Below are 56,679 nucleotides of genomic sequence, written 5' to 3'. Positions count from 1 at the left end.
CGCTGGCATCGCTTGCGTAGTTTGACTGCAATGATGGCAAGTAATTCCAACTTCAGCACAACCAAACGGCGGCCCAATGGCTGGGTTATCGCCCTTATCCTGTTGATTCACACCGGGATGTTCTACGTATTGATACGTGGTTTGGCGCCCAGTGTGGTCGCCTCGGTCGAACGGGAGGTCGTGTCTGCCTTCACCGTGACCGTCACTACGCCGGAGGAGGAAGCCCCGGAAGTCGAACCGCAGCCCGATGAAGGTGCTCAGGGCGATCCGGGACGAGAAGCCGTCCCGCAGCCGGTCACTGCACCCACCCCTCGTCAGCAAATTCGCGAGGACAGGCCAGTGCCGCGTGCCGCGTCGACTGGCACGGCGACCGATTCAGGTGCAACCGAGGCGGGCAGCGGAACCGGGGCGGCAGGTAGCGGCGTTGGAACTGGCGCGGGTCTGGGCGGATCTGGGCAGGGGGGCGTAGCTGCCACCAAGCCTGTACTGGTCCGTGCAATTACTGATGCTCGCGCCTTTCCAGTGCCGCCCGGCGGGCGCGAGGCGCGCATCGGGAAGTCGGTGATCGTGAAACTTTCGGTATCGGCGGAAGGGCGTGCGACAAGCTGTTCGGTCTATCGTGCCAGCCCGTTCCCCGAAACGGACAGGACTGTCTGCCAATTGGCGCTGGAACAATTGCGGTTCGAGCCGGCCCGCAACGCCTCGGGCGAACCCGTATCGGCGCCGTTCTATTACCAACAGCGCTTCTTCAACTGATCCGCTGCGTCAGGTGTTCTTCTGTTTGGCGTATGCGGCGAGTAATCCGGTGAGTTCGTCTCTGCCATAAGGCTTGGTAAGCAAGCCGGACGCGCCCAGAACTTCGGCACGGTCTTTCATCTCGCCATATCCGGTTGCGAGCCAGAAGGGGATGCCGCGTTTGGCAAGAGCCTCGGCCACTCCTTCGCTATTCTCGCTGCCCAAATTGTAGTCGAGAATTGCGGCATCGGGCGTCTTGTTTGCCAGGATTTCGATGGCGCCCTGAACCGTGCTTTCGACCAGGACGGTCGTCACACCCAGCTCTTTCAGGCAATCTTCCGTGTCGAGGGCGATCAACATGCTGTCTTCGACAAGAAGGACGGTCTTGGGCGGTTCGCTTGTCATAGTAGGCTGGATGTCTTTTTCCTTTTGCACCTGCTCGTTCACTGTCGCGCGAGTTTCGCCCCAGCTGACATATTTGGCTGGAATGCACCAGCGCGCCTCGACACCGCTCAATTCGAACCGCACCTCGGCTTCGCCGTTCAACTCGAACGGAATGGAACGCTCCACGATGGTGGATCCGAAACCGCGACGTTCGGGGGCCTGAACAGGCGGACCGCCGATTTCCTTCCAGCTCAATTCCAGCGCCCCATCGGAAGCCTTTTCGATGCCGATCTTCAGAACGCCGGAGCCGTCGGATAGCGCGCCGTATTTGGCAGAATTCGTGATCATCTCGTGGATGACCAAGGCCAGCACGGTGTAGGCTTCGGGATTGATCAGGGCTTCGGGCCCGGAGACCAGGACCCGATCGGTCTTGCCTGCAAGATAGGCATCGGCCTCCGAGTTGATCAGCTCGCTCAGCGGAGCGGATGACCAATTGCCCTTGGTGATGTTGTCATGGGCCAGGGAAAGCGCAGAGATGCGGCCGCCGACGATTTCCGAAAAATCATCGATCGAGACAGCTTCGCCGCGCGACTGGTTGATCAATCCGCGGATGAGGTTGAGAATATTGCGCACGCGGTGATTGAGTTCTGCAATCAACAATTCCTGCTGCTGCTGCGCCCGGGCGCGCTCTTTCGCCTGTTCGTCGGTCAGTCGCAAGATGACCTCCAGCAGCGAACTTCTGAGGCTCTCTGCCAGCTTCTGCTCGGGATGTGACCATTCCCGCGACCGGCCGCGCATGGTCTCTTCCCACGCACCAAAACTCTTGCGCGGGCTGATACGGTTTCCATTGGAGCTATCGGGTTGCAGTTTCCCGGGTTTCCCGGCCCAGGTCACGTTCTGCAATTCTTCGCGCCGCCACAGGATGAAATAGTCGCGGGGCCTGCGTGAAATGGAGAGGATGATTGCACCGGCGACGCGCGCGGGAAACGACCCGGCGCCTGGAAATTTTTCGGCCAGATTGTCAGTAATGATCAACCTGCCGTCAGCCGAGGCATTCAATTGCGGCAGGATCGACAGGAATTCTTCTTCCGTCGGGGCATGGCCCTTGGCGTTGTAAGAACCATCAATGAAGATGCTGATCCCGTCGATATCGATCGCCCTGGAAATGATCGGATCGAGGCTGGGCAGCGACTGGGAAAGAGCCGCGCCGTCTGCGAAACTGCGGATCAGGCGATCGTGCAGTTCGCGGCTGGCCTCGACGCGTTTCGCTACCTTGCGGTTCCCCAGGCGTTCGATGACAAGCGACACAAGTTCGGAAAACAGTTCCGCAACGGTACGCAGACCATAGGACAACGATCGCGCCTCGTGGTGATGGCATGCGAACATGCCCCATAGCTTTCCATCGATGACGATCGAAATCGCGAGTGATGCGCCGACACCCATGTTGCGCATGTATTCGACATGCATTTGCGAATGGGCGCGCAGCGTGGACATGCTCATATCGAGCGGCACGCCGTCCGCGCCGATGGCCGGCTCAACCGGTATCGAAGGAGCCGACATGTCGGCAATTATACGGAACCGGTTCCTGACGAAAAGCGCGCGTGCCTGCTGCGGAATATCAGCTTGGGGATAGCGCAGATCGAGATAGGTCTCGAGATCGTCGCGCTTGGCCTCGGCGATGACCTGCCCACTTTCGTCCGGGAGGAAGCGGTAGAACATGACCCGGTCATAACCGAGCATATCGCGCAGGAAGTGGCAGGCCTCGTCGCCAAGAGAGCGATAGGAATCGTGCTGTTCCAGCTTGCTTACGACGGGACGGATAATGCGTAATCCGCGATCGATTGCCTCGACCTCGTGCGGCTCGATCTCGATTACCAGCAAGTTGTTGCTCTGGTGGACGGCGCAATCGAAAAGATTGCCGTCACCGCGAAGATCGACACCGAACAGGCGCTCTACCGTATCGGCTGCAAACAGGGACGAAGTGGCCCGCCGCAGTTCTGCGATCGCATCTGACGAAAAGTAATCCGCCAGCGGGTCACCAATTTCGGGATCGCAGGAGTCGCCTATAATCTCCGCGATGTTCCTTGATCGATGAGCGACATTCCAGTCATTCGTTACAGCGATCAACGCGCCGAAATCCTGGATGGCGGAGATGTGGTGAATGGCCTCGCGATCGCACTCGGTCAGCTCGATGTCTTTCGTGTGAATGTTCACGCAGCCAGGCTTTCAGGAAGCGCGGCAAAAGCGCGCTCGAAAAGGGAGAAACAATTGGCGGCGCCGGACAATAAATCACGCTGCGACCGCGCGTCACGCGGTTCCTCCAGTGCTACGAGGACGTCCTTGAAATAGGCGGGCATTCGCGGATCGGACAGGAAACGTTCCGCCCCTGAAAGGCCGGCCTTCTGCCGCTGCAGGAGCATGGCCCTGTTGCCAAGCGAGGAGCCTGCAATCACCCACGCCGCGCCAAGCGCTTCGCAGGAAGAGGCGAAAGTCAGCACCATTCCCGCAGGCTGTAGCTGCGCCCCAAGTTCTTCCAGATCTGTTCGGATCAAAGGGCCTTGAACAGGAGGACGCAGAAGATGAGTGGGAGCGGTGTGCCGGAATGCGGACTCGGCCGCCAGCCGCGCACGGCCTTGAGCCTGAAGAAATGCTATATACGTCGCGCGCGAGACCACTGGCAGGCCAGATGCCAACTGATCGAGCCGATCATGCGCTTCGCGCGTTGTTTTCCGTAATTCGTTTCGCATACAACCCCCGCGGTACGAATCCGGACCTTAAGGTCGACCGAACAGCCCGCTAAAATTTGCACCGGAGGCCAATTGGCGGTCCGATAGACAAATCAAGCGATCAGAATCGCAAACCGTTCCCGAACCATCAAAAGTTAGAAACGTCAGGCTTTGGGGGCGCTGAGGAGCTTCTCACCCTTGCTGCGAATGGCAGATTTGATCATTGGTTCCACGAAGGAAAGTGCAGCCGGAAGGTCCACCTCGAATACCACTTGCGTGTCTTCGATCAGCACGCGGGATTGAAGTGTCTGGCCCATCGTCACCACTCCGACCGACATCGTGTCCTCGTCGGGCCAGGCAACCTGGACGTCGGCTGCTCCGCCAGGCACCGCATCGCTGATCTCGTGACTGCGGCTGCGGAGACGGTGGCGTACCTCATCCTTGGTGAGGTTGTGTTTTATCGGAACGCGCATCAGCTCTTGTGCTCCAGTTGCGGGCTGGTTTCAGCGCCTTCGCCGAACTTGTAATCGAGATAGCGGTGCTTGATCGCCAGATCGTCGAGCGAACCTTCGGCAAGCTGGCGCGTAATCGAATCGATCTCGCCGCTGATCTTGGACAGGCTGCCAGTCAGCTGTTCGTCCGGTGTTGCTCCGGCGCGCTTTTCGGTCCGCATATGGGCGGGGATGCGCTGATAGCTGTCGATCATCTCGGGCAATTGCTCACCCACCAGGCTGCGCACTTCGCGGGCCTTGGGGTGGTTCTGGTCCAGTCCCTGAAGCTGCAGTCCGAGCGCATCGAGCTGGACCCCCATGTCTCCGACAATTTTGGCCGCGGGTGGGGGAAGTGCAGGGCGCTGGTGTTCCAGCCACAATTCCGTGCGGCTGACCATCTGCTGGACATTGCCCTTGTTTATGTCGGTTCGAGTGGGGACCTTGATCTTCTGGCTCATCACGCCGCCGAAAAGCAGCACCATCACCATGAAGGTGATCATGACGCCCCAAAATCCGATGCCGTTCAGGATTGCGCCTGCGAGGCCGGCTGCAATCAGTATGCCCACGAAACCGATGGCAAGCTGAACCAGCTTCTTGGTGAAATGCTTCGACTTGAGGCCTGCGGAGCCCTTGCCAATTGAAGCATCCCGCCGGTGGCGGCCACCATCGCGATTGTCGTCGCGGACAATGCGCGCTTCCTGCAGGATCCGGTCGCTTTCTTTGGTCAGGTCACTCACCGCAAAGCCTCCGTTAGCCTTCTATGCTCAGCAGGCCGGATTCGGCTACCTGCTTCTGCGCCTGGGACTGGCCTTCAGCACGGGCGATATAGCCTTTCGACTTTTCGACTTCGCTGGTCAGCAGGGTCACGGTCTGCTTCATGCTGTCGAGCGCGCGGACCTTGAATTCGTCGACTTCATCCATGGTATCGTAGATGTTCTGGAAGGCGCGCTGGAGCGTTTCTAGCGGAATGGTGCTGGCTGCTGCCTGTTCGTGGATCTTACCGGTCTGTTCGCGGAGCAGGGTGCTGGTGGAATCGATGATCCCGGCCGTAGTTTCGTTGAGCGCAGTGATCTGGCCGAGCACGAGACGCTGGTTGGTCATGGCTTCTGCCACGGTCACGGCAGTACGCAGTGCACCCACTGTAGTGGTGCTGGCGCGATCAACGCCCTTCACCAGCTCGACATTGTTCTTCTTGACCAGGTCGAGGGCAAGGTAGCCCTGGACACTGACTGCCATCTGGGTCAGCAAATCCTGCGTGCGCTGGCGGACATAGAACAGCGCCGTTTCGCGGACTGCCTTGGCCTTCGCCGGATCGGTGGCGTCGAGCTCTACGGCTTTTTCTTCCAGCTTGCCGTCGAGCGTGTTGGAAATGTGGATCATCTGTTCCAGATTTCCCATCGCTTCCCACAGCTTCTGGCGCTCGACGTCGATCGCGGCATTATCCATGATCAGTTCGTCCTTGCCGCTGGCAAGATTCGAAAGGATCGACTGAATGTGGGTCTGCGCGCTTTGATAGCTGCGGAAGTAATTCGTCAGCTTGTTTCCGAATGGAATGATGCCGAGGATCTTGCGCGTGCCCGACAGTTTGCCGCGCTTGCCTGGGTCGAGTTCTTCCACAACGCGGCGTAGTTCGGACAGGTTGGCGCCAACGCCTTCGTCCTTGTCCATTGCGCGGACCGGACGATCGAGGAAGCGGTTCGACATTCCTGCCGCTGCCATGATTTCCTTGCGGCCCATATTGGTCAACTGATCGACCTTCTTGCCGAACTCGGGCGAATTCGCGTCTTGGCTGATCAGGTCCATGACGAATCCGTCGACCTTGGTTTCGAGCTTGCTCTTCACTTCTTCCGATACGGGCACGAGACCGGCGGCCTTTTCAGGCGCGACGGCCGGCACCGGATCGGGCGGCGTCAGATCGAATTCAGGCGGAGCCATAGTCGCCGTGGCGGCGGGCTTGGCGTCGGACGGTGCGGCGGCAGCCTGGGGCTTTTCGTCACTCATGGAATTCAGCAGACCTCCCGGAAAATTTCTCTTCTGTATTAGGTCTCTATAACACGAGTTTCAAGATGCCATCACACGCTGGCGACCGAAATCCTTTGGATTGGGCAGCTTGTGGCGGTCTCAGGCCGCCAGATCAAGCGGCTGGATCTCGCCGGAAAGGTAAAGCCGCTTCGCCTTGGCGCGGCTGAGCTTGCCCGAGCTGGTGCGCGGCAATGTGCGCGGCGGCACGAGTTCAACTACACAGCTCATGCCGGTAACGCCGCGGACCTTGTCGGCGATCTGGTCGCGCAGTTTGACCCGCTCTTCAGGTTCGGAAACGCGGCAATGTACCAGAACGGCGGGTGCTTCCTCGCCATTTTCCATATCAACCGAAAATGCGGCGATGTCGCCGTGGTTGAAGCCGGGCAATTGCTCAACCGCCCACTCGATATCCTGCGGCCAGAGGTTCTTGCCGTTGATGATGATCATGTCCTTGGCCCGGCCGACGATGAACAGATAACCGTCAGCCTGATAACCCATGTCGCCTGTATCGAGCCAGCCGTCGACGAGGCATTCCTCGGTGGCTTCCTCGTTGCGGAAATAAGAGTGCATGACGCTGGTACCACGGCACCAGACCTTGCCGATTTGATGGTCCGCCCTGATGCTTCCATCCTCGGCGCGAATTTCGACTTCCATGCCGGGCAGCGCCTTGCCGCAATTCACGATGGCGCGGTAGCGGGCAGGGTGCGACAGGTCACGCGGACGGCCCGAGAGACGCTCTTCCTCGACCAGTTCGACACGGATACCTTCTCGCGGCGGCATGACGGTCACGGCGAGCGTCGCCTCGGCAAGCCCATAGCTGGGGGTGAATGCGCTTGCATCGAAACCGGCCTGCGCGAACGCGTTCACGAAGCTCTGCATGACATCGGGGCGGATCATGTCTGCGCCGTTACCTGCGGTGCGCCAGCGCGACAGGTCGAAGCGTTCGTCGACATGGCTTTGACTGGAAATACGCCGCGCGCAAATATCATAACCGAAGGTGGGGGAATAGCTGAGCGTATTGCCCTTGTTGCGGCTGATGAGATCGAGCCATGCCAGCGGGCGGCGGGCGAAATGTTCGGTCTTGAGATAATCTACCGAAGCCTGGTTGGCGATCGGTGACAGCAGGCATCCGACAAGGCCCATATCGTGATACCACGGCAGCCAGCTGACGACGCGATCATTCTCGCCAAGGTCGACGCCGGTCGAATGGCCGAACAGATTATGCAGCAGCGCCTTGTGCGTTACCGCAACGCCGGTGGGGAAGCGGGTCGATCCGCTCGAATACTGGAGATAGCAGATGTCATCCGGCTGCGCTTCGGGCAGCTCGCATTCGGGGTCGGGACGCTGGGCGAAATCTTCCCAGCTCTGGCCTTCGCACCCTTGCCGCTCGGCAGCTGCCTGGGCCATCTCCTCGATTTCAGCAGGATAGATCAGGATCTTGGGATCGCTGCTCTGCAACTGAACGGAAAGCTGGTCGATATAACCTTCCTTGCCGCCGAATCCGGTGGGCAAAGGCAAAGGCACGGGCCAGGCGCCGACATAGGTGCAGGCGCAAAACAGCGCCGCAAATTCGGGGCAGGTTTCCGCGATCAGGGCGACACGATCTTCCTTGCCGATTCCGGCAGCGGCCATCTGGCGCGCGAGTTTCAGCGCATCGCTGCGCATTTCGCTGAACGGGTAGGGGCGAACAAGGTCGCCGCGCATATCATGAAAATTGAGGCCCTTCTGGCTCTGCGCGGCGTAGTCGACGGCCTCGTTGAAGGTGTCGAAATCGGCCCTGCGCCTAGGAAGGTCGCAATCGTTGGGTGTCGGCGTCAATATGGCGTCGGTCATTGTTTTTAGCGATTCCCGTGAAATATCAGCGCCTTGCGGCATTTCTCATGATCCTCTTGAACCGCGATCCCGGCTGCGGCCTCATATCGAGCTTTCCCATTCGATAAGGAGTGTGGCACGAATATGGCCGATGGTTGAAACTAACGCAACATCGAGGCGCACCCGTCGCAAGCCAAAGCCGCTCGACCGCACCAGGCTGAGGGACTTTGCGCTATCCTATGTGGCGCGTTTCGCAACCAGTGCGGGCAAGCTGGAAGCTTACCTGAGACGCAAGCTGCGCGAGCGCGGTTGGGAAGACGAGGGCGAGCCGGAAATCGATGATCTGGTCGCTGATTTCGTCGACAAGGGTTATGTCGATGATCGCGGCTTCGGAAAAATGAAAGCGGGCGGCTTGCTGGCGCGCGGCTACGGCGCAAGGCGAGTGGACGAAACCCTGCGCGCGGCTGGGCTCGAGGAGGGGCTTCGCAGCGAACTGGCACCGGGTGAACGCGAAGCGCGAATGGCCGCATTGGCGCTGGCCAAACGGAGGCGGCTTGGGCCGTTTGGCAGCGCGCCAGAAGACGAGCCGGTGGAAAGCCGCCACAAGCGGCGCGAAAAGCAGCTTGCGGCAATGGTTCGAGCGGGCCACACGTTTGCTCACGCTCAGACCATTCTTTCCGCTCCTGACGAGGCAGCGCTGGATGAGTGGCTGGAAGAAGCCGATCTTTGGGATTGATGGGATGATTCTCGACTACATGAAAAAATACGCGCGCTTCCATATGGCACCGATGGCACTCCTGCTGGCAGCCTGCGCTCCGGCGGGCACAGCCGAGGAAACGACGAGTGTGCCTGCCCAGCAGGCGGACGCGACGCATCCGGTTTCCGGCCTCGAGATCATTCCGGTAACCGTGCGCAGCGGCGACACGGTGCACACTTTTCGTGCAGAACTTGCCGATACGAAAGAGGCACAGGGCCGCGGCCTGATGTTCCGCACCGAACTGGCCGACAACGAAGCGATGATTTTCCCTAGCGAGCCGCAAACGGCGCGCAGTTTCTGGATGAAGAACACGCCGCTGCCGCTCGATATCATTTTCATCGGGACCGACGGACGCATCCTGAACATCGCGGCCATGACCGAGCCCTATTCGCTCGAATCGGTTTATTCGGTCGGCATCACCAGCGGCGTTCTGGAAGTGCGCGGCGGGCTGTCCGAAGAACTCGGCATGGAGCCGGGGGATCTGGTCGAGTGGTGATGATGATTTCTGACATCGTCGTGCTTGGCGCGCGCGCGGGAATCCGCTAGGCGCGCGGCCTATGAACCCTCTGGCAAAGATCTTCACCTGGTGGAACGGTGCCACCATCGGCACAATGCTGTGGTCCTCGCGCAATGGCGAGCATGTCGGCACCGACGCGCAAGGCAATGCGTATTATCGCTCGAAAAAGCGCGGCGAAGGCCAGCGCGAACGTCGCTGGGTCATCTATGAAGGTGCCAACGACGCGAGCCGCGTGCCTGCCGAATGGCACGGCTGGCTGCACGGCGCGGGCGTCGATGTGCCGGAAAGCTATCTTCCCGCAGCGCGCATCTGGGAAGCCGACTATACGCCCAATGCCACCGGCACGCAGACCGCTTACCGGCCGCAGGGCGCGCTCGAGCGCGGCGGCAAACGTGCCAGCGCGGCTGGCGACTATGAAGCCTGGTCGCCGGACGCCTGATCATGGTCCGTGCCGGCGCGCTTCTCTGCAGCCTGCTCTTGGTAGGTGCCTGTTCGCAGGACCCGCCCGAGCCCGAACCAGTCAACACGGAAATCCCGGAAGAATTGCAGCGGGTCCAGTTGCCCGAAATCGCTGCAGCGGAAGCCGGCATAGGCACGCCGCTCGAAGAACGCGTGGCCACCATCGGCCTGCTCAACAAGCGCAATAACGAAACTCAGGATCTGGAACTCAGCCCCGGCCAGCAGCAGCGCGTGGGCGATGTTATCATCCGCCTCGCTTCATGCGAGCGGACAGCGCCGTGGGAAATGCCCCAGGAAACCGGCGCATTCGTGCAGGTACTGGTGCGTGAACGCGGCACCCAGAACGATTTCCGCCGGGTATTTTCCGGCTGGCTGTTTAAGAATTCGCCCAGCCTGAATGTCGTCGAACACCCGATCTACGATGTGTGGATCAAGGACTGCGCGATGGAGTTTCCAGGCGAAGAGTGAGCATTGGCCGCAGCAAAAGCCTGCGGCAGGCTCCCTTGCGGTTCACCGCGCGCAACCCGGAGCTTGGCCAGATATTCCGATTGCGGAATGGCGATGGCACCCATCGACGCAAGGTGATCAGTCATGAACTGGCAGTCCAGCAATTCGTAACCTGCATCGCGCATGGCCGCCACGAGCCATGCAAGCGCCACCTTGCTGGCATTGTCCGTGCGGCTGAACATGCTTTCCCCGCAGAAAACCTTGTCGAATGCGACACCGTAAAGGCCGCCAACCAGTTCGCCTTCCAGCCAGACCTCGACCGAATGAGCGTTACCGGACTGTTGAAGCGCGATGTAGCTCGATTCGATCTGGTGACTGATCCAGCTCTCCGCGTGTTCTTCACGTGGCTCCGCGCAGGCGGCGATGACCGCCGGAAAATCCTTGTCGCAAGTCACTTCGAATCGGTCTTGGCGCAATACCTTGCGAAGGGTGCGCGATGCGCGAAATTCGCCGAGCGGGATGATGGCACGCTCGCGCGGCTCTACCCAATACACCTCGCGGTCATCACGGTGGTCCGCCATGGGGAACACGCCGCTGCGATAAGCGTGGAGCAGAAGTTCCACCGGGATCGTCTCTGGTACAGGTGCGTGCATGGTGCTGGCACCTTAGCAGTTTGCGATTCCATGCGATACGCATCTTGCCAGCATCGCCAACACCGACTAATGCGCCCGCTCGGCTGCAGGGGTGTAGCTCAGCTGGTAGAGCATCGGTCTCCAAAACCGAGGGCCACGGGTTCGAATCCTGTCACCCCTGCCATTTCCTCTTCAATGGCTTGTCGATAACGCATCAGCCCCCTATCGGGCCAAGCATGACAGAAGAAGAAAAGCAAAAGCGCGAACTTGCCGATCGCAAGTTCTATCCGGCAGAACAAGAAGCAAGGTTCGAGAAAAAGAGCCTCGCACAGCAGACGCCGCAGACCGAACACCCATCCTATAAATTGGCATTTCAGGACAAGGACTTCCTCCTGCGCGAGGAGCTGCGACCTGTTCGCTTCCAACTTGAGCTGCTGAAACCTGAAATGATCCTCGACGAGGCCAATGTCGGCTCGACGCTGGTCATGTACGGAAGCGCTCGCATTCCGCCCCCGGAAGCGGCCGAAACTGCCCTCGAAGGCGCGAAGAAACTGCCGGAATACGAACGCAAGGTCGTGGAAAACCTTGTCGCCAAGAGCAAATATTACGGCGAGGCGCAAAAGCTGGCAAAGCTTGCTAGCGAAAAATCGGTCATCGAAAACGGCAAGCGCCAGTTCGTCGTCTGCTCAGGCGGCGGCCCTTCGATCATGGAAGCAGCGAACCGCGGAGCCAGCGAGGCCGGGGCAGAATCGATCGGTCTCAACATCATCCTGCCTCATGAGCAGGCACCCAATTCCTATGTGACACCCTATCTGTCGCTGAACTTCCATTACTTTGCCCTGCGCAAGATGCATTTCCTTCTGCGCGCCCGCGCAGTTGCAGTCTTTCCCGGCGGATTTGGAACGTTCGACGAATTCTTCGAGCTGCTCACATTGATCCAGACTGGAAAGATGAAGCCGATTCCCATCCTGCTGTTCGGCAAGGATTTCTGGACCCGGGTCGTCAACTTCGAAGCAATTGCCGAAGAAGGCACGATTTCGAAGAAGGATCTCGAACTGTTCCACTGGTGCGAAACGGCCGAAGACGCGTGGGATTACCTGTGCGACTTTTACGACCTGGGCTGCCGGTCTTCTTCAGACTAATTTGCGCACTGCCTGGTGTCCGAGTGGGCCCGAGCCTTCGCCGAAGCCGGGCGCATTTTCGATCGCTGCGTAAACAAAGCCGCGTGCCAGCCTGATCGCGTGAGTGGTCGGCTGGCCATAGGCAAGAAACGTCGCCAGCGCTGCTGACAGGGTGCATCCTGTGCCGTGCGTGTGCCGCGTATCGATACGGTGGTGGCCGAAGCTGGCGATCTTGCCGGTAGAGGAAACGACCCGGTCGAGGACGTCGTCGCCTTCGGAGTGGCCGCCCTTGGCAAGGACAATGGTGTCGTGCTTTTCAGCCAATTGCTGTGCTGCGCCAAAGACGTCGTCGTCTTCAATGGTGTCGCGGCCCGTCAGGGCGGCGAGTTCGGGCAGGTTGGGTGTGACGATGGTCGCAATTTCCATCAGCGAACCAAACGCCGCAATGGTTGCCTCGCTCGCAAGTTCCGATCCGCTGGTCGCGGCCATAACCGGATCGAAAATGATGGGGCCTGAAAACGTATCGAGCCGCTCTGCCAGCAACATGGCGATCTGAGGCGAGCCCAGCATCCCTATCTTGATGGCGTCGGCGCCGATGTCGTCGAGGCAGCTATCGACCTGATCCATGACGAGATCAGGGTGCATCACCTCGACGCCTTGGACCCCGCGGGTATTCTGCGCCGTTACCGCCGTAATCGCGGTCATCGCATATCCGCCAAGCATGGTGATGGTCTTGATGTCGGCCTGAATGCCAGCGCCGCCCGAACTGTCGGAACCGGCAATGCTCAGGATGCGGGGAGGTGCGCCGTTCATCCCTTGAACTTCCTGACCGTACTCGCAGGCGCTTTCTCCTGCAGTTTCTTCGATCGTGCCGGGCGGTCCATCAATTCGCCGCCGCAATTTGGGCAAAGATCGTCCAGTTCATCTGCGCAATCGGTGCAGAATGTGCACTCGAAGCTACAGATGAACGCTCCGGGAGCTTCGGCAGGCGTATCAGCACCGCAGCGCTCGCAGTCGGGTCGCATTTCCAGCATCAGGCGGCCTTCTTCACAGCATCGCAAATCCGGTCCACGATGCGTTCGACCTGGGCCGCATCATCGCCTTCGGCCATGACGCGGATAACGGGTTCGGTGCCGGACGGACGGATGACCAGCCTCCCGGTACCCTCGAGCTCTTTTTCTGCTTCGGCAATTACCGCCTTTACGCTTTCCGCATTCAGCGGCTGGCCGCCCGAATAACGCACATTCTTGAGCAATTGGGGGACCGGATCAAAGACGTGCAACAGCTCGCTGGCCGGTTTGCCGGAGCGAACCAGGCTGGCCAGAATGCGCAGCGCCGCCACGGTGCCATCACCCGTAGTGCCGTGGTCAAGCAGGATCATGTGGCCGGATTGTTCACCACCCACATTATAGCCGCCTTCCTTCATTTTCTCGAGAACGTAGCGGTCGCCTACCTTGGCGCGTTCCAGCTTGAGCCCCTGGCTTTCCAGATATCGTTCGAGCCCCAGATTGCTCATGACCGTGGCCACGATGCCGCCGCCTCTCAAATCGCCGCGCGCAAGCAGGCGCGTAGCGATCAGGGCCATGATCTGATCGCCGTCGACTGCCTTGCCTTTTTCGTCGATCACGATCAGCCGGTCGGCATCCCCGTCGAGTGCAATGCCTATATCGGCACCTTCTTCGACAACGCGGGCCTTCAGCGCATCAAGCGAAGTAGAGCCGACATCACGGTTAATGTTCGTGCCGTCAGGCTCGACCCCGATGGCGATGACTTCGGCGCCCAGTTCCCAGATAGCGGACGGCGCGACCTGGTATGCGGCACCGTTTGCGCAGTCGACCACCACCTTCAATCCGTCGAAGCGGATGTCGCTGGCAATCGATTGCTTGATGGCGTGGATATAGCGGCCACGCGCATCGTCGATGCGGCGGGCTCTGCCGATGCGTTCGGCTTCGACCAGCAGCGGCTCCTGTTCGAGCAGGAGTTCAATCGAGGCTTCGGCCGCGTCGGACAGCTTGAAACCGTCCGGGCCGAATAGCTTGATGCCATTGTCCTCGAACGGATTGTGGCTGGCGGAAATCATGACGCCAAGATCGGCGCGCATCTCGCGGGTCAGCAAGGCAATGGCGGGAGTGGGGAGGGGGCCGGTCATGATCACGTCCATTCCCACACTGGTAAAGCCGGCGACCAGCGCGCTTTCCATCATGTAGCCCGACAGCCGGGTGTCCTTGCCGATCACGACACGGTGCCGGTGCCCGCCCCGCAGGAAGTGCGTGCCTGCCGCTTGGCCGACACGCATCGCGGTCGAGGCGGTCATCACACCTTCGTTCGTCCGCCCGCGGATGCCATCGGTACCGAAAAACTTGCGTGCCATTAATTCTGCGCTCCCATGTGCTGACACTCTCTTGGCTATGAATGCGCCGGAATAAAACCCGTGGCGCCAATTTTACATATCGCTATGCAACCACGCGTCTGCCCGTGCGTTGTCAGGGTGAATTGCACGTTTAACACGAATACAAGAAGGGGATCCCTCCATGGCTTTCAAGCTGATCGACCTGCCATACGACGATACTGCACTCGAACCCGCAGTGTCGGCAAAAACACTGTCTTACCATCACGGCAAGCATCACCAGGCGTATATCGACAAGACCAATGCCGCGATCGAAGGCACCGATCATGCGAACAAGAGCCTGGAAGAAGTCATTGCCGCTGCCCGCGGTAGTGACCAGGGATTGTTCAATAACTCGGCTCAGAGCTGGAATCACGGCTTTTACTGGCATTCGATGGCCCCTTCGGAAACCTCCATCTCCGGCGAGTTGCAGAGCATGATCGACGATGCTTTCGGTTCGACCGATGACCTCAAGTCGAAGCTCAAGGAACGCGGCGCAGGCCACTTCGCCAGCGGCTGGGTATGGCTGGCTGAAAAAGACGGCAAGCTGTCGATCGAAGAAACCCATGACGGTGATACGCTGGCCGATCACGAAGGTGTGAACCCGCTGCTCGTCATCGATCTGTGGGAGCACGCGTACTACCTCGACCACCAGAACGCGCGCCCGGCATATCTGGAAGCGGTAAACGCCAAGCTCAACTGGAGCTTTGCCAACGCCAATCTGATCCGCGGCACGACCTGGGAATATCCCGGCTCGTAAGCCACCGCGAAATATGGATTTGGGAGGCCCGTCGCACGAACAGGTGCGGCGGGCCTTTTCTATTCGGCGTTGGTGTTTGTGTCTGGCTCGAAAACGCTGGCGGTGAACAGGGGCTCGCCAAAGATGAAGCCAACCAGATTGGGCCTGCCGATGTGATCGAACAGGGCAGTCAGGATCAGCAGTATCGGCACCGAAAGTAGTGCTCCGAAGGCGCCCCAGATCCAGGTAAAATAGGACAGCGCGATAAGAATCATCACTGGGTTCATGGTGAACCGTGCGCCCAGGATCGAAGGAGTGATGACATTGGCCTCGACCGTATGCAGTCCCAGATAGGCGAGGGCTGGGACAAGGCCGAGCAGGGCCGTATCGGCGGTTCCGATGCCGAATAGTGCCAGCAGACCGACCATCAAGGTGGGTCCGATATAAGGCAGGAAGTTCAGTATCGCGGCCAGCCCGCCCCACATGATCGGCGCGTCGACATCCAGCGCCCACGCACCCAGCGCAACCAAAACACCGACCATGACGTTGATCCAGCCCACGGTGAGAATATAGGCGGCAACGCGGTCTTGAACTTCGCGAAGCACACGCGCAGCGCGGATACTCGCCCCGAAACTTGTACGTCCGAAAAGCAGTTTCTGGCGCAGGCGAACGCGGGCTTCGATCATGAAATAGGCCATGAGCAAGGTCAGGATCACCTCGATCACCACCGTTGGCGTCGCAAAGGCTATTGTTTCGAGGAAGCTCGGGCTGGCCAGCACGACTTCGCGCGGCTCGCCCTCGCGTGCCATCAGGTCTGCAAGTTGCTGGTTGACCTGCGCGACCCAGGAAAAGCGTTCCTGAAGCTCGCCAAACCTTTCACCGACGCGGCGCGCCATGGCTGGCAATTCGTCGAACAGCGAGATTGCGGGTTGCAAGATCAGCGCCAGGGCGAGCAGCAACACGGCGAAAAATACCAACAGCGAAATGAGTGAGGCCAGCACGTTGGGCAGGCCCCAGCCATTCAGCTTGTCGGCAAGCGGCGACAGGATAACGGTCAGGATAATCGCCGTTACGACCGGCAGGAAGACTACCGAGCCGATCGAAAGTACGAAGGGCAACGCCAGGAAGAGCCCCATGCCCAGCAACAGGACAAGCGCCGAAATCAGGCGCAATTCCTGCTGCGCAAAGGCATGACGCGGCCCGTGTGCAGATGGCTGCGGTTGCGGCTCCTGCGATGCTGGCTGTTTGTCGCTCATTCCCCGCCTGTCTGTCTTGGGTTCCGGCTGGGGACAAGCAAATCCGCTTGTCCGTCAGCTGTTTGCCGAAGCGCCTTGGCCAGCGGCAACCTCGTCCAGTTCTTCGAGAATAGCACGGTGAGCCGTATCATCATCGACCGATCGTCTCGGGATGGAACCGTCTTCCAGCATGGAGGTCAGCGTTGCCCGGGCGCGCCCGACGCGGCTCTTGATGGTGCCAACCGCACAGCCGCAGATATTTGCCGCTTCCTCGTAGGAAAATCCGCCAGCGCCCACGAGCAGGAGCGCTTCGCGGCGTTCCGGCGGAAGGGTTAGCAGCGCACGGTGCATGTCGGACAAGTGGATAGGTTCTTCCTGCCCGGCCGGAGCCGTCAAGATGCGCTCGGCGACCGTTTCGTCATATTCTCCGCGGAAGCGATTGCGGCGCATGTCGGTAAGATAGGCGTTGCGCAAAATCACGAAGGTCCACGCGCGCATACTGGTGCCGGGTTGGAACCGCTCCTGGGCAGCCCAAGCTTTGAGGAGTGTTTCCTGCACGAGGTCGTCGGCCATGTCGGCACGGCCGCACAGGCCGCGCGCAAATGCACGCAGGTGGGGGACCACATCGGTCAACTCGCGTTTGAAATCGGCTTTCTCGGAGGCCGTACGTTTCGCGGGCTCCATCAGTCCTTCGAATCCAATTTCGCAAGCAGATCCTTGAATTGATCAGGCAGCGGCTCTTCGACCACGGAATCGTAAAGCTGTCGCAGACCGTTCGCCCATTGAGGCTTGTCATCTGCGCCGCTGTCCGACTTCCGGCTCTTGCCCGCAGGCAACTTTCCTTCGGAAGGTACTGGAGATGTCATTGCTTTAAAAATATGTCCTTGCCCTTAAGGATGGATTACCGGCTCGGGTCCGGAATCATCAATTCAGCGGTCCCATCGTGCACGTGTAACGCAAACAGGCAGATCGGGTTCCAGAGCTTTGTGCAAATAGTGCGATCTGTGTCTTCAATTGGAACCAACGTCCGTCCAGAGATTATAGCTTTGGAGCGCTATCGTGCAGGTGGGGATAAGTTCTGACAGAAACAGAGTTCTTGCAAAGGGGCAGGCGCCAGCGTTGGCTGGTCGATTATCCGCGCGCAGTTCCGTTGCTGATCTTCCTCCTGGTCGCGGCTGTGACAATGGTCAGCGTGTTCGCGATCGAGAGTGGGCAGCGCGTGCGCGAAAGCGCGGAGCTGAGCCGCAAGTCGCAAGCCATGGTTTCCGCTGTCGAACGCCGGGCATATTCGAACTCCGCGTTCTTGAGGGCAGCCGCTGCGCTGTTCAGTTCGCAGGACGAGGTCGGCGTTGAAACCTTCCGCCAGTTTGTCGCAGAATTGCGGCTCGATGCAGACTACCGCGGTGCTGAAGGTATCGGATGGGCGCCGGTTGTCAGTTCTGGCGAAGTTGCCGCGATAGAAGACATTCTGAGCGAGGGGCGAGTTTCGCGCATTCGGGTCACTCCAAGCATTGCGGCAGAGCCCCGGTCCGAAGTCGTGCCGGTTCTTTTCCTGCAACCGGACACGCTCAGGAATCGGCGCGCACTTGGGTTTGATATGTATTCAGAGCCGGTACGGCGAGCCGCGATGGACGAAGCGACCCGCACGGAACGCCCGACCGCTACCGGCAGGATCACCTTGATCCAGGAGGGCGGTGGTACTGAACCCGGCTTCATTATATATATGCCGGTCTACGAAGGCGGGCCCGGAGATCGCAGACTCAAGGGCTTCGTCTACAGCCCCTTCACCGCAAATCAGTTTCTCTCTTCCGCAGCCGAACTGGTAGCCGGCGAAGACAGCGGTGTCCGGCTTTATGATGTCGCTGACGATGGCAGGGACCTGCTTGCGGAATTGTCTACCTGGCAGTCCGGTCACGAAACTGTTGAGCGCAAGGTCAGCCTCGCCAATCGTGAAATGATGCTGGTTGTCCAGTCAACCTCCGACCAGACACTCTCATCGATGTCCATGATCACGCTGTTGTTCGGGCTGGCTGTTGCCAGCCTGTTACTGGTGGTCGCCAGGCTTCTTACACAGCAGGCACAGGAAGACAGCCGCTCCCTTGATTGGTTCGCCGAACAAAATTCAATTCGCAACTCACTGACGCGGGAGCTCAATCACCGGGTCAAGAATACGCTCGCGAATGTCCTTTCCATCGTGTCGCTGACCCGTCGCAGAGCCGATAATCTCGATGATTTCGCGGAAGGTATCGACAGCCGTATCCGGGCGCTATCAGCTACTCATGACCTGTTGACGCACTCGGAATGGGGCTCGACCCCCCTCAGTTCGGTAATCCAGGTCGAGCTTGCCCCGTATACGAACGATCAGGATCACGAAATTGTCGCCGAAGGGCCCGATGTCGAATTGGCTCCCAACGACGCCCTATCATTAGGCCTTGCTGTCCACGAACTGGTTACGAATGCGGCGAAGTATGGTGCCCTGAGTGTTCCAGGCGGCAAGATCGCGATTATCTGGACCTTGGTGAATGAACGCCTCGCGCGGGTCGACTGGACCGAAAGCGGCGGGCCGCGCGTCGTTGAGCCGCAGAAGCGCGGATTTGGCACTGACTTGATCGAGAAGATCGTCGCCCATGAACTACGCCATCCGGTCGAGCTGGAGTTCCTCCCAACAGGAGTTCGCTGCAAATTGCTGGTACCGGTGCGCAAGCGGGATGAGTTCACCCTGCGTACGACACCGCAACCCGGCGCATAGGGGGCCTGGCAGGGCTTCACACAGGAAGCCGGCATCCTGCCATCAGATCACACGAAAAGGGCCGCCAGGAGGTTATTCCAGGCGGCCCATTCTTTGTTCGTTGTCTGCGATTATCCCAGCGGGCGGCTGGATCCGAAGAACAGTGCCTGGCTGATCGCCGTGCGGACTGTCTGTTCCTGAAACGGCTTGGTCACGAGGTAAGTCGGCTCGGGACGATCGCCGGTCAGCAGACGTTCGGGATAAGCGGTGATGAAGATAACCGGCACGCTGTCGATTGCGAGGATATCGTCGACAGCATCAAGACCCGAAGATCCGTCTGCAAGCTGGATATCTGCCAGGACAAGGCCGGGAGTCTTCTGTGCGACCACCTCTTGCGCCTGTGTGCGCGTAGCTGCGGTGCCGCAGATTTCATGGCCGAGCGAGGTCACGAGATCTTCGAGCTGCATCGAAATGAGCGGCTCGTCTTCAATGATGAGAACGCTGGTCGAGCTTTCCCGATCGATCTCACTGACCGCTTCCTGCACCAACCGTTCGATCTGAGCAGGTTCCAGTTCCATCACTTCACCGGCCTGTTCGACCGAGAAATCTTCGAGAGTAGTCAGCAGCAATGCCTGACGGTTCAGCGGCGTGATCGATTTCAATCGATCCTGAGCTGCACCTTCATGGTCTTCGCCAACGGCATCGGGCACGTCCAGATACGCACTCGACCAGACCTTGTTAAAGGCGCGGTAGAGCGGCACGCGGCCACCTTCCAGCGAGGCCTTGAGCCCCTCATCTGCCAGGGCGGCTTCAAGCGTGGCCCTGACGAATGCATCACCGGTTGCCTGAGAGCCGGTTAGAGCGCGCGCATAGCGGCGCAGGTAAGGCAGATTTTTTGCGATTTGATCACCAAGCGACATATAACCCCTTCCGTGGTTTGCGCGCATTGAACGGCTCTATAGACCAAGAGTTCCTCATATCGGCGCGGAAATTGTCGTAATTGACAAATGTATGGCGGACGCCGACGAAGCGGCCGGACGAGAAGGCCGGAATATCCGGCAGGGGGCCGCGATGTTTGAAGTTTCCGATCCGTATGAATGTCAAAACTGTCCGTTGCAGGATTGCCCGGGTTTGCGGCCGCTCGAAAGCATCCAGCAGGCTTACATGCAATCCATCAAGCAGGGCGAGTTCAGGTTTGAACGCGGCGATACCATTCTCGAAGAAGATGAGTGCACCAAGCACCTCTTCACGATCCTGGAGGGTGTTGCGATCAGGTACAGGACACTTGGAGACGGCCGCCGCCAAATCGTGAACCTCATGTTCCCCGGCGATCTCGTCGGGTTGCAGGGAGCGTTCGAGGAAGAGCTCAGTCATTCGGTCGAGGTTTTGCTGCCTGCCAGATTGTGCCGGTTCAAGCGGGACGATTTTGTCTCGCTGATCAAGGAGCATCCGCGGCTCGGCTATGACATTACCTGGCTGGCAGCGAAGGAGGAGACGGCACTGGAAGGCCACATCGTGTCACTCGGTCAGCGCAGCGCACGCGAACGGGTCGCCTATCTGGCAGTGTGGCTGCTGGACCGAGCGCTCGCGACCGGCGTCGCCAAGAAGGGAAACAGACTGCACCTTTCGATCACGCAGGCGCAGATTGGCGATATGCTTGGTCTTTCTCTCGTACATACCAACCGCACTCTGAGGGCGCTTGACCGGGACGGCCTGATCCAATGGTCCCCGCGCGAGATTTGCGTGCCTGACATGGAGAAAGCGTCGAAACTGGTAGGTTTCGAACGCTCCAAGCCTTCGCATCGACCCTTCGTTTAAAGATTTTTCAAATTTTTTCGAACCTGAGGGAACCCCATCTCAATCCGGACATTTCACCTATATCACCGCCGAGACCCCCCTCCCGTCCAAGCGGCTGGTGATACGATCCCGAAAGGCCTTCGCTCAAAAGAGCGGAGGCCTTTTTTCTTGGGTCGCTGGAAAATGCGACAAATCGCAGGAAGTGAGAGCTGGGAGCGCGGCCGTCAGGCGTCGCGCAATGCACCCTTGATGCGCGAGATCACGCCGCGTTTTTTGGGTTTGCTGAGCAGGTCCACGAGAACCTCCGGATCATACGGTTTTTGAAGCACGTATCCGAGCTCGGCGATATCCTGAGGAATATCTTCCGGCTGGCCAGTCGAAAACACGATCTGCGGACTGTCGGGACCAAGTTCCCTTACCAGTTCGGCAATCGCCCAACCATCGTCCCGGTCAGCCAGGTGGACATCGAGCACAATGACATCGGGCTGGCTCCGCTTCAAAGATGCAAGCGCTGCCTCGGTGGTCGAGCAAATTTCGACCTTCTCGACGCCTGCGTCAAGGAGCGCATCTTCGAGTTGCAGACCTAGAATAGCTTCGTCCTCCACCACGAGGACGTAGCGAGGAATGGACATATCGGTCTGTTTTTTGCGGGCGATGGGATGAAATCCTGCAAGTGTCGTTGAGGCATCATGCCATCATACCCGAACGGAAGAATCGCTACGCAGGTTCCCGTATTTTGGACTTTTCCAAACAGCGTTGCGCCTTTGCAACGCCGTGGGATCAGAGCGTCTTTTCGTAGATCACGTATTCCCGGTTGATCTTGCTGTCGATCGCATCTGCGATGGCCTTCATTCCCTGATTGTCGTCGAGTATCCACCCGATCTCACCGCGCTCGGCGTCGTATTTTCTCGCCGCCACGTCGCGAATTTCGCTGATCATCATGAAGGCGAGCTGGCTGGCAACGCGCGAATTGTGAAGCTCTTTCAAGACGCCCATCAACGGCACACGCATATCGGCCTGTTTGGGCCGCCGCAGCCAGCGCAGCAGGGTGAGCCAACCGAAAGGCAGTAGCTTGCCGCCGATTTCCTTGAGCGGCTTGTTGACGTCGGGAAAGGTCAGCATGAATGCGACCGGCCTGCCGTCGAGTTCGGCGACCATATTGAGATCTTCACGGATAATGGGCCGCAGCTTCTTGCCGGCATGGGCTATCTCGGCCTCGGTAAACGGAATGAAGCCCCAGTTGCTGGACCATGCATCATTGAGAATGTGGAGGATCGTCTTGACCTCCTCGTCCCAGCGCTTCTTGTCGACCTTGCGGATCCGGATACGTTCGTTGCGTTCGCCCGATTGCACGATGCGGCGGATGAGCGGCGGGAATTCCTGCTGCACGTCAAGATCGTAGGTAAGCAGGCGTTTGGCCTCTGCGTATCCCGCTTGCTCGATCCATTTTGCGTAGTGTTTGGGATGGTGGCCCATCATGATCATCGGGGGATGATCCTGTCCTTCGACGAGCAGGCCGGGTTCCTCCCAGATGGATAGCGATATCGGGCCAAGCGCGCGGGTCATCCCCCGTTCGCGCAGCCAGTCTTCCGCGCAGGCAATCAAGGCCTTTGCCACGGCTTCGTCTTCGGCATCGAAATAGCCGAACAGGCCGGTGCCCGGACCCATACCCTGTGCGGCGGGCAATTCGAGAGCTAGGTGATCGATATGGGCAGCGATCCGCCCCACCGGTTTCCCGCTGCGCCGTGCTATGAACAGCTGAACGTCGGCATGGCCGTAAAACGGGTTCTTGGCGGGATTTACGAGTTCGAGCTGTTCCGAGCGCACTTGCGGAACCGAATGCGGCTCGCGCGCGGCGAATTCGCGCCCCAGGTCGACGAAGGCGGCCCGCCCTTTCTTGTCATTCGCCTGTACGATAACGATATCTTGCTCAGCCACGCAGCACTTCCCTTGTTCAGCCGAGGTTAGCACTGCGTATGGCACATGATCTTTGTCAAGGAATCGCGCGTGCCCGATCACTATGATCGATAGCGGACACTGTCATTTATCGCGCCGATCCACTAAGGCTCCCCCAGGAAAACGACCATGAACGCTGAACAGACCCTATCTGCTGCCAATCCCGCGTCATTGCGCGATGCGCGCGGCTGGCATTCACAGATTGCCGACGACAAGGCGATGTTGCGCGCTGCCCGCGACCTGACGAAGGATATCGCGGCGGCGAAAGCGGCTATTTACTGGCCCGACATGATCGGCTCGGCACTCGTGGGTTATGCAAGTCTTGCAGGTGCAATTCTGGTCGATAGCGTACCTTTGGCGGTGGTGCTGGGTGTCGTTTCGGCTCTGGCGCTCTACCGCGCGTTGCTTTTCATTCACGAAATTTCGCACCTTCACCGCGATGCCTTGCCGGGCTTTCGCACTGGCTGGAACATGCTCGTCGGCATCCCGATGTTGACCCCCAGTTTCATGTATGAAGGCGTCCACACGCTCCATCACAAACGAACCCAATATGGCACCGTCGAAGATCCGGAATATCTCCCGCTCGCACTGATGAAGCCGTGGAGCTTGCCGCTGTTTGTGGCAGTCGCCTTGCTGGCACCGGTCGCACTGTTGTTCCGCTTCGCCGTGCTGGTTCCGCTCGGCGCGATCATTCCGCCTATTCGCGAACTGACCTGGCAGCGCTTTTCCGCGCTGGCGATCAATCCGGAATTTCGCCGCCGTCCGCCAGAGGGTAATCTGAAACGCCGCGTTTTCTGGCAGGAGTTCGGCGGGGCTGTGTGGTCTTGGATGCTGATCGGCAGCGTGTTTGCGCTCGGCTGGCGTCCGCTGCTCATTGCGCTGGCAATCGTTTCGGTAACCGCCACTCTCAATCAATTGCGCACGCTCGTTGCCCACCTGTGGGAGAATGAGGGTGAGGCGATGACGGTGACGGCCCAGTTCCTCGATTCCGTCAATGTGCCGCCGCCCGGCGTGGTTGCCGAAGTTTGGGCGCCAGTTGGACTCCGCTATCACGCGCTGCACCATCTGATGCCGTCGATGCCCTATCACTCGCTGCCAGAGGCGCACCGCCGCCTGGCGCGCGAGCTGGGCGAAAGCTCGACCTATCACGGTGCCAATCACTCAGGCATGGGTGTGCTCGTATCCCGGATCGCGCGCAGCACGATGGGCCGCCGCTCTTAGGTCATCACCGGGTCAGCCCAGAAATTTAATCATCGCGCAGCGCCGCTCGCGCGGAAGGCCGTGCTGGACCTCCTGCTCTATCTCGGCGTTCAGGCGCGGGTGGGCGGCAAGGTCGCTGATCACCGTGTAGCCTAGTCGTTCGTAGAAGGGCGCATTCCACGGGACATCCGTGAAAGTCGTCAGCGTGATCGCGGAAAATCCGCTATTGTGTGCGTCGATCCCGATGCCGCGAAGCAGGATCGTGCCGATACCCTTACCCTGCATGTCGGGATGCACCGAGAATTCGCGGATATGCAACTCCTTGCGGTGCGGCTCGGTGGACAGGAAGCCGACCAGCCGCCCGTCCATCTCCGCCACCAGCGAATGGCCCTTGCGGATCATTGATCGCTGCTGATCCGCTGGAATGGCGTGCATCCCCGCGATTTCAGACAAGCCCTCGACTTCGCGAAACAGCATTCCCGCCGCCAGTTCGATAGCCGGCAGGTGCTCGGCGTCTTCTGGCCGCGCAAGCCGGATGTGCCAATCGCTCATTCCTCGGTCCGGATGAGGACCGTCTCGCCGATCAGGAAGAACAGGAAGAACGGCGCCCATGCCGCAAGGAATGGTGGGTAGCCGCCGAAATTGCCCATCGCCAACGCGGCGTTGTCGACCACGAAATAGGCAAATCCCAGAGCCATGCCGATCAAGGCGCGCACGAAGAGCTGGCCCGACCTTGCAAGACCGAATGCGGCGATTGCGCCGAGCAAAGGCATAAGGAACGAGGAAAGCGGCCCGGACAGCTTGTGCCACCACTTGGCCCGCAATTCGCCGGTTCTGCGGCCCGCTGCTTCATAGGCATCGATTGAAGAACCCAGCTCCCAGAACGGCACCGCGTCGGGGTCTATCCGGGCAAGGTCGATCTGATCGGGAGTAAGCTCCCGCGCGACGATCAGCTCGTCCTCAGTCTGCAACGTGGCGCTGGAAATCTCGAACCGTTCGACATCTTCCAGCTTCCATCCCGGCGCCGCATAGGTGGCCCTGTCCGCCACCACCTGTTCAAGGATGGTCCCGTCTGCATTGCGGCGATACCAAGTGACCTTGCGCATCGCGATGGCATTGCCTTCGCCCGCCAGCTGGGCTGCGGTCAGCACATTCTCGCCGTCAGCCAGATACACATTGGCACGCACATTGGATTCTTCGGGAACCGGCCCGTAGTCGGCTGCTTCCCATGCCTTGAGCGTGGCTGTCGCGCGGGTGACGATCCGTTCGTTGAAGGCAAAGCTGAAGCCTGCAACGACCATGGCGCTCAGCAATAGCGGGGCCAAAACCTGATGCGCCGAAAGTCCGGCGGCCTTCATCGCGATGACTTCGCTATTCTGGTTGAGCGTCACGAGTGAAATCAGCGTCGCTAGCAGCACGGAATAGGGCAGGAACCGCTGGATCAACTGCGGTATTCGCAGCCCCGCGTAGGTCAGCAATTCGCCTTGCCCGTTGCCGTCTACGGCAAGGATCTTGCCGCTGTTCGACAAGAGATCGAGCATCATCAGCACCAGCACCAGCATGACCAGCACCGCAAGAATGCGCACCACGAACAGCTTCGCGAGATACCAGGTCAGCGTGCGGGAGGGGAAAAAGTCGAGTTGCACCGCTCAGCTCTCCGCCGCCAGGTCTTCGTCATGCATCACACGCCGTTTGCGCTTGAACAGCTTGCCGATCTTCTTCGATATCTTGGCGAACCAGTTTTCAAGCGCACCGATAGCTTGCCCGCCGGGTACGAACGCGACCCGCCAGTACATCCATATTATTAGCGCCGCAAAGATGACGAACGGCCCCCACAGGGCGAGGATCGGGTCGGCAAGGCCTAGCGCGGCCACGTCCTCTCCATATTGATTTATCTTGTGATAGGCGACGACCATGATGATCGACAGGAACACCCCCAGAGCGCTGGTCGATCGCTTGGGCGGTATACCCAGCGCCACCGCCAAGAGCGGCATCAGCGCCATCATGACCACCTCGACCAATCGGAAATTGAAGCTGGCTTGGCTCGCGTCGCGCTTTGTTTCGGACTGATTGTCGGCCCATCCCACGCGCAGGAGTTCGGGCAGGATGTACTCGCGCTCGTCCTCGCCCCGAGCGCGAAATTGCTCGATTGCGGGCAGGTCGATCGGCAAGTCGTGACGCGTGAAGGTCAGCACGCGCGGTGTCTGGCTGCCGGTGTCCTGGACAATGGTGCCGTTGGTGAGCCGCAGGATAATCGTGTCCGGATCATCGGTCGTGGCAAGGAATGCCCCTTCCTGCGCCGAGATCGAGAGGACCTGTCCCTTGCTGTTGGAAACCCGGGCGAAAACACCCATCAGCTTGCGCCCGTCATCCTCGCTTTTTTCAATGCGCAGGGCCATGCGGTCGGCAAGGGTAGTGAACTCGCCGACCTTTATCGAAGCGCCCAGCGCGCCGGATCGTAGGTCGTATTCCAGGCGCTCGTAGGTAAAGCGGCTGACCGGCTGGACGAAGAAAACCAGCGCAACATTGATCGCCATGAACACAATCGTGATCGCGTAGGGCACGCGTAACAGGCGCCCGTAGCTCATCCCCACCGCGCGAAAGACATCGAGTTCGCTACTGGTGGCAAGTTTCCGGAAGGCGAGCAGGATTCCGAGCAACAGGCCAAGCGGAATGGCAAGACTGGCGTATTCGGGAATGAGCGTCGCGAGCATCTTGAAGACGACACCGATCGGACCGCCTTCGATGGCGACGAAATCGAGCAACCGCAGCATCTTGTCCAGCGTGAGCAGCGATGCTGCCAGCGCAAACACGCCCAGCATCGGCACAATTACCAGCCGGAAGATATAGCGGTCGATGGCGGGTATGAAATTGAGCACGCAGGTTCCGGTTTCTTGGCGTTGGTGGCGGCTCTAGCGGGAAAAACCCCGCGCGTCATGCCTTACCAGAACCGGCTTCCGGGAATGCCCTTGAACGGACCCGCTTCACGGCTGGTAATCCAGCCGCCATAAAAACCGCCGGGTTGAGGTATAACCTGCTCGCCATCGACGAGGCATTCATCGAACGGCTCGGGATAGAATGCCAGGAAACCGGCGATCGGAGCAAAAGACTGCGTGGGATCGGCATAGGACCATGCGGCGGCCCGCAACACGTCAGGCCCGGCGCTCACGTCCCAATACCGCGCTTGCCCCTTCCATTCGCACAGAGAGCGCTGCGGGTTTGCGCGGATGTGTTCCATCGCGATGTCTTCGGGCGGGAGGTAATAGGTCGGCGGGTGACTGGTTTCCAGCGTCCGCCAAGCGCCTCGCGTATCAGCGAGAGTGATCCCGGCGTGGCGAATCACGATGTGCCTGTTTGCAGGTTCTGCGATCGCGGGGCGGGGGTAATCCCAGACGCTTTCCTGACCGTCACCGACCGGATCGGGTTCGGGATGACCGAAGAACGCTATTGGTTCAGGCCTTTTCCAGCGTGCACTGGAGGGGGTGCTGGTTCTCGCGGGCGAAATCCATGACCTGGTTCACCTTGGTTTCGGCGACTTCATAAGGAAATACACCGCAAACGCCGACGCCCTTCTGGTGGACATGCAGCATCACGCGTGTCGCCTCTTCCATGTCCATTCGGAAGAAGCGCTTGAGCACGATCACCACGAATTCCATCGGCGTGTAATCGTCGTTAAGCAGCAGCACCTTGTACATGCTGGGCTTTTTCGGCTTCGTCCGGGTCTTGGTCGCGACGTTAGCCTGCCCGTCACCCTCGCGTGGATCGTCATCGCCGTCAGCGGCGTTTTTCGGAGTGAGGGGGAGCATTTCAATCATGTGTTGCGGCAATATCGTATCGTTTGGTCAAATCGCAAGGCGTGAGAGTGCCTCTGCGGTCCGGCGAGTTAAGAAAACGTCGAAAAGAGAGCGTAAAAATGGAAACGGGCCGAACGACACGAATGTCGTCCGACCCGTCCTGTCCAACCACCGAGCGAGAGAGAGAGGAGAGAGTGCCCGGCGGATTGAAGACTGAATGCCTTAGGCGGCCTTGCGAACCTTGGCGGCTGCCAGGCTCATGCGGCTCGACAGCGGAGCGAAAGCTTCGTTGGCAAGCTTCAACATGGCTTCGGTGTTCTTCGAAGTGGTCGAAACCATGGCGTCGAAGTTGCGACGTGCGATTTCACCCTGGAGCTGGAGAAGCTCGGTCGGCGACTTCACAGCAGCGATCTTCTTGACGTCGCCCTGGACGGTTGCAGCAGCGCCCTTGGCTTCTTCTACATAGGTGCGGCCCATGTCCTGCATGCCCGATGCGAGGATCTTGCCGGATTCCACGAGGGCTTCAAGGTTGCCCTTCTGGAATTCAACGACGTCCTGGGTCATTTCGCTGCCCTTGTCGTAAGCGGCCTTGGCACGTGTCTGCACGTCGGCAGCAACTTCCTTGGCTTTCGCGGTGTAATCGGTGGTCTTGGCGTTCTTGGCAGTGGCCATGATAGTGTCCTTCAACTTGGAAATCTTTGGTGTGTTGACCGGAGCCTTTTTGGCAGCGGTCTTTTTCTTCGGCGCGGCCTTCTTGGCGGCTACCTTCTTGGCAGGAGCCTTTTTGGCGGCGACCTTCTTGGTCTTGGCCGGGGCAGCTTTCTTCTTGGCTGCCGGCTTCTTCGCGGCGGGAGCGGCGACGGCGTCAGCGACCTTGTCGGCCTTGACCGGTGCAGTCGTGTCCGCCTCGACCGCCTTTTCGACGGCCTTGGTGTTCACCGCTTCTGCGGTTTTCTTGTCCGCGGCCTCGGCAAATGCCTTTTCGGCGGCGGCATCGATTTTGCTTGGGCTGTCAGCCATGGGAAACCTCACTTTGTTGCAGTGCACAAAATAGACATTGCAGGTGCGAAGTCAAGGAATTTATTGTGCACTGCACAATAATCCGCGACGGGCCGTTTTTTCAGCGGGTTAGCGCGTGGCGACGTAACGTCCGGGGGCGTCTTCGATGACCTCATCGCCCTTGCCGCCAGGTATCCTCTTGCCTTTTGCAGGCACTGTTTCGCCGTCCTGATCTCGCAGCCATTCGATCCAGTCGGGCCACCAGCTGCCCGGATGCTCTTGCGCACTTTCGCGGAACTCGGCGAGGCTGCGCGGCGATCCATCATTCGTCCAGTACTGGTATTTCCCCGAGGACGGAGGGTTCACCACTCCGGCAATATGTCCCGATCCGGCCAGCACGAAGCGAATGGGGCCGCCAAAGTGTTCGGTGATACGCCAGACGCTCTCGGCCGGTGCGATATGGTCTTCCTTGCCGGCCTGCACATATGTCGGCGTATTCACCCGCCCGAGATCGACGGGAGTACCGTCCACGGTCAGCGCATCGCCTTCGACCAGCCGATTGTCGCGGTAAAGATCGCGCAGGTACTGCTGGTGCCATTTTGCGGGCAGGTTGGTGACATCGCCGTTCCAGTGGAGGAGGTCAAAGGCCGGATAATCTTCGCCGAGCAGGTAGTTGTTGACGACATAGTTCCAGATCAGATCGGTGCCGCGCAGCAGGTTGAATGTCGCGGCCATGTACCGCCCATCGAGATAACCGTCGGGTGACATCCCTTGGATCGCGGCCAGCTGCTGGTCGTCGATAAAATTAAGTAGCTCGCCTGCTTTTTCAAAATCGACCTGCGCGGTGAAGAAGGTCGCGCTTTTGACCTTGTCCTGCTGTTCGCGGCGGTGAAGGATCGCCAGAGTGGCGGCGAGGGTGGTTCCGGCCACGCAATACCCGATGGCATGCACGCTGGGCACATCCAACCGGCCGCGCACGTGGTCGATCGCGTCCATCTGGGCGCGGACGTAATCGTCCCACACCACGTCCTTCATGCTGGCATCGGCTGATTTCCAGCTGACCATGAATACGGTTATGCCTTGGTCGACTGCCCATTTCACGAAGCTCTTCTTCGCATTGAGGTCGAGGATGTAGAACCGGTTGATCCACGGCGGGAAGATGATGAGCGGCGTCTTTATCACCTTTTCGGTGGTCGGCGAATATTGGATCAACTGATAGATCGGTGTTTCATGCACGACCTTGCCGGGAGTGACGGCGATGTTCTCGCCCAAGGTGAAAGCGCTGGCGTCCGTATGGCTCAGCTGTCCGCGCCGCATATCGGCAAGCAAATGCTCCATCCCTTTGACCAGGTTTTGACCCTTCGTCTCCAGCGTGCGTTCCATGACAACCGGATTGGTCAGCGGAAAGTTCGCAGGGCTTGCCGCTTCGGTGATCGCCTTGGTGGTGAAACGCAGTTGCTCGCGTTGCTGCGGGTTGAGGCCGTCGGCCTTGTCCACCATCTCCGCCACCCGCTCTGCAAGGAAGAGGTAGGTCTGGTGGATCAGGGCAAATGCCGGGTGCGCGCGCCATTTCTCATCGGCGAAACGGCGATCTTTCCGCGGTAGCTCGACCTCGTCACCGCTATGTGCACCGGCCTGTGGGCCGAGGCCGTATTGCCCGAGAACGTCCTGCCACAATCGTGTGCCTTCCTCGATCAGGGCCTTCTGCTGTTCCGCCTGAGCGAGCGGCATCTTGTTGTACCAGTCGGTTGCCAGCGCCATCCAGCGCGCAGGATCGAAATAAGGCACCAGCGCCTGCGGGCTGGCCATTTGCTCCGACTGATAGGTCAGCCACATGGTCTGCAACTTGGCGGCGACCTCGGCCCATTGCTGCGCGTCTTCTGGCGACATCATGCCTTCACCCAGCTGGCCTGCATCCATCGTACCCATCAACGGCGCAAGAAGTGCGCGGGCCATCTTGGCCGGGCCTTCATAGAGATTGGTGAACGGATCGGGTTTGTCGGTCATGGCAATCCTATAACGTCGAAGCGCATCTTTAGTCATCTACACGATAATTCGCACAGTTGAGATAGCGAGCGGCTTTGCTCTTGCACGGTGAATAGGTAATCAATGTGACGAGACGTTCCAGTATCCATGGCCTGCATGTTTGGCCAGCGTCCCGGGAGCTATGCATGTCCGACGAGTTCTACCGCATAAAACGTCTGCCGCCGTATGTGATCGCGGAGGTCAATGCGATGCGGCACGCGGCGCGACAGGCGGGGCGGGACATTATCGACCTTGGCATGGGTAACCCTGACCATCCGCCGCCTGCCCATGTGATCGAAAAGCTGTGCGAAGTGGCGCAAAAGCCCAGCGCCCATGGCTATTCCCAGTCGAAGGGTATTCCGGGCCTGCGCAAGGCCCAGGCCAATTACTATCGCACACGCTTCGGGGTCGAACTCGATCCGGAAAGTGAAGTGGTGGTGACGATGGGCTCGAAAGAGGGGCTCTCGAGCATGGCGACGGCAATCACCGCACCCGGCGATGTCGTCCTTGCGCCCAGCCCAAGCTATCCGATCCACACCTTCGGCTTCATCATTGCAGGCGCGACGATCCGCAGCGTCCCGACCACGCCAAACGAGCGTTATTGGCAGGCTCTCGACAATGCGATGGCCTTCACGGTGCCGCGCCCGACGGTGCTGGTGGTCAATTATCCCAGCAATCCCACTGCCGAAGTGGTCGATGCCGCATTCTACCAGCGGCTGGTCGACTGGGCGAAGGCGAACAAGGTGTGGGTCCTGTCCGACCTTGCCTATTCCGAGCTTTATTACGACGGCAATCCGACGCCCTCTATCCTGCAGGCGAAGGGCGCCAAGGACGTGGCAGTAGAGTTCACCTCCATGTCGAAAACCTATTCCATGGCCGGTTGGCGAATGGGCTTTGCGGTCGGCAATCCGGAACTGATCTCGGCCCTGACGCGGGTAAAGAGCTACCTCGACTACGGGGCCTTCACACCTATCCAAGCCGCGGCCTGCGCCGCGCTGAACGGGCCGCAGGATGTCGTTGCGGCAAACCGGGAGCGGTATCAGCATCGCCGTGACGTGATGGTCGAAAGCTTCGGGCGAGCAGGCTGGGACATCCCCGTACCTGCCGCCAGCATGTTTGCATGGGCGCCGCTCCCGCCTGGTTTTGAAGAGATGGGCAGCCTGGAATTTTCCAAGCAATTGCTGGAACACGCCGACGTCGCTGTCGCTGCAGGTGTCGGTTACGGAGAGGAGGGCGAAGGCTACGTTCGTATTGCCATGGTGGAAAACGAACAGCGCATTCGTCAGGCCGCGCGCAACGTGAAAAAGTTTTTGGCCGATCACGCCCGATGACCGGCAGGAATGCCTCTCTCGCTTAAGTATTCGCGCGGATAGTCGGATTAAGTGAAATTGATTATTGGGTGAAGCGACGGGAGGCACTAGGAGAATACCGGTGTCGCAACCTACATTTACATGGCTATCAATGTCGCCGTGCCCGCCGGGCCGTTGGGATCTTCGGCTACTCGATTGGCGAATGAAACCGGCATTCAGAGCGGGTGAAACCGCCAGGAGCATCCCCTTGCTCGTCGATTGGCGCATCGGCGGGCGATGCGCCGACTGGGCTCTTATCGGTGAAAAGCGCTGCGCAATTGCGGTGGGCGTTGATGAACCAGGAACAAGGGCGAACTTGATTCAGGGCGGGTTTGCGGATGCCCTTTCCAGCCAGGTAGCATTGGTGGAGCTCGCGGCACGGGCTTTAAAGCTTGATGGCGTCAACGAGATGATCCCGCAGCATCGCAACGTGGGGCCCGTACGGCTCGATCTGTTTTACCGCGATGCTTACGTCGACGATAAATGGATTGGTCTCCATCCGCGTGAATTTGCATTGATGTGGCGGCTGGCTGAAGTGCCGGGCCAGCGCGTGGACAAGGCAGAACTCTTGTCCGATGTCTGGCGCCTGCGGCATGAGCCTGAAACCAATTCGCTCGAAGTCCATATTTCCCGGTTGCGGGCAAAGCTGGCAATTTCGGGACTTGGATGGTTGGTCCAGACCCATCAGGACGGTGGCTATTTCATCTGCACCGAAGCCCGCTCCAGTTTCACCGCATTCTCGCGAGAGCGACGGACCATGCTGGACAGGTCGGCACCGATAACGCAAAGTCGCAGGCCCGATCAGCCAAACCTTGCGGAGTGTCATGTCCAGCGAACGCGTATCGATTGAACTAGCCGAAAACGGTGTTGCCCAGGTCCGGTTGAACCGGCCGGACAAGATGAACGCGCTCGACCCCGAGATGTTCGAAGCGATCATCGCTGCAGGCGAGGAATTGCGGACCATGAAGGGGCTGCGCGCCGTAGTGCTGGCGGGCGAAGGGCGCAGCTTTTGCGCCGGCCTCGACGTGTCGAGCTTTACCGCCTCGCCTGATGGGACACGCAAGCCGCTGACGGACCGTACGCACGGCAATGCCAACACTTTCCAGGAAGTCGCCATGACTTGGCGCAAGTGTCCCGTTCCGGTCATCGCGGCGGTGCACGGGGTATGCTTTGGCGGCGGCATGCAGATTGCCAGCGGCGCAGATATTCGCGTGGTCCACCCGGCCAGCCGCATGGCGATCATGGAAATGAAGTGGGGCCTCGTCCCCGATATGGGCGGATATCACCTGTGGCGCGGCATGGTGCGCGACGACGTCCTGCGCGAACTGGTCTACACCAACCGCGAATTCACGGGCGAGGAAGCGAAAGAATACGGTCTCGCGACGTTCGTGTCCGAAGATCCGCTGGGCAAGGCAAACGACATTGCGAACACGATCGCCAACCGCAATCCCGAGGCGATCCGCGGTGCCAAGCGCCTATCTGACGCGATGCTGGAAAAGTCCGGCGACGAAATCCTGATGGAAGAAAGCGTCGAACAGTCTGCAATCATGCGTAAACCGAACCAGATCGAAGCCGTGATGGCCGGAATGCAAAAACGCGCAGCTAATTTTACAGACGTGTGAGCCGTCTGCCTGCTTACGACCAGATTGCAGTCTTTTAAGCTTTCACATAGTTATGTTGAATTAATTTATCAGATCACCTCAAACCTCATTTCTTCACCGTGGCAATTGTGATTGGCTTTGCTTTGGCGTGGGCCCTTAGTCCGCTAGACTGGTTTGATGGTTTTATTTTATTTTTGCTCGGGTCCACCGCGGGCGACTGGGACCGCCAGTTAAACCCCATTGTCGATAGGGTTGGAGGCCCTTCATTCCCTTGGGATGATATGCATGCTGGTGACAAGCTGGCCTATTTTCTTCCAAATTTGGCGATCACTATCTTCGGATTGATTTTCCTCGCTATGGCAATCCAGTTTTCACGGGTCGCCATAGACTGGCTCGGCATCGGGGTGGGCATCTTCGGTATCACGTTGGGTGTTGGCCAAGGGTACTGGAAATGGAAGCATCGTTATCTGTCCCTTGATGGCAGCTAATTACCCATTTTCTGACAGTTTCACCGAGCTGGAATTGTGTCGGCAGCGGACAGTCCGGCACCGTGCTTCACTACCTAAGGTATGCGTGCTGTCTGAGAAAGGTCGTTGATGTTGGCGCCAATTGTTTTTCTCATCCTCGGATTTATCGGCACGTTGTTCGTGGGCGGTGCCGGAAGATTTCTTTCCACCCGCTTCGTGGACAAAAGGCTTACTCGAGTCGTCGGTTTTTCGATCGCGATCGGCTTTGTTTTCGCTGGCGGATTTCGAGGTGTCGAAACGAACTCCGACCTTCAGCAAGCTATGCTTAGCATCGGGATGGTCGCCGGATTGGGACTCTTATGGTTCCGCTACTTCAAATCGCAGAAAGCCGAACGTTAGGTACTCCTCTAATACAGATAAGCTGACGCTCAACCCATTCGGAGGCGTTCGCTAACCACCCATGAGCGGTCTTCAATGTCACCCGAAGATCGCCACGCTCTGCATTCCGTCGAGCACCTGTTCGCCATCGGCATTCCACAATCGCAGCCGCTCGGAGGAATATCCGTCGCTTGCATGCTGGCTGGCGTTTTCCGACAGCCACCAGCCGTCGCGGGTGGTTGGCTGCGTATCCAGCAGATTGAACGACCAGTTGATCGAGCTGATCGGACCCTGCCGCTGCATCGCTCGCATTGCGCCGGGCGGCAGTACGTCACCGAGCAGGATCAGTTCGCTCACGGGATCGAGGCCTTCGCGGTCCTCCAGCCTGGCCCAGCGGCGCACAACTGGGTCGCCCGGCCCGCGCATTTCTTGGGCGCGGCGGATCTCGAAATTGTGCTGGATGAACACGGGGCCCTTGTCCTTCATCGCGGGTTCGGCTTCCTCGGGAGAGCCGGGCCAGTCCTGTACCGGAGCGGCCTTATGTTCGGCATTGGGTTCGCGCGATGTCCCGAACAGCCAGAAAGCCGTGAGCGTGCATTTGCCCTCGCACCAGATTTCACTACGCACCTGAGCGACATTGCGCCCCTGCCGGACAATCTCGCGGCGTAGTTCGGCGTCCGGCGAGGTTGGTGCGACGAAAGCAATCTGGGCGGCGCGCAGTGGCGGCAGCTCGGGGAAGGCCCTGATCGCGGCTGTATAGGCAACCAGCGCGGATGCGCCGCCGTAAAGCGTGCGGCCTTGCAACCAGTGGTCGAGGTTATCGAAGCGGACATGTCCGCCTTCTGCGGTGATCGGGTCGATCAGGCTGGCAATGGTCATGACCGCTTCATTGCCGCTGACCGGCTTCGCGTCCAGACTGACGTTACGTAAGGCCGTTTGTCCGAAGTCGATTGCCCAAAGTCGATTGCAATGCTTCGGCAGAATCGCTAGTGGGCCGCTTCCCGTCCGAGAGGGCGGGTGCGAGGCCCGATGGCGGAGTGGTTACGCAGAGGACTGCAAATCCTTGCACGCCGGTTCGATTCCGGCTCGGGCCTCCATTTCCTGACGCGTGCTGCGTCTCAGAAGTGCCGCTTTAGCTCAGTTGGTAGAGCACATCATTCGTAATGATGGGGTCAGGTGTTCGAGTCACCTAAGCGGCACCACTTTTCGCAGATAGCGGACAGCCGAAAATCCCTCGCATCCCGATAGTCCAAACTTGAGGACGTGCAGGCGCGAAGCCAGCGTCTTCAATTTCAGCACGTATCGTCGGCACTCAGCGACTGCTTATGCGGCCGTCTTTCCTTCGCATTGGCGAAGGGGCAAGCGAACTTCGCTACCGGGGGGCACCGCCCACGGCCTGATAGAGGCCGACAAGTGCCGTGAGTTCGTCCGCCTTTACCTGCACCAGTGACAGCTCCACACCGAGCAAGGCGCGCTGAGCATCCACCTGCTCGATATAAGGCGTGTATCCCGCGCGGTAACGGTTGCGGGCATGGCGCAGCGCATCGGCTACGGCTGCCTGCTGTGCTTCCAGCGCCGTTTGTTGCTGGTCCAGATTAGCGAGCACCGCCATGCGGTCCTCCACCTCCCGAAAAGCATTGAGGACGGCCGAGCGATAGGCCCATGCGGCCTGGTCGCGCTGCGCCGTCGCCCCGTCCAGCTGCGCCTGCAGTTTTCCGCCCTGGAAGATCGGCGCAAGGATGCTGCCGCCCAGGGACCAGATGCTGATCGGGTCAGACAACAGATCGGACAGTGCAAGTCCGGCAGTCGCGCCGAGGTTGATCGAGGGCATGAAATCGGCGCGTGCCAAACGCATTTTCGCATCGGCTGCGGCAATGCGATATTCCGCTGCGGCGACATCCGGGCGGCGGCGCAGCAATTCGGAAGGAAGGATTGCCGGGAGTGCGGGCTGACGCAGGTTCTCCAGCGTACCTCCACGCTCGATCGCGCCCGGCAGGTCGCCGGTCAGCACGGAAAGCGCGTTCTCCTGGCGCGCGATCTGGGCCTTCAGCTGCGGCACCAGTTGGGCGGTAGCTTGATACTCTGCCTGTGCCTGCCGCAGTTCGAGCTGCGAGGTATAGCCGACTTCGGCACGGTCGCGGGCGAATTTGAGAGCCTCGGCGCGCGCCTCCAGCGTCGCATCGAGCACTTCCAGCCGCTTGTCGAGCGCCAGCAGCGTAATGTACCCGCTGGCGGTTGCCGCGCTTACCGAGAGGCGCGCGGCCTCTTCGCCCGCAGCGCTCGCCGCCACGCCTGCTTCCGCAGCATCCACGCGTGCAGCGTTCCTGCCGAACAGATCGACTTCGTAGGACGCCCTGAAAGCTGGCTGAGCAGCAAGCGTTGCCTGGCCCTGTCCGAAAGGTGAAACCTCGCGCCGGATACCGCCTTCGACGCCGGCACCGACCGAAGGGAGCAGGTAGCCGCGCGAACCCAGTTCGGTCGCGCGCGCTTCCTCCACGCGGGATGCTGCTATCTGCACGTCGGAATTGTTCAGACGCGCCCGTTCGACGAGGCGCGAGAGCTGCGGATCGCCAAAGGCGTTCCACCAGTCCTGCTCCACCGGTGCTGTCCCTTCCGGCATCGTGCGCCATTCTGTCGGCGGAGACACTGCGGCGCCGAGCGGAGCATCCTGCAGCGTGGGCGCGCAGGCGGACAGAGCGAGGGCGGATGTGGCCAGAAGGGCGAGGGGTTTGCGCATCACGATCAGTCCTGCGTGTGGATGGTAGCTACGACGGACATGCCCGGGCCAAGCCGCTCGGCCGCTTCCTGGCCCTTGTCGAGCACGATGCGCACTGCGATCCGCTGGGGCACCTTGACGAAATTGCCCGCCCCGGTGTCCGGCTTGACCAGGCTGAATTCGCTGCTGGCGGCAGGCGCGATGCTCTGGACGCGGCCTGTGAGTTTGGCGTCGCCGAGCGCGTCGACTTCCAGCGTGGCGCGCTGGCCAACTGCCATCTTCGCTGTCTGCGTTTCCTTGAAATTGGCGACCACCCACACGTCGTCAGGTACGATATACATGAGCTGGGTTCCGGCAGTGACCAGCTGCCCCACGCGTGCGGTGACTTCGCTGAGGCGGCCCGAACGCGGGGCGCGTATCTCGGTGCGCGAGAGTTCGAAGTCTGCCAGCCCCTTCGATGCCTCGGCCCCGGCAACCTGCGCTTCGAGCGCGCCGCGCCCGACGTTGACCGACCGGACGTTTTCAGCCGCGATGGCGCGCTGCGCCTGTGCCTGACGCACGCCGGCCTGTGCTTGCTGCAGCGCCGCGCGGGCCTGGTCGCGTTCGCGCAGCGACACCGAGCCTTCGTCGACCAACTCCGCAATGCGGTTCATGTCGGCCTGCGCTTTCTGCAAGCCCGCACGTGCGGCTGCCACGGCGGCGTCCTGCAGTTCGAGCTGAGCCTGTGCAGAGCGCAGGCTTTGCGCGCTGTTGGCAAGCGTTGCCTGCTGTGCTGCGGTGTTTGCCGCGCCTTGCAGGACCTTTTCCTGAAACGGCACGTCATCGATCCGGGCAAGCAGTTCGCCCTTTTCTACGCGCTGGAAGTCGAACACTGGAACTTCGACCAGATAGCCGCCGACCTGCGGGCTGACGACGGTGGTGCGTCCGCGGACATAGGCGTTGTTGGTGGTCTCGTCGCCGCCGCTAAAGGGGGGGAGGTCCCAAGCGAACAGCGCGGCGAGCACGCCAAGTAAGATGACCACAGCAGCAAAACCGATGCGGCGGCGCGAGGGATTGGGCGACCACCCCGTTTCCTGTTCGGGGGCGGGAGTATCGTTCGAGAGGGTTTCGGCGTCGGTTTCAGCCTGCGTCGATTGTGTCATTGCCTAGTCCTTGCGAGCATGGCCTCCATGAAGGCCAATTCCTTTGCGAGCGGGTTTCGCCCGCGTATCTTGTTGATGAACCACGGCACGAAGACGGCGGCGAAGGTCACCGCTGACAAGGTGCCGATAAGGAAGAAAACATCGTTGAAGGCTAGCACCGCAGCTTCGCGGCCCACTTCCCGCGAGATGCTCGAGGCCGCAGCCTGCTGCTGCAGCGCGGGATCGGACTGCAGCGGCGCGGCGCTCCGTGCGGCATTGCTGAGCGCCTGACCGAGCTGCTGGTTGGCAAGCGTCAGCGTGCTCCCCGCATCGATCAAGTGCGTCTTCAGGCGCACGGTGTGGAAGGCGGATAGCAGCGATATACCCGCGAGCCCGCCCACCGATTGTGAAAGCGAGAAGACCGCGATGAAGCTGATTACATAGCTCTGCCCCGCGGCAAGCGCGCGCAGCATGCCTTCCATCATGATCGGCCCCATCGCGAAGACGGCACCGAAGGCGATGGCGGCCTGCGTCAGGTAGAGATCCTGCGGCCGCGTCATAGCCCCGGTCCGTGTATCGGCAAATGCTGCTATGCCGATAACGAGGATTGCGAAGAGAACCGGACGGGTCAAATCTTTGGGATCTAGGCGCACGACCGATAGCGCCATGCCGGCAAGGGTCGCACCGGCAAGTATCCAGAAGTAGTCTGTCAGCTGTTCGTTTCCGTAACCGAGCGCGGCGAACATCCCGCTTGCCCCGAAGCCCTGTTCGGCGACAAGAATGCGGACGGTCGCGCCGATCAGCGCAAGGGCGAGGATCGAGCGGCTCGAAAGCCAGCTAAGGTCCAGCATGGGGCTCTTGCGGTTGGCCTCGATCAGGAAGCACCCGCCGAGCCCGAGAATGGCGATGACGAGTGCATAGCCGAGCCACGGCGTATCCCACCACTGGATGCGGCCCTGGATAAGGAAGGCGCACAGGGCCGCGACGCCGATGATAAACAGCGTGATGCTCGGGATATCGAGCTTTTCGAAGGTCTGCTTGCGGATACCGGGCGGCAGGCGCAGAAGGTAAACCATCCCGAACCCCAGCAGCGAGAGCGCGAATTGGAACTGGAACACATGGGCGATGTCGCCGTCCACCAGCAGGGCGGGGGACAGCGCGCGGGTCAGCGGGAAGGACACCTGCGTGAGGCCCAGCGATATCACCAGTCCGCCGACCCTCAAGGCTGGAGGTAAGCCCTGCATCAGATAATAGATTGCGAGCGCCGACAGGCCGCTCGCCGTGATCCCGGCGACCGCACGCGCAGCAAGCTCCGGATAATAGCCGGGGCCGATCATCTGCACGAAATTGGCCGCGACGAGCCCCGCCATGGCCCAGCGCACGAACGGCTGGATGCCGAATTCCTGCCGTACGCGGAACAGCAGCATGCTCATTGTGGCATAGGTGGAATAGAAGGCCACCGTCAGCCAGCCGGCTTCGACCGGCGTCAGCGCGAATTCGGCCTGCAATGCGGGCGAATTGGCGAGCAGGAAGCCGTTCTGTGCGCCGCCCACCAGCGCCATGAACACGCCGATCGCGAGATAGGCTGCGCGGCGCGCCGGAGGATGGTCCGGATTGGCCGGGGAGCCGGGTAGGATCGGCATTTCGTGCGGCTTGAAGCGGTAACCGTCCGCCGTGTCGATCAAGGTGGCGCGTTGCGTCATAGCGCAAGCGATCCCTCGACGAGCGTGGCTTCGAGCGCCGCGGCGAACTCGGTATCGTCCTCAATGCCATCGACGAGCTTGCCGAGGCGCTCGCGCCGGGCGACCGAGCTGGCAGCAGAGTATATGAAGTTGGCGACCTTGAACTGGAGATGCGCGGGGACGTCTGGCCGCTCGTGCGCTGCGGCCTGCGCAAGTTCGATGAAGTGGCGGTGGAGCGGCAAGGAGAGCGTGTCGAGCAGCCACTGCGAACGATCGCTGTTGATCGTGATGTCGCGCAGCAGCAGACGCGGAACTTCCGGCCGATCAAGAAGGTAGGCGAGGAATGCGCGCGCCGAATGGCCCAGCCGGTCGTGCGCGGTGCTGTTCTCCATGTCATCCAGAGCGCTCTCCAGCGCCTCACGCAAATCCTTGCCCGCCTGCATTACGATTGCCTTCCACAAGCCGTGCTTGCCGCCGAAGTGGTAAGAGATCAGGGCCACGTCCACACCGGCATCAGCCGCGATTTCGCGCAGCGATGTCGCCTCGAACCCTTGTGCGGCAAAGCGTTGCAATGCGGCGCAAGCGATCGCACCGCTCGTATCGTCGTCTGTTTCTTTAGGGCGTCCACGCCCGCGCCGTTCAGTCAATATCCGTTCCTTGTGCGGCGCAACATAAGGCGAGGAACAGTTATATTCAATGGCTGTTGAATTAGTCGGCAAGCGGGCTCGTCCAGTGCGTGCGATCGACCCTTCGCTTCCGTAGTGATCTAGGCCCGCATACGGCTTCAGTCCACGCAGAACGTGTTTCTTGAAACCGACGCGAAGCCCGCGGGTTGCAGTAGCGAAGCGACGTGAAATGACGCCGCATTTCCCACTCTCAAAAAAGGACTAGCCTCATGAAAATCCTCATGGTTCTCACCAGCCACGACGAACTTGGCGACACCGGCAAGAAGACCGGCTTCTGGCTCGAAGAATTTGCAGCGCCCTATTATGTGCTCAAGGACGCGGGCCATGACGTCACGCTGGCGAGCCCGGCTGGCGGACAACCGCCGCTCGATCCGAAATCCGACGAACCCGATTCGCAGACCGAGGCGACCAAGCGTTTCAAGCAGGACGAAGACGCGCAGGCACAGCTCGCTACCACCGAAAAACTCGGCGGAATCGATATCGCGAAATTCGACGGCGTATTTTATCCGGGCGGGCACGGACCGCTGTGGGACCTCGCCGAAAGCCCGGTGTCCAAGGCTATCATCGAAGGCACACTTGCTTCGGGCAAGCCAGTGGCTCTCGTTTGCCATGCACCGGCCGTCCTGAAGAACGTGACTTCCCCCGACGGGAAGCCGATCGTGAACAACCGCAAGGTAACCGGCTTCACCAACGAGGAAGAGGAAGCCGTCGGCCTGACCGACGTGGTGCCATTCCTGCTCGAAGATGTGCTCAAGGAGCAGGGCGGTAACTTTTCAAAGGCAGGCGTCTTCGAAGTCTACGTCGTGGAAGATGGCTTGCTGATCACTGGCCAGAATCCACCCTCGAGCGAGCGGGCAGCGGAAAAGCTGCTCGAAGCGCTCGCTGCTGCGGAATAACCGCAACTGGTGTTTCCAGCCGAGCTTGAAGGCTTTTTAGCCAGACAAGCTCGGCCGGTTTCCCGGCAAACGACACCAGCCACGAAATCGGCACAGCACAGCTCACGTTGGGAGCCGAGGCCGGATGTTTCGCGGTTGACCCCAAGGTCGCGAAACGCCCCCAGCTCTGGAGAGAAATCGGGACCCGGGCGAAAAGAATTTCGAATTTCGTGGATGCCCGTCCTTCTCGAAGAGGGGCGGCGCCAGACTGCAGAACACACTGCAATTGCTGACAACTCGCACTCTTGCTTAATTCGCGCCCGTCGCTACCAATGTCGAGGTGTGGCTGCGGCGATATTGGGCAATAATGTTCACGGGCAGTGGCCTCGCATAATTCAAACCGGAATATCCGGTTTTCGGGCGCGCTATGAACGACGGTGAAGCAAACTGCTTCGACGGAAAGGTGTGCCCGAGCAAGAATGTCCGATATTTTCATATCCTATGCGCGTTCGACAGAACCGGTTGCCAAGGAAGTCGGAGAGCAATTGCGTGCTGCAGGCCACCACGTGTGGCGCGACGACGAACTCCCCGCGCATCGTTCCTACAGCGACGTCATCGAAGAGCGCCTGCAATCGGCGAAGGCCGTACTGGTATTATGGTCGGCCGAGGCGGTTCGGTCGCAATGGGTCCGCGCCGAGGCGGATATTGCGAGGGAAGCCGGAACGCTCCTTCAAATGAGCGTCGATGGCACCACGCCTCCGATCCCGTTCAATCAAATTCAATGTGCCGACCTCGCTGACTGGTCGGGAGCTCCCGATCATCCCGGCTGGCGCAAGGTCCTCGACAGCGTGACCTCTCTGGTTGGAGCCCCCGTTGTTGCGGCGGAGGTTGCGCCGGTTAAGCCGCGCTCCGACCGCAAACGCATCATGGTGCTTCCCTTCCAGAACATGAGCGGCGACAACGAGCAGGAATACTTTTCGGACGGCATCTCCGAAGACATTATTACCGACCTTTCAAAGGTTTCTTCCCTCGATGTCGTTGCGCGCAACCAGGCCTTTTCCCTGAAGGGGAAGGGCATCGATATCGCGACGTTGGGCGAGGACTTCGAGGTCAGCCACGTCGTCGAAGGAAGCGTGCGCAAGGCCGAAGGGCGCGTACGCATCACTGCCCAGCTCATCGATGCGGAAAACTGCAATCAGGTTTGGGCAGAGCGCTACGACCGCGAACTCAAGGACATCTTTGCGCTTCAGGACGAAATTTCCAAAGCAATTGTGTCGGCCCTGCGCCTGAAATTGCTCCCGAAGGAAAAGAAAGCGATCGAGAAGCGCGACACCTTGGATTCCGATGCTTACAATCTGTATCTCAAAGCGCGCCAATATTGGATTACGGGCAACGACAGCGATTATCGCCCACTTGAGATTGTGGTCCGTATTTGCCGGCAAGCCACGGCAATCGATCCAAACTATGCGAAGGCTTTAGGCCTCATGGCGCTTGCCCAGGCGCGCTTGCTGATCACCTACGATCAGGAAGTCGACCCGCACCCTGCAGCGGACAAGGCGCTCGCGCTTGATCCCCAACAGCCCGAAGCGCACTGCGCCAAGGCCATGATTGACGGAGCAGCGGGCAATCACGAAAGCGCTAATCGGCACATGGAACTGGCGCTTGAAGTCGACCCTGAAAGCTTCGAAGTGAACAAGGTTGCTGCCCGGATCGTGTTCCAGCAGGGCAAGATAGCCGAGGCCATTCCTTACTTCGAAAAGGCGGTTGGCCTGGTCGAAGGCGATTACCACGGCACCGGAATGCTGCACACTTGCTATACGGCAATCGGAGACGCCGAAAATACCAAGCGCGTGGCAAAAATGACCGTGGAACGCTGCACACGGGCCTTGGAGAGCGACCCGGGCAATGTGGCTGCCCTGGCGTTCGGTAGCGGCACTCTTGCGGAATTGGGCGAACGCGAAAAAGCGCTTCAATGGGTAGACCGCGCCATGCTGCTCGATCCGGACAATCTCATCATGCGGTATAATCTGGCCTGCGCGTTGACGCGTTCGCTAAGCGACAACGAGAAAGCGATCGAGTTGCTGGGGCCGTTCTTCGAGCGTGTTGGTCCGACGCATATTGGCCACGTCGAGGCTGACCCTGACGTCGACCCTCTACGGTCCGATCCGCGTTTTCAGAAGATGGTTGCTGACGCAAAAGCGCGTTCCGGCGAGCAATCGCAAACCGCGCAGACCTGAAGAACCCTTGATCTTTTAGCCGTCACAGGCTCTGACGGGTGCCGGTTTGAATGCTGGCCCCTGCAGGAGTCCCTAGTCCATGAATCTTGAGTTCACCCCCGAAGAGATCGCCTTTCGTGAAGAAGTTCGCGAATTTATTTCCGAGAGCTATCCCGCCGAACTGGGCGACTTTGGAATGCGCGAAGACATGTCGCCGGAAGACATGGTCGCATGGCACAAGATCCTTGGAGAAAAAGGGTGGTCGGTCCCGGCCTGGCCAGTGGAATACGGCGGAACCGGCTGGACGCCGACGCAGCGATACATCTGGTCGGAAGAAAACGCCCGTATAAACGCGTTCATGCCGCTACCGTTCGGCGTCTCCATGGTGGGACCCGTGATCTATACCTTCGGCAATGAAGAGCAGAAGGCCAAACACCTGCCGGGCATCCGCAGCGGTGATGTCTGGTGGTGTCAGGGCTATTCGGAACCGGGGGCAGGTTCCGATCTGGCATCTCTCAAGACAACTGCAGTGCGCGACGGCGATCACTACGTGATCAACGGCCAGAAGACATGGACCACGCTCGCGCAGTATGCGGATTGGGGCTTTTTCCTGTGCCGCACCGATCCCGATGCAGCCAAGCCGCAAGAAGGCATCAGTTTCATCCTGCTCGACATGAAGACACCCGGCGTCGAAGTGCGCCCGATCAAGTTGATCGACGGGGGCTACGAGGTCAACGAGACCTGGCTGACCGACGTGCGCGTGCCTGTCGAGAACCTCGTGGGCGAAGAAAACAAGGGCTGGACCTATGCCAAGTTCCTCCTCGCCCATGAACGCAGCGGGATTGCAGGGGTCGCTCGCTCCAAGCGCGGAGTGGAGAAGCTGCGCGAAATTGCCGCTAATGAAACGATCGATGGCGAACCGCTGATCAGCGATTTCGAGTTTGCCCGCAAAGTAAGCCAGCTCGAGATTGATCTGGCCGCGCTCGAAATCACCGAACTGCGCACGCTTGCCGGAGAGCAGGCGGGCAAGGGACCGGGGCCGGAAAGCTCGATCCTCAAGATCAAGGGCACCGAAATCCAGCAGCGCCTGACCGAGCTCACACTCGAGGCGGTCGGCAGCTACGGAACGCCGTTCTATGGCGATATCGGTGCCGCGCCGGGCGGTGCAGGTTCGAACCAGTACCCCATCGGGCCTGACTATGCCCACCATGCTGCCGCGACATATTTCAATATGCGCAAGACCTCGATCTATGGCGGCTCAAACGAAATCCAGCGCAACATCATCACCAAGATGATCCTCGGCCTTTAAGCCCGCGAACCAGACCCGGAGAGACACAGTGGACTTCAACTTCACCGAAGAACAGGAAATGGTACGCGACGGCCTTTCGCGCCTGGTGCGCGAACAATACGATTGGGAAACGCGCCGCAAAGCAACTGAAAGCGATGCTGGATGGCGCCCGGAAATATGGTCGCAGCTTGCCGAACTTGGCATCCTGGGAATGCCGTTCAGCGAGGAAGATGGCGGCTTCGGCGGCGGTGCGGTCGATGCGATGGTGGTCATGGAGGAATTCGGCAAAGGCCTGGTGGTCGAGCCGTTCGTGCCGACAGTCGTATGCGCAGGCGGTTTCCTGAAGCACGCCGGCACTGACGCGCAGAAAGAAGACCATCTCTCTGCAATCATCGATGGAAGCCGTGTGTTCGCGTTTGCTTATGCCGAGCCGCGCGGCCGATATGATTATGCGGATCTGGGAACCACCGCGAAAAAGGACGGCAGCGGTTATGTCCTGAGCGGCCACAAGGCAGTCGTGATCGGCGCACCCTGGGCCAGCCACCTGATCGTTACGGCGCGCACATCGGGTGACCGCCGCGACAAATCGGGGGTGAGCGTTTTCATCGTCGACAAATCATCCGCTGGCATAATTACCCGGGACTACTCCACGGTCGACGGACGCCGGGCTTCCGAAATCTATTTCGAAAATGTCTCGGTGCCGGCTGACGCACTTATCGGCGAGGAGGGCGCTGCTCTCCCGCTTATCGAGCGCGTGACCGACGAAGCGATTGCCGCCCAATGCGCAGAGGCCTGCGGTGCGATGAAGGTCGCCCACGCGATGACCGTCGAATACTCGCGGCAGCGCAAGCAGTTCGGCGTGGCAATCGGTTCATTCCAGGTGCTCCAGCACCGGATGGTCGATATGTACACGGAGTACGAGCAGTCGGTATCGCTGACCTATCTCGCCACCTTGCGCCTCGATGCGGACGAAACAGAGCGCAAGCGCGCTGTTTCTGCGGCCAAGGTCGGTGTCGGTAAGGCGGCGCGATATATCGGTCAGGAAGCTGTTCAGATTCACGGCGGAAACGGCGTCACGGATGAATATGCTATCGGTCACTATTTCAAGCGGCTGACCATTTTCGACTCCGAATTCGGCAATATCGACCATCATCTGAAGCGGCACATGGCGCTGGCGTGAAGGCAGCGGCACAGCCGCACGTCTCTGCATTCCAAGGATTTTTGCTGTTTTGATGTGCACGGGATGATAAGGCGCTCCCTTGTGGAGGGTTCGTGAGGCTGCTTTCTGGATCGGGACTGCTGATGGCGCTGGGCGCAGCTATTGCTCTGCCAGCCTCGGCTGCACGTGCCCAGGAACAGGGCATCCAGGCAGATCCCGCAGAAGGATTGCCGGAGCCCGAGGCGCGCCCGCTCGCGATCGATTTTACCGATGATCCCGTGCTCGCGCTTGCCGATGCGACGGCAGACGCCGAAGCTTTTCGGACAATTGTCGTAGCGGCGCTCGAAGAAAGCCCGACCGGGCGCGAAGCGCGTGCACTGGAAGAAGTAGCCGACGCCCGGCTTTCCGAAGCGCGCAGTGCCTACATGCCCACAGTCGATCTTGGCGTGACCGGGTTCACTACGCTGGAACGGAACTTCACCGACGATCCGAGCAACTTTCTCGAGCGGTCTCGACCGCGTGAACGCGTCGATTTCAATCTCAACTATGCGCATACGCTCTGGGATTTTGGCGCCATTGATGCCTCTGTGAGGTCCGCGACGGCAAGATTGCGAGCCGCCGGATATGACCGCGAAGCGCGCACCAGCGAGGTTGCAGGGGACGTGACATCCGCGTGGACACAGGTGTTTGCTTTCCAGTCGCTCGAGCGTCTGCTCGAAGGCTACCTGGCTGCGCAGGACGGACTGGCAGCAGCAGTCGAAAAGCGGATCGAACGCGGCGTATCAGCCGAAGGGGATAGGGCACGGGTCGCTTCCTTGAAGGCTCAGGCCATGGTTCAGCTCGCTCAGATCACACGCCGCCGCGCCAGCGCCGAAGCGCGGTTCCGCCAATTGAGCGGTACGCAAGCGCCTGAAGGCCTGCTCCGCCCGCCTATCCTTGATGCCACCCAGATATCGCAGGAATATGCTGCCCTGGCGGCCGAAACGGCGCCGCAGGTCAAAAGCGCCCAGGCGGTAGCCGATGCGCGCGATGCAGATGCAGATGCCGCTGGAGCACAGAGACTGCCACGCCTGTCCGCGCGGATCGACAGTGCGCGGTATGGCTTCACGGAGCCCAGCCGCAAAGATTACGACACGCGCGCAACGCTGGACCTGACGTGGCGCATATTCGGCGGGGGCGTGTGGGAGCGCGCCCGTGCCGCCGGTGCGGAAGCCGATGCGGCAGATGCCGTGGCCGACCGCATTCGCGAAGAAGCGATCCGCGACGCGGAAATCGCGTGGTCCGACGTGCAGGCCTTGGAAACCCAGCTCGCAGCACTGGAAGATGCGTACAAGGCGTCACGCCAATCGCGCGACATTGTGGTGGCCAGGTTCGGAGCCTTGCGGGGAAGCCTGTTCGACGTTGCCGACGCGCAGAACGTCTATCTAGATGCTGCCAGCGCTTACATTCAGGCGCTGACCGAGCTTGACCAGGCGCGGTATATCCTGCTCCTGCGGACCGGACGGTTGCTCGACACGCTCGGGCTCGAACAAGGGACTGCTACATAGTGAGCGACAATACGCTCGTCGAAATGCCGGACAAACGGATTGCTGATTGGCTGTGGCAGCCGATCAGGCGCAATTGGCGCACCTATTCGAAAGTTGCGATTGCAGCGGCGCTGATCAATCTGTTCGGCCTCGCCAGCGCATTGTTCACGATGACGGTTTACGACCGCGTCGTTCCAAACTCTGCCTTCGGCTCACTGCTCGCCTTGTCGATCGGGCTGGGCGTCATCATCCTGTTTGATTTCATCCTGAAGCTGCTGCGCGCATATTTTGTCGATTTCGCAGGGACGCGGATTGATCAGGAAGTGGGCGAAGACGCGTTCGATCGCTTGCTGGCAATGCGGCTCGAGCTTCGCAGGGGGTCCACCGGCCAGTTGACCGGCATGATCCGCGAACTTGAGACAATTCGCGACTTTTTCGCCTCGGCTACTTTGGTCGCTGTGGTCGATCTGCCGTTCATTATCATTACCCTGATCGTCGTGGCCGTGATTGGCGGCTGGGTAGTATTGGTGCCGGCCTTGATGGTGCCATTGGTCGTTCTCGTCGGATTGGCGGCACAGCCGGCGCTCCAGCGGATCGCGGCCAAGACATTCGGCGAGGGCTTGCTCAAGCAGTCCGTGCTGATCGAGACGGTCGGAAGTATTGAACACGTCAAGGTTTCCGGGGCGCACGACATGCTCAAGCGCCGATGGCGCGATGCGGTGCAGGAACATTCGCGCAGCAATATGCGGCAGCGGCTGATTTCCTCGATCGGGACCACTTTCGCCACATCCGCCGGAGTTATCTCCTACGCTGGCGTTGTTATTGTCGGCGTCTTCGCAGTGGCGGCGAACAATCTGACGCTGGGCGGCCTGATCGCTTGCTCCATCCTTGCTGGCCGCGCCATCGCACCGCTCGCGCAGATATCTCAGCTTGTCGGGCGCATTACCGCGACCCGCACGGCCTATCGGCAGGTCCGTATTTTGATGGAGCAGCCCAGCGAAGGCCCTGAAAGCGAGCCTCTCCAACCGGGCTCGACATCAGGTTCGATTGAACTGCGGGACGTGACCTTCCAGTACCCCGACACTTCTACGCCAGCTCTGGAGAAGGTGAATCTCAAGATCGAGCCGGGCGAACATGTGGCCCTTCTCGGCCGGGTTGGGTCGGGCAAGTCAACTGTCGCTCGAATGATCCTCGGGCTGTATCCGCCGCAACAAGGCATGGTCCTGATTGACGGTCTGGATGTTGCGCAATTCGATCCGTATTCGATGCGCGCCCAGATCGGCTCGATCCTGCAGGAACCGGCTCTGTTTTCAGGCTCGATCCGCGAAAATATCGTTCTCGAGCGTCCCTTTATCGATGATGACGAGATGCTTCGCGCCTCGCGTCTTTCCGGGACCGACCAGTTTGTTTCGCGCATCGCCAATGGCTACGATCTCAAGCTGGTGGACCGGGGCGAGGGCCTGTCGGGCGGGCAACGCCAGTCGGTCGCGATTGCGCGGGCGTTGGCAGGCAAACCCCCGATCGTGGTCATGGACGAGCCGTCGAGCGCTATGGATGCGCAGTCGGAAACCGGCCTCATCGAACGGCTCGAAGGCGATCTCAAAGGGCGTACGTTGATCGTCATCACGCACCGCCAGCCGTTGCTGAAGCTGGTCGACCGGATCATCATCCTAGATCGCGGCAAGGTCATTGCAGATGGCCCGCGCGATGCTGTGCTGGCAAAGCTGGCGAAGGGAGGGCAGCAGCCGTGAATCTGCCGATCCAATCGCAATCCGAACCAGAGCTTGCCGGAGAGGACCCGCCCGAGCGCCATATTGAAGACTGGATCGACGAGATCGAGCCCGGACGCGCCTCGAGATGGCTGTTCTGGGGCATCACGTTATTCTTCATCCTGTTTCTGCTGTGGGCGGCGATTGCAGAAATCGACCGCACCGTGCGCGGCATGGGCCGGGTTGTCTCCAGCAGTGACCTGCAGGTCATCACGAGCCTTGAGGGCGGGATACTCGAAGAAATCCTGGTCGAACCCGGTGACGAAGTGGCGCAGGGCGCACCGCTTCTGAGGCTCGATCCGACTGAAACAGGCGCGAACCTCGGAAGCAATACTTCGGCGGCGGAGGCCCTCGACATGAAGGTGGCACGGTTGACCGCCGAGATTGGCGGCCGCGCTCCGCGCTATCCGGCTCCGGCCGATGCCGAGGCCGCGCGCCAGTTAGAAGTCGAGCGCGCTCTCTACTCGTCGCGCCAGTCCGCTTTGCGCAGCGCATTGTCGGCAGGACGAGCCCAGCTTGAGCGGGCGCGACAGGGTGTCAACGAGGCGCAGGCAGCAGTAGCCTCCAGGCAAAGCACGCTCACCCGGACCGAGAACGAACTGGCCATGGTGCGGCCGCTCGTCGAGAACGGGATCGAGCCCCGGCTCAGCCTGACGCGCGCCGAGAGCGATGCTTCGAGCGCGCGTAGTGACCTGGCAGGCGCACGAGCCATGCTGGCCAGTTCGCAGGCGCAGGTCGCCGAAGCAAATGCGAACCTTGCCCGCATCCAGCAGGACTGGCGCGAGCAAGCGGCAAGCGAACTCGCGATTGCACAGGCTGAACTCGACTCGCGATCCAGTTCGATTACGGCTCTGCAAGACCGGTTCGAGCGCACGGTCCTGCGTGCACCGACAAAGGGCCTTGTCAGCCGGGTTCTTGTTTCGACGCGCGGGAGCGCAGTGTCCCCCGGCGAGCCATTGGTCGAGCTCGTGCCCGGCGACGACACCCTGCTGATCGAAGCGCGGATTGCACCGCAGGACATTGGCAATGTCCGGATCGGGCAGAAGGCGAAGATCGGCATTACCGCGTACGATCAAACGGTTTACGGGTCTCTCGATGGCGAGGTTACGAATATCTCCGCCGACTCGATCCAAGATCCACAGACCGGTGAAATCTACTACGCGGTGCGGGTGACAGCACAGGAAACCCTGACCGGGCCAGGAGGACAAGAACTGCCCATCGGTTCTGGCATGATCGCCGATGTTAGCCTGCTCGGCGATAAGCGCACGGTGCTGCAGTACATTCTCACGCCAATCACGCGCCTCAGCGAAACCGCGTTCCGCGAATAGGGTTCAGCACATGGCAAGGCCGCGTGCGCCATCGATTGCTGCATGATCAGGATGCTCACTCCCTTAGCCGCATTGGCGATTGCCGGTTGCGTATCGCAAGCTGTCCATGGAGAAGGGCGGACCATGACCACTGACGTTATTTGCCAATTCGACGACCCCAGCCACGCTGGAGCAAGTGCCGAGGACGTTTGCACCATGTTCGCAGAACAGGTCGCGGAAGCGGCCCCGGGCAAGCGATTGGCTATCACGATCAAGGCGCCCACATCGCGCCAGGCTGAAGCTATCGTGCGCGATGAAGACGGCGCAGTGATCGCCGAGAATCAGTTCGACGTCATGGACACTCAGCTTAGCCATTCGACGTGGGAAGATTTCGCGGCTGCAACTGCCAGGGCAGTTGCCAAGCAAGGCATTTAGGGTCGCCTAAGCGGGCAAGTCACATCTCCGCCCAGATTTGCCCGACCCGGTAGGTTGCGGAAAACTCATCGCAAGGTCGCGCCCCCACACGGCTTCCGGCCAGGAACATCACCGCAAGGACCAAGTCCACCAGTCTCGAAACCGCGTTATTCGGCACGGTGAAGAAGCCGGACACAGGGAATAGGATCAGACCGCGTCGCCAGACAAAGTTCAGGCTGAGCGGTCTTCGAGGCCGCCGCGGTCGACAATTACAACTTCTCGGCGTGAGGGGAGGTCGATCACGTTCTCGCTGCGCATTTTCGACAGCTGACGACTTACGGTCTCGATGGTGAGGCCGAGGACATCGGCGATCTGCTGGCGCGAAAGCGGCAATTCCATCTGGCCAAGACTGCCGACATCCGCGCCGCACGTACTCGGCGCCAATCGGTCCGCCATCTCCAGCAGAAACGTCGCTACTTTCTGCTCTGCATTCATCCGGCCCAGCAGCAACATCCAACGGCGCGTGCGGTCCAGTTCCGCCAACGTCCGTTCGAGGAGCTTATGCTCGAGCCGCGGATGTTCGCGTGCAAACCGGTCAAAATCCGTCCGCTGGAATGTGCACACCAGTGCCGGGGTCAGGGCTTCGACCCCATAAGGTGTTTTCTCGCCGAACGGCCGGCCGAGAAAATCCGATGGATAGGCCAGGCCAAGAATCTGCTCCTTGCCTTCCGCAGTCTGGGTCGAGAGTTTCAGCAGGCCTTCGACGACATTCGCGACGACAATCGCGTCATCGCCTTCCCATAGCAGTTGTTCGCCAGCTTCGACCTTGCGCCTGCGGCCGATCGAATTGAGGGCCTGGAGTTCGCCCGGATCAAGATCGGCGCAGATCGCCCGATTGCGTACGGCACAGGCCTGACAGAAATTCAGGGTCGGTTCGGACGGCGAGATATCCATTAGTCCCGGTTACCTTTCGGCGTCAGTAATGCCAAGTCCGTAGCACACCGCCGCACGTGTCTGAATCGCGATGGCCTCGCGTCAATGGCTTGAGGGCGGCAGGGCCGACCGACATGGCAGCAATCCCGCGACGTAATCCGCAATGGCAAGGCTGGAGGTCAAACCGGGCGATTCGATTCCGAACAGGTTCACCAGACCGGCCACTCCGTGCACCTTCTGGCTATCTATCCGAAAATCGGCTGCCGGCTGGCCGGGTCCGACAATCTTTGGTCTTATCCCGGTGTAGTCCGCCGACAGGTTTTCGCGGTCGATACCGGGCAGATATGTCCTGATTGCGGCCACGAATTCGTCGGCTCTGCTATCGTCGAAACGATAATCGATTTCATCGATCCAGCGCACGTCCGGCCCGAACCTGGCTTGGCCTCCAAGATCCAGCGTCAGGTGAACCCCCAGGCCGCCTTGCTCCGGCACGGGATATACCAGCCGTTTGCATGGAGAAGGTCCGGCCAGCCGGTAATAGTGGCCGATCGAGAAATGCGGTTCGGGAATGGTCGACGCATCCAGCCCGGCAAATTGCCGCGCCACTTGCGGTGCCATCATCCCGGCGCAATTCACCACTTGCCGCGCGCGCAATCGCAGGGACTCTTTGCCTGCCGTTTCTACGATGAAGCCGCCACTTTCGACGCTGCAGACGGTGATCGGCGTTCGCAACACCACCATGCCGCCGGCCTCTTCCAGATCGGCTTGAAGTGAAAGCATCAGCGCATGACTGTCGATGATGCCGGTCGACGGGGAATGGAGCGCGGCATGACACTCGACCGCCGGTTCCATTTCCTGGGCCTCTGCGCGGTCCAGCATTCGCAGATCGGTAACACCGTTCGCCGCGGCCCGCGCACGAATTTCCTCCAGCTGGTCAATCTGGTCAGCGCAGGTCGCCACAATCAACTTGCCAAGGCGCTTGTGCGGCAATTTGCGATCTTTAGCATAGGCATACAGCTGCTCTTTCCCGCGCCGACAAAGCTTGGCTTTCAAGCTGCCTTGCGGATAATAGATACCGGCATGGATAACTTCCGAATTGCGGCTGCTTGCGTGCAGTCCGATTGCGGATTCGGCCTCTAGAACAAGCACTTCACGTCCAGAGCGAGCGATTGCCGCCCCGCAGGCCAAGCCCACGACGCCTGCGCCGATCACGATGCACTCGACTTCTTCCATACCCGGTGTTTCTCCTGGGAAGACTTGGCGGCCGCAGACTAGCTTGATTGTCGGACACTGCGCCAGAGCCGCAGGGGCAGATATTGCCAATGCCAACCAGAAAAGCCGTTAATTTCCGCTGTCTTGCCCCCAATGCGTTACACCTAATGAGCGTCTGCGGTTTCGGGCGACTTGCTGTAGATTCTCCCGACCATGGAAGCTGCCGCGATACACTTGTCGGACATCGGACCGGATGCCTGGGACGCGATCCCCGCACAGCCCAGCACCCCTATGCGCCAGTATATCTGGGCGAAAGCCTATGAAGAAACGCTCGCGCGCGGAGCTGTGAAGGCGGTCGTGGTCGGACCTCCTTCGAAACCTCTTGCCATTGCGCCTTTCGCGGAACCTGCTTCTGGGCCGCGCCGCCAGATATTGCTGGGCGCGGAAGACTTATGGGAATCGATCGAAGTTACAGCAGGGGACGAGCAGTCCCAGCGCCAGCTTGCCCAGCTGATCGCTAATTCCGGCATGCCCATCCGGCTTGGGCACCATCCCACCGATACCCCATTTCTCCAGCTTCTTTCGCAGGCCTACCGCGGCAAGGGGAGGGTCATCGTTTCGACCCAGCAGGCACGCGCCATGCCCAAAATCAAACTCGATGCCTCGTGGATCGAACCGGAAAGCCATTTCAACTCGCGCCGGCGTTCGGACTTCCGCCGGATGTCGCGCAAGGCCGAAGCTTTGGGCGAAGTGACATTCGAGATAACCGAGCCAACTGCTGACAATCTGGACGCGCTATTGAATGAAGCTTTCGATGTTGAAGCCAGCAGCTGGAAGGGTCGCTCCGGTACCGCGATCAGTCAGGATTCCGGTATCGCGGCTTTTTATCGCAACTATGCACACCAAGCGGCCGAAGCAGGTATTCTGCGGCTATGTTTCGTCCGGATCGACGGGGTCGCCGCTGCCATGCAATTCGCAGTCGAATGCGATCAGAGCTTCTGGCTGATCAAAGTCGGATACAACGACGCTTTCAAGCAGGTGTCCCCAGGCAATTTGTTGATGCGCGAAACCATCAAATATGCGGCGGAAAAAGGGCTGGGCTCATACGAGTTCCTCGGCAAGGAGGCTGAGTGGACCAAGCTATGGGCAGACGGCGCGCGCCCGATCGCAACCGTTCGGGCGTATCCCTATAACCTGCGAGGATTGGCCGCATTCTGCTCCGATTGCCTCGACTTCGGCCTGAAGAAAATCCGCACTCGGTTGGAAAAGCACGGGAGGAAAGAACTTGCGTGAATTGCTGAAGCCCATGGTCATGCCAATCCTGAAGCAGGCCTCGCGGGCCTATGTCGCAGGAGACGATCTCGATCAGGCGCTTGATCTGGCCAAGCGCATGCAGGGTGCGGGATTATCAAGCACGCTGTGCTATTGGAACGATGGCACAGAGGAGCCCGAGCTCGTCGCTAACGAGTATCTTCGCATTCTGTCGGCCAGCAAGGAAAAAGGCCTTGATGTAGCCCTTGCTATGAAGTTGCCCGCATTGTGGGAGCAGCAGAAACAGGTCGACCGCGTCGTGGAAAAGGCGCGCGAACTGGACCTTCCGGTCATCTTCGATTCCCACGATCCGCATAAATCGGACGATATCCTTGCGTGCCTCGACAAGACCGGCCCGCAAGGAATGGGCTGGGCAATACCGGGGCGCTGGCATCGCAGCCTCGAAGATGCCGAGCGGGCAATCGAGCTTGGTGTCAGGGTCCGCGTCGTCAAAGGCCAATGGCCCGATCCTACCGACCCTGACCTCGACATGAGAGAAGGGTATCTGCGGGTTATCAAGCGATTGGCAGGGCGCGCCTCGTTCGTCGGCGTAGCCACTCACGACGCCCCGCTTGCGGCAGCGGCCATGGAAATCCTGGCGAAGGCCGGTACCCCGTTCGAGCAGGAATTCGTGTTTCCCCTACCGATTGAACCAGCACTTGAGGAAGGGAAGCGCTATGCTGCCAAGGCCCGTGTCTACCTCCCGTATGGGTCGGCGTGGCTGCCCTATTCGCTCAAGCGTGCGATCAATAATCCGATCATGCTTTACTGGTTGGCTCGCGACGCTTTGCTGGGCCGCACCTACAAGGTCCCGGAAGAGGTGGTTGCCTAGACGATTGGTCGCCGGCTGCTGCTGATTTAAAAGCCGATAGGCTTGCGCTGATATGCTCTCACGTAGTCGATTTCCATTGCCACCGATTGGGGGGTCGAGGCGTCCATCTGGCCCGTATCCGTCGGGAAAGAGATGAGCATATACATGGGCTGGCGAAACTCTTCGAGCATGGGTGTGCGCCAGATTTCCCGCCGGTTGAGATAAAAGACGACAATGTCCGGGGTGACTTCCACGCCGTAGGTATTGAACTTGCCGCCCAATGACCCCGGCTCGATCTCATGGCGCGTTGCGAAAGTTTTTCTGGTTTCGGTTTGGTTTCGCGGGTGCTTGTGTATTCCTAGGCTCAATTTGTCCGGATTATGGGTTAGATATTCGAACACATCGATTTCGGCGGTGCCTTGGCGCTTATCCACTCCGACCAGCCAGAAGGACGGCCAGAAACCCGGCGCGCTGGGGAGCCGCGTACGAATTTCAAAATAGCCGTATTTTTGTGCGAAACCGCTGTTGCAGGCATCCCACGAGGAGAGCATCCCGCTCTCCCAGCTCCCATCGCTGGTTTTTCTCGCTTCGATGCTCAGGATCCCGTTGCTTATCGTGAACGGGTGCCCGGGGCCGGGCGCCTTGAACCGGGCATCACCGAAATCCCCCGCCCACGGTGTGTGTGCAATCTAGCGCGACAAGCATCCCCATTCCGAGACGTCGAGGGAGTCGAAGTTTTCCTCGAATGATGGTTCGAACTGGGAGAGTTCGATTATACCGGAAGGAGCAGCGGGTTCAGCCACTCCGCTACAGCTGAATAGCGAGAGCAGCACGAGCGGTGCCAGGACGGACCTCGCCCTCAAGCCGGGGAACTTGGGCAAGAGCGCTTGAAAGCC

The 56,679-nt window shown here is 59.9% G+C and carries 56 protein-coding genes and 3 tRNA genes; 28 read left to right on the top strand and 31 right to left on the bottom strand.

The annotated features are described in order from the left end of the window. The first annotated feature begins 30 nt into the window (after positions 1–30). Positions 31–756, top strand: coding sequence for an energy transducer TonB (locus K3166_RS10405; protein WP_247714613.1), 726 nt, complete (start codon positions 31–33; stop codon positions 754–756). A 9-nt stretch (positions 757–765) separates the two neighbouring features. Here the strand turns inward: K3166_RS10405 and K3166_RS10400 are convergent, their stop codons facing one another. The 6 genes from K3166_RS10400 to K3166_RS10375 all read right to left on the bottom strand — a co-directional run bounded on the left by K3166_RS10400 (position 766) and on the right by K3166_RS10375 (position 8,191). Further along, positions 766–3,333 (bottom strand): HWE histidine kinase domain-containing protein, encoded by a 2,568-nt coding sequence (locus K3166_RS10400; RefSeq protein ID WP_221422162.1) that lies wholly within the window; start codon positions 3,331–3,333, stop codon positions 766–768. Continuing rightward, positions 3,330–3,671: a heme oxygenase-like domain-containing protein gene (locus tag K3166_RS10395; RefSeq protein ID WP_221422161.1), complete on the bottom strand. Its 342-nt coding sequence runs from the start codon at positions 3,669–3,671 to the stop codon at positions 3,330–3,332. The genes K3166_RS10400 and K3166_RS10395 overlap by 4 nt, the downstream gene beginning before the upstream one ends. 338 nt (positions 3,672–4,009) lie before the next feature. Further along, positions 4,010–4,318 (bottom strand): polyhydroxyalkanoic acid system family protein, encoded by a 309-nt coding sequence (locus K3166_RS10390; RefSeq protein ID WP_221422160.1) that lies wholly within the window; start codon positions 4,316–4,318, stop codon positions 4,010–4,012. Next, positions 4,318–5,073 carry a hypothetical protein gene (locus K3166_RS10385; RefSeq protein WP_221422159.1) on the bottom strand — a complete coding sequence of 252 codons (756 nt, stop codon included), beginning with the start codon at positions 5,071–5,073 and terminating at the stop codon, positions 4,318–4,320. The genes K3166_RS10390 and K3166_RS10385 overlap by 1 nt, the downstream gene beginning before the upstream one ends. 13 nt (positions 5,074–5,086) lie before the next feature. Beyond that, the gene (locus tag K3166_RS10380; protein ID WP_221422158.1) at positions 5,087–6,337 is read right to left on the bottom strand and encodes a toxic anion resistance protein; all 1,251 of its coding nucleotides are present in this window, start codon (positions 6,335–6,337) and stop codon (positions 5,087–5,089) included. Positions 6,338–6,457: 120 nt separating this feature from the next. After that, positions 6,458–8,191 carry a fatty acyl-AMP ligase gene (locus tag K3166_RS10375; protein WP_221422157.1) on the bottom strand — a complete coding sequence of 578 codons (1,734 nt, stop codon included), beginning with the start codon at positions 8,189–8,191 and terminating at the stop codon, positions 6,458–6,460. A 130-nt stretch (positions 8,192–8,321) separates the two neighbouring features. Between K3166_RS10375 and K3166_RS10370 the strand changes: the two genes are divergently transcribed. The 4 genes from K3166_RS10370 (at position 8,322) to K3166_RS10355 (ending at position 10,371) form a co-directional block, all read left to right on the top strand. Beyond that, complete coding sequence (locus K3166_RS10370) at positions 8,322–8,906, top strand: regulatory protein RecX (RefSeq protein ID WP_221422156.1); 585 nt, start codon at positions 8,322–8,324, stop codon at positions 8,904–8,906. Further along, entirely contained in the window at positions 8,872–9,423 is a 552-nt protein-coding gene (locus K3166_RS10365; protein ID WP_247714612.1) for a DUF192 domain-containing protein, read from the top strand. Before K3166_RS10370 ends, K3166_RS10365 begins: the two co-directional genes overlap by 35 nt. A 61-nt stretch (positions 9,424–9,484) precedes the next feature. Continuing rightward, positions 9,485–9,883, top strand: a complete 399-nt coding sequence (locus K3166_RS10360) for an NADH:ubiquinone oxidoreductase subunit NDUFA12 (RefSeq protein WP_221422155.1) — start codon at positions 9,485–9,487, stop codon at positions 9,881–9,883. Positions 9,884–9,885: 2 nt separating this feature from the next. Then, positions 9,886–10,371, top strand: coding sequence for a DUF2155 domain-containing protein (locus K3166_RS10355; RefSeq protein WP_221422154.1), 486 nt, complete (start codon positions 9,886–9,888; stop codon positions 10,369–10,371). Here the strand turns inward: K3166_RS10355 and aat are convergent. Next, a complete protein-coding gene (gene aat, locus K3166_RS10350; RefSeq protein ID WP_221422153.1) occupies positions 10,320–11,003 on the bottom strand; it encodes a leucyl/phenylalanyl-tRNA--protein transferase in 684 nt (227 codons plus the stop codon). The genes K3166_RS10355 and aat overlap by 52 nt on opposite strands. A gap of 87 nt (positions 11,004–11,090) precedes the next feature. Between aat and K3166_RS10345 the strand changes: the two genes are divergently transcribed. Both K3166_RS10345 and K3166_RS10340 read left to right on the top strand, forming a co-directional pair. Further along, positions 11,091–11,166, top strand: a tRNA-Trp gene (locus K3166_RS10345). A 52-nt stretch (positions 11,167–11,218) separates the two neighbouring features. Then, positions 11,219–12,124 carry an LOG family protein gene (locus K3166_RS10340; RefSeq protein ID WP_221422152.1) on the top strand — a complete coding sequence of 302 codons (906 nt, stop codon included), beginning with the start codon at positions 11,219–11,221 and terminating at the stop codon, positions 12,122–12,124. Here the strand turns inward: K3166_RS10340 and thiD are convergent. Genes thiD through glmM form a run of 3 tightly spaced genes read right to left on the bottom strand, consistent with a single transcriptional unit; the run spans position 12,116 to position 14,474 of the window. Then, positions 12,116–12,916 carry a bifunctional hydroxymethylpyrimidine kinase/phosphomethylpyrimidine kinase gene (gene thiD, locus K3166_RS10335; RefSeq protein WP_221422151.1) on the bottom strand — a complete coding sequence of 267 codons (801 nt, stop codon included), beginning with the start codon at positions 12,914–12,916 and terminating at the stop codon, positions 12,116–12,118. The genes K3166_RS10340 and thiD overlap by 9 nt on opposite strands. Next, complete coding sequence (locus K3166_RS10330) at positions 12,913–13,137, bottom strand: DUF1272 domain-containing protein (RefSeq protein ID WP_221422150.1); 225 nt, start codon at positions 13,135–13,137, stop codon at positions 12,913–12,915. Before K3166_RS10330 ends, thiD begins: the two co-directional genes overlap by 4 nt. Further along, positions 13,137–14,474: a phosphoglucosamine mutase gene (gene glmM, locus K3166_RS10325; protein ID WP_221422149.1), complete on the bottom strand. Its 1,338-nt coding sequence runs from the start codon at positions 14,472–14,474 to the stop codon at positions 13,137–13,139. Before glmM ends, K3166_RS10330 begins: the two co-directional genes overlap by 1 nt. Before the next feature lie 160 nt (positions 14,475–14,634). Here glmM and K3166_RS10320 point away from each other — a divergent pair, with 160 nt between their 5' ends. Continuing rightward, positions 14,635–15,249: a superoxide dismutase gene (locus tag K3166_RS10320; protein WP_221422148.1), complete on the top strand. Its 615-nt coding sequence runs from the start codon at positions 14,635–14,637 to the stop codon at positions 15,247–15,249. A 59-nt stretch (positions 15,250–15,308) separates the two neighbouring features. On the opposite strand, the gene K3166_RS10315 is transcribed toward K3166_RS10320, so the two are convergent. Genes K3166_RS10315 through K3166_RS10305 form a run of 3 tightly spaced genes read right to left on the bottom strand, consistent with a single transcriptional unit; the run spans position 15,309 to position 17,329 of the window. Then, complete coding sequence (locus tag K3166_RS10315) at positions 15,309–16,484, bottom strand: AI-2E family transporter (RefSeq protein ID WP_221422147.1); 1,176 nt, start codon at positions 16,482–16,484, stop codon at positions 15,309–15,311. 54 nt (positions 16,485–16,538) lie between these two features. Then, entirely contained in the window at positions 16,539–17,147 is a 609-nt protein-coding gene (locus K3166_RS10310) for a sigma-70 family RNA polymerase sigma factor (RefSeq protein WP_221422146.1), read from the bottom strand. Beyond that, positions 17,147–17,329: a NepR family anti-sigma factor gene (locus K3166_RS10305; RefSeq protein ID WP_221422145.1), complete on the bottom strand. Its 183-nt coding sequence runs from the start codon at positions 17,327–17,329 to the stop codon at positions 17,147–17,149. The genes K3166_RS10310 and K3166_RS10305 overlap by 1 nt, the downstream gene beginning before the upstream one ends. Positions 17,330–17,559: 230 nt before the next feature. Here K3166_RS10305 and K3166_RS10300 point away from each other — a divergent pair, with 230 nt between their 5' ends. After that, positions 17,560–19,212 (top strand): CHASE domain-containing protein, encoded by a 1,653-nt coding sequence (locus tag K3166_RS10300; protein ID WP_247714611.1) that lies wholly within the window; start codon positions 17,560–17,562, stop codon positions 19,210–19,212. Between the two features lie 110 nt (positions 19,213–19,322). Here K3166_RS10300 and K3166_RS10295 read toward each other — a convergent pair whose 3' ends face one another. Further along, a complete protein-coding gene (locus tag K3166_RS10295) occupies positions 19,323–20,111 on the bottom strand; it encodes a response regulator (protein WP_221422144.1) in 789 nt (262 codons plus the stop codon). Between the two features lie 91 nt (positions 20,112–20,202). Between K3166_RS10295 and K3166_RS10290 the strand changes: the two genes are divergently transcribed. Then, positions 20,203–21,009, top strand: coding sequence for a Crp/Fnr family transcriptional regulator (locus K3166_RS10290; protein ID WP_221422143.1), 807 nt, complete (start codon positions 20,203–20,205; stop codon positions 21,007–21,009). A gap of 203 nt (positions 21,010–21,212) precedes the next feature. Here K3166_RS10290 and K3166_RS10285 read toward each other — a convergent pair whose 3' ends face one another. Together K3166_RS10285 and K3166_RS10280 are read right to left on the bottom strand one after the other, a co-directional pair. Then, the gene (locus K3166_RS10285) at positions 21,213–21,620 is read right to left on the bottom strand and encodes a response regulator (RefSeq protein WP_221422142.1); all 408 of its coding nucleotides are present in this window, start codon (positions 21,618–21,620) and stop codon (positions 21,213–21,215) included. Positions 21,621–21,768: 148 nt separating this feature from the next. Next, a complete protein-coding gene (locus tag K3166_RS10280) occupies positions 21,769–22,926 on the bottom strand; it encodes a GNAT family N-acetyltransferase (RefSeq protein WP_221422141.1) in 1,158 nt (385 codons plus the stop codon). Positions 22,927–23,073: 147 nt separating this feature from the next. Between K3166_RS10280 and K3166_RS10275 the strand changes: the two genes are divergently transcribed. Then, on the top strand, positions 23,074–24,165 hold the full coding sequence (locus K3166_RS10275; RefSeq protein WP_221422140.1) for a fatty acid desaturase family protein: 1,092 nt from the start codon (positions 23,074–23,076) through the stop codon (positions 24,163–24,165). Positions 24,166–24,177: 12 nt separating this feature from the next. Here K3166_RS10275 and K3166_RS10270 read toward each other — a convergent pair whose 3' ends face one another. The 7 genes from K3166_RS10270 to K3166_RS10240 form a co-directional block, all read right to left on the bottom strand. Continuing rightward, positions 24,178–24,696, bottom strand: a complete 519-nt coding sequence (locus K3166_RS10270) for a GNAT family N-acetyltransferase (protein WP_221422139.1) — start codon at positions 24,694–24,696, stop codon at positions 24,178–24,180. Next, entirely contained in the window at positions 24,693–25,790 is a 1,098-nt protein-coding gene (lptG, locus tag K3166_RS10265; protein ID WP_221422138.1) for an LPS export ABC transporter permease LptG, read from the bottom strand. The genes K3166_RS10270 and lptG overlap by 4 nt, the downstream gene beginning before the upstream one ends. Before the next feature lie 3 nt (positions 25,791–25,793). Then, entirely contained in the window at positions 25,794–27,023 is a 1,230-nt protein-coding gene (locus tag K3166_RS10260; protein WP_221422137.1) for an LptF/LptG family permease, read from the bottom strand. A gap of 62 nt (positions 27,024–27,085) precedes the next feature. Beyond that, on the bottom strand, positions 27,086–27,592 hold the full coding sequence (locus K3166_RS10255; RefSeq protein WP_221424068.1) for a DUF427 domain-containing protein: 507 nt from the start codon (positions 27,590–27,592) through the stop codon (positions 27,086–27,088). Between the two features lie 4 nt (positions 27,593–27,596). Then, positions 27,597–27,959, bottom strand: a complete 363-nt coding sequence (gene clpS / locus K3166_RS10250) for an ATP-dependent Clp protease adapter ClpS (RefSeq protein ID WP_221422136.1) — start codon at positions 27,957–27,959, stop codon at positions 27,597–27,599. Between the two features lie 201 nt (positions 27,960–28,160). Further along, entirely contained in the window at positions 28,161–28,958 is a 798-nt protein-coding gene (locus K3166_RS10245; RefSeq protein WP_221422135.1) for a phasin family protein, read from the bottom strand. A 108-nt stretch (positions 28,959–29,066) separates the two neighbouring features. Beyond that, complete coding sequence (locus K3166_RS10240; RefSeq protein ID WP_221422134.1) at positions 29,067–30,944, bottom strand: PHA/PHB synthase family protein; 1,878 nt, start codon at positions 30,942–30,944, stop codon at positions 29,067–29,069. A gap of 164 nt (positions 30,945–31,108) precedes the next feature. Between K3166_RS10240 and K3166_RS10235 the strand changes: the two genes are divergently transcribed. The 5 genes from K3166_RS10235 to K3166_RS10215 all read left to right on the top strand — a co-directional run bounded on the left by K3166_RS10235 (position 31,109) and on the right by K3166_RS10215 (position 34,778). After that, positions 31,109–32,293: an LL-diaminopimelate aminotransferase gene (locus tag K3166_RS10235; protein WP_221422133.1), complete on the top strand. Its 1,185-nt coding sequence runs from the start codon at positions 31,109–31,111 to the stop codon at positions 32,291–32,293. A 181-nt stretch (positions 32,294–32,474) separates the two neighbouring features. Beyond that, positions 32,475–33,161 carry a winged helix-turn-helix domain-containing protein gene (locus tag K3166_RS13455; protein WP_247714610.1) on the top strand — a complete coding sequence of 229 codons (687 nt, stop codon included), beginning with the start codon at positions 32,475–32,477 and terminating at the stop codon, positions 33,159–33,161. Further along, the gene (locus K3166_RS10225) at positions 33,136–33,933 is read left to right on the top strand and encodes a crotonase/enoyl-CoA hydratase family protein (RefSeq protein WP_221422132.1); all 798 of its coding nucleotides are present in this window, start codon (positions 33,136–33,138) and stop codon (positions 33,931–33,933) included. The genes K3166_RS13455 and K3166_RS10225 overlap by 26 nt, the downstream gene beginning before the upstream one ends. 98 nt (positions 33,934–34,031) lie before the next feature. Further along, on the top strand, positions 34,032–34,400 hold the full coding sequence (locus tag K3166_RS10220) for a hypothetical protein (protein ID WP_221422131.1): 369 nt from the start codon (positions 34,032–34,034) through the stop codon (positions 34,398–34,400). Positions 34,401–34,508: 108 nt separating this feature from the next. Then, a complete protein-coding gene (locus tag K3166_RS10215; RefSeq protein WP_221422130.1) occupies positions 34,509–34,778 on the top strand; it encodes a hypothetical protein in 270 nt (89 codons plus the stop codon). A gap of 78 nt (positions 34,779–34,856) precedes the next feature. On the opposite strand, the gene K3166_RS10210 is transcribed toward K3166_RS10215, so the two are convergent. Further along, positions 34,857–35,636 (bottom strand): acyl-CoA thioesterase, encoded by a 780-nt coding sequence (locus K3166_RS10210; RefSeq protein WP_221422129.1) that lies wholly within the window; start codon positions 35,634–35,636, stop codon positions 34,857–34,859. 144 nt (positions 35,637–35,780) lie between these two features. Here K3166_RS10210 and K3166_RS10205 point away from each other — a divergent pair. Both K3166_RS10205 and K3166_RS10200 read left to right on the top strand, forming a co-directional pair. After that, positions 35,781–35,854, top strand: a tRNA-Cys gene (locus tag K3166_RS10205). Positions 35,855–35,883: 29 nt separating this feature from the next. Then, positions 35,884–35,959 (top strand) — tRNA-Thr (locus K3166_RS10200). 170 nt (positions 35,960–36,129) lie between these two features. On the opposite strand, the gene K3166_RS10195 is transcribed toward K3166_RS10200, so the two are convergent. From K3166_RS10195 to K3166_RS10180, 4 genes are read right to left on the bottom strand one after another with little or no spacing between them, the layout of a single operon-like run. Next, positions 36,130–37,494, bottom strand: a complete 1,365-nt coding sequence (locus tag K3166_RS10195) for an efflux transporter outer membrane subunit (RefSeq protein WP_221424066.1) — start codon at positions 37,492–37,494, stop codon at positions 36,130–36,132. Positions 37,495–37,499: 5 nt separating this feature from the next. Next, a complete protein-coding gene (locus tag K3166_RS10190; protein ID WP_221422128.1) occupies positions 37,500–38,615 on the bottom strand; it encodes an HlyD family secretion protein in 1,116 nt (371 codons plus the stop codon). Next, the gene (locus K3166_RS10185) at positions 38,612–40,297 is read right to left on the bottom strand and encodes an MFS transporter (RefSeq protein WP_221422127.1); all 1,686 of its coding nucleotides are present in this window, start codon (positions 40,295–40,297) and stop codon (positions 38,612–38,614) included. Before K3166_RS10185 ends, K3166_RS10190 begins: the two co-directional genes overlap by 4 nt. Next, positions 40,294–40,923 (bottom strand): TetR/AcrR family transcriptional regulator, encoded by a 630-nt coding sequence (locus K3166_RS10180; RefSeq protein WP_221422126.1) that lies wholly within the window; start codon positions 40,921–40,923, stop codon positions 40,294–40,296. The genes K3166_RS10185 and K3166_RS10180 overlap by 4 nt, the downstream gene beginning before the upstream one ends. Before the next feature lie 248 nt (positions 40,924–41,171). Here K3166_RS10180 and K3166_RS10175 point away from each other — a divergent pair, with 248 nt between their 5' ends. The 8 genes from K3166_RS10175 (at position 41,172) to K3166_RS10140 (ending at position 51,537) form a co-directional block, all read left to right on the top strand. Further along, positions 41,172–41,858 (top strand): type 1 glutamine amidotransferase domain-containing protein, encoded by a 687-nt coding sequence (locus tag K3166_RS10175; protein ID WP_221422125.1) that lies wholly within the window; start codon positions 41,172–41,174, stop codon positions 41,856–41,858. 458 nt (positions 41,859–42,316) lie between these two features. After that, complete coding sequence (locus tag K3166_RS10170) at positions 42,317–44,074, top strand: TIR domain-containing protein (protein ID WP_221422124.1); 1,758 nt, start codon at positions 42,317–42,319, stop codon at positions 44,072–44,074. 79 nt (positions 44,075–44,153) lie between these two features. Further along, positions 44,154–45,362, top strand: coding sequence for an acyl-CoA dehydrogenase family protein (locus tag K3166_RS10165; protein WP_221422123.1), 1,209 nt, complete (start codon positions 44,154–44,156; stop codon positions 45,360–45,362). A gap of 28 nt (positions 45,363–45,390) precedes the next feature. Next, positions 45,391–46,521, top strand: coding sequence for an acyl-CoA dehydrogenase family protein (locus K3166_RS10160; protein WP_221422122.1), 1,131 nt, complete (start codon positions 45,391–45,393; stop codon positions 46,519–46,521). 92 nt (positions 46,522–46,613) lie between these two features. Beyond that, complete coding sequence (locus K3166_RS10155) at positions 46,614–48,047, top strand: TolC family protein (protein ID WP_221422121.1); 1,434 nt, start codon at positions 46,614–46,616, stop codon at positions 48,045–48,047. Then, positions 48,047–49,777: a type I secretion system permease/ATPase gene (locus tag K3166_RS10150; RefSeq protein WP_221422120.1), complete on the top strand. Its 1,731-nt coding sequence runs from the start codon at positions 48,047–48,049 to the stop codon at positions 49,775–49,777. Before K3166_RS10155 ends, K3166_RS10150 begins: the two co-directional genes overlap by 1 nt. Next, the gene (locus tag K3166_RS10145; protein WP_221422119.1) at positions 49,774–51,123 is read left to right on the top strand and encodes an HlyD family type I secretion periplasmic adaptor subunit; all 1,350 of its coding nucleotides are present in this window, start codon (positions 49,774–49,776) and stop codon (positions 51,121–51,123) included. The genes K3166_RS10150 and K3166_RS10145 overlap by 4 nt, the downstream gene beginning before the upstream one ends. A gap of 123 nt (positions 51,124–51,246) precedes the next feature. Beyond that, the gene (locus K3166_RS10140; RefSeq protein ID WP_221422118.1) at positions 51,247–51,537 is read left to right on the top strand and encodes a hypothetical protein; all 291 of its coding nucleotides are present in this window, start codon (positions 51,247–51,249) and stop codon (positions 51,535–51,537) included. A gap of 210 nt (positions 51,538–51,747) precedes the next feature. Here the strand turns inward: K3166_RS10140 and K3166_RS10135 are convergent, their stop codons facing one another. Both K3166_RS10135 and K3166_RS10130 read right to left on the bottom strand, forming a co-directional pair. Continuing rightward, positions 51,748–52,470 carry a Crp/Fnr family transcriptional regulator gene (locus K3166_RS10135; protein WP_221422117.1) on the bottom strand — a complete coding sequence of 241 codons (723 nt, stop codon included), beginning with the start codon at positions 52,468–52,470 and terminating at the stop codon, positions 51,748–51,750. Positions 52,471–52,551: 81 nt separating this feature from the next. Continuing rightward, a complete protein-coding gene (locus tag K3166_RS10130) occupies positions 52,552–53,682 on the bottom strand; it encodes an NAD(P)/FAD-dependent oxidoreductase (protein ID WP_221422116.1) in 1,131 nt (376 codons plus the stop codon). Between the two features lie 192 nt (positions 53,683–53,874). Here K3166_RS10130 and K3166_RS10125 point away from each other — a divergent pair, with 192 nt between their 5' ends. Both K3166_RS10125 and K3166_RS10120 read left to right on the top strand, forming a co-directional pair. Then, entirely contained in the window at positions 53,875–54,954 is a 1,080-nt protein-coding gene (locus K3166_RS10125; RefSeq protein ID WP_221422115.1) for a GNAT family N-acetyltransferase, read from the top strand. Next, the gene (locus tag K3166_RS10120) at positions 54,947–55,804 is read left to right on the top strand and encodes a proline dehydrogenase family protein (protein WP_221422114.1); all 858 of its coding nucleotides are present in this window, start codon (positions 54,947–54,949) and stop codon (positions 55,802–55,804) included. The genes K3166_RS10125 and K3166_RS10120 overlap by 8 nt, the downstream gene beginning before the upstream one ends. A gap of 26 nt (positions 55,805–55,830) precedes the next feature. Here the strand turns inward: K3166_RS10120 and K3166_RS10115 are convergent, their stop codons facing one another. Then, the gene (locus tag K3166_RS10115; RefSeq protein ID WP_425594562.1) at positions 55,831–56,334 is read right to left on the bottom strand and encodes a glycoside hydrolase family 16 protein; all 504 of its coding nucleotides are present in this window, start codon (positions 56,332–56,334) and stop codon (positions 55,831–55,833) included. Positions 56,335–56,679 lie beyond the last annotated feature (345 nt).

This window comes from Qipengyuania psychrotolerans (assembly GCF_019711355.1).
Taxonomy (GTDB): domain Bacteria; phylum Pseudomonadota; class Alphaproteobacteria; order Sphingomonadales; family Sphingomonadaceae; genus Qipengyuania; species Qipengyuania psychrotolerans.
This window is presented reverse-complemented; position numbering and strand designations above follow the sequence as displayed.

Coding starts and splice junctions, on each gene's coding strand:
- K3166_RS10405 (WP_247714613.1), top strand. CDS start 31: ATGATGGCAAGTAATTCCAACTTCAGCACAACCAAACGGCGGCCCAAT.
- K3166_RS10390 (WP_221422160.1), bottom strand. CDS start 4,318: ATGCGCGTTCCGATAAAACACAACCTCACCAAGGATGAGGTACGCCAC.
- K3166_RS10380 (WP_221422158.1), bottom strand. CDS start 6,337: ATGAGTGACGAAAAGCCCCAGGCTGCCGCCGCACCGTCCGACGCCAAG.
- K3166_RS10375 (WP_221422157.1), bottom strand. CDS start 8,191: ATGACCGACGCCATATTGACGCCGACACCCAACGATTGCGACCTTCCT.
- K3166_RS10370 (WP_221422156.1), top strand. CDS start 8,322: ATGGTTGAAACTAACGCAACATCGAGGCGCACCCGTCGCAAGCCAAAG.
- K3166_RS10365 (WP_247714612.1), top strand. CDS start 8,872: ATGAGTGGCTGGAAGAAGCCGATCTTTGGGATTGATGGGATGATTCTC.
- K3166_RS10360 (WP_221422155.1), top strand. CDS start 9,485: ATGAACCCTCTGGCAAAGATCTTCACCTGGTGGAACGGTGCCACCATC.
- K3166_RS10355 (WP_221422154.1), top strand. CDS start 9,886: ATGGTCCGTGCCGGCGCGCTTCTCTGCAGCCTGCTCTTGGTAGGTGCC.
- aat (WP_221422153.1), bottom strand. CDS start 11,003: ATGCACGCACCTGTACCAGAGACGATCCCGGTGGAACTTCTGCTCCAC.
- K3166_RS10340 (WP_221422152.1), top strand. CDS start 11,219: ATGACAGAAGAAGAAAAGCAAAAGCGCGAACTTGCCGATCGCAAGTTC.
- thiD (WP_221422151.1), bottom strand. CDS start 12,916: ATGAACGGCGCACCTCCCCGCATCCTGAGCATTGCCGGTTCCGACAGT.
- K3166_RS10330 (WP_221422150.1), bottom strand. CDS start 13,137: ATGCTGGAAATGCGACCCGACTGCGAGCGCTGCGGTGCTGATACGCCT.
- glmM (WP_221422149.1), bottom strand. CDS start 14,474: ATGGCACGCAAGTTTTTCGGTACCGATGGCATCCGCGGGCGGACGAAC.
- K3166_RS10320 (WP_221422148.1), top strand. CDS start 14,635: ATGGCTTTCAAGCTGATCGACCTGCCATACGACGATACTGCACTCGAA.
- K3166_RS10315 (WP_221422147.1), bottom strand. CDS start 16,484: ATGAGCGACAAACAGCCAGCATCGCAGGAGCCGCAACCGCAGCCATCT.
- K3166_RS10310 (WP_221422146.1), bottom strand. CDS start 17,147: ATGGAGCCCGCGAAACGTACGGCCTCCGAGAAAGCCGATTTCAAACGC.
- K3166_RS10305 (WP_221422145.1), bottom strand. CDS start 17,329: ATGACATCTCCAGTACCTTCCGAAGGAAAGTTGCCTGCGGGCAAGAGC.
- K3166_RS10295 (WP_221422144.1), bottom strand. CDS start 20,111: ATGTCGCTTGGTGATCAAATCGCAAAAAATCTGCCTTACCTGCGCCGC.
- K3166_RS10290 (WP_221422143.1), top strand. CDS start 20,203: ATGGCGGACGCCGACGAAGCGGCCGGACGAGAAGGCCGGAATATCCGG.
- K3166_RS10285 (WP_221422142.1), bottom strand. CDS start 21,620: ATGTCCATTCCTCGCTACGTCCTCGTGGTGGAGGACGAAGCTATTCTA.
- K3166_RS10275 (WP_221422140.1), top strand. CDS start 23,074: ATGAACGCTGAACAGACCCTATCTGCTGCCAATCCCGCGTCATTGCGC.
- K3166_RS10270 (WP_221422139.1), bottom strand. CDS start 24,696: ATGAGCGATTGGCACATCCGGCTTGCGCGGCCAGAAGACGCCGAGCAC.
- clpS (WP_221422136.1), bottom strand. CDS start 27,959: ATGATTGAAATGCTCCCCCTCACTCCGAAAAACGCCGCTGACGGCGAT.
- K3166_RS10245 (WP_221422135.1), bottom strand. CDS start 28,958: ATGGCTGACAGCCCAAGCAAAATCGATGCCGCCGCCGAAAAGGCATTT.
- K3166_RS10240 (WP_221422134.1), bottom strand. CDS start 30,944: ATGACCGACAAACCCGATCCGTTCACCAATCTCTATGAAGGCCCGGCC.
- K3166_RS10235 (WP_221422133.1), top strand. CDS start 31,109: ATGTCCGACGAGTTCTACCGCATAAAACGTCTGCCGCCGTATGTGATC.
- K3166_RS13455 (WP_247714610.1), top strand. CDS start 32,475: ATGAAACCGGCATTCAGAGCGGGTGAAACCGCCAGGAGCATCCCCTTG.
- K3166_RS10225 (WP_221422132.1), top strand. CDS start 33,136: ATGTCCAGCGAACGCGTATCGATTGAACTAGCCGAAAACGGTGTTGCC.
- K3166_RS10215 (WP_221422130.1), top strand. CDS start 34,509: ATGTTGGCGCCAATTGTTTTTCTCATCCTCGGATTTATCGGCACGTTG.
- K3166_RS10210 (WP_221422129.1), bottom strand. CDS start 35,636: ATGACCATTGCCAGCCTGATCGACCCGATCACCGCAGAAGGCGGACAT.
- K3166_RS10195 (WP_221424066.1), bottom strand. CDS start 37,494: ATGCGCAAACCCCTCGCCCTTCTGGCCACATCCGCCCTCGCTCTGTCC.
- K3166_RS10190 (WP_221422128.1), bottom strand. CDS start 38,615: ATGACACAATCGACGCAGGCTGAAACCGACGCCGAAACCCTCTCGAAC.
- K3166_RS10185 (WP_221422127.1), bottom strand. CDS start 40,297: ATGACGCAACGCGCCACCTTGATCGACACGGCGGACGGTTACCGCTTC.
- K3166_RS10175 (WP_221422125.1), top strand. CDS start 41,172: ATGAAAATCCTCATGGTTCTCACCAGCCACGACGAACTTGGCGACACC.
- K3166_RS10170 (WP_221422124.1), top strand. CDS start 42,317: ATGTCCGATATTTTCATATCCTATGCGCGTTCGACAGAACCGGTTGCC.
- K3166_RS10165 (WP_221422123.1), top strand. CDS start 44,154: ATGAATCTTGAGTTCACCCCCGAAGAGATCGCCTTTCGTGAAGAAGTT.
- K3166_RS10140 (WP_221422118.1), top strand. CDS start 51,247: ATGACCACTGACGTTATTTGCCAATTCGACGACCCCAGCCACGCTGGA.
- K3166_RS10135 (WP_221422117.1), bottom strand. CDS start 52,470: ATGGATATCTCGCCGTCCGAACCGACCCTGAATTTCTGTCAGGCCTGT.
- K3166_RS10130 (WP_221422116.1), bottom strand. CDS start 53,682: ATGGAAGAAGTCGAGTGCATCGTGATCGGCGCAGGCGTCGTGGGCTTG.
- K3166_RS10125 (WP_221422115.1), top strand. CDS start 53,875: ATGGAAGCTGCCGCGATACACTTGTCGGACATCGGACCGGATGCCTGG.
- K3166_RS10115 (WP_425594562.1), bottom strand. CDS start 56,334: ATGCTCTCCTCGTGGGATGCCTGCAACAGCGGTTTCGCACAAAAATAC.